Here is a 54,260-nt window from a genome sequence, read left to right as displayed (position 1 = left end):
CGAGTCCCGAAACAGAATCGGAGCTGCCGTTGGAAACGAGTCCCGAAACAGAATCGGAGCTGCCGCCGGAGACGAGTCCCGAAACAGAATCGGAGCTGCCGTTGGAAACGAGTCCCGAAACAGAATCAGAAACCGATTCGCAGCTTTCTCTTTCACCGTCGCCTGGCGAATGGTTTGTATATCAGGATCGCTATAATGGCAGGCGGCCTACCTATGCCCAAATGATGACTCCTACGATCATTTATGTACTTCACTGCACCAGCAAGAGCAATCCGGACGGAGTAGAACTGCCCACCTCAGACCCGATGCCATATCCCTACTACCCGTCTTCAAATATAAATTCGATGGGCTATTATGAAATTCACAGCGGAACAGGACATATTTTCCCATATTATAGTAATGGCTATTTTCTCTGGTGGCAAGAATATGGGGGCGAAGAGCTTTTTGATCAGCCGTACAAGCCTGCCGCCGCATGTGGCAGCGACTGTTTCTTCTGCTATTCATACTGGGACGTGAAGGAGAATTTGGGATTCTATCCCCCTTATCCGGCAATACATGCACATTATTATGAAACGGAGCCAGAAACGGAACCGGAGGAACCCGACTCCCCGCAGACGGATTCTGAAGCTTCTTCCGATACTCCCGAATCCGAACTGCAGACAGAAATCACCCCCTGGCTCCCGCTTCCACTGCAAAGTGAAAATTCACCGGAAAGCGAGACAGAAAAGGCTGACAAAAGCAGGCTGGAGGACGCATTTTCCCGCGTCCAGCAATATCTGCGGAGGAATCAGGCGAATTCCCCGGACGAGCTTACAGAAAACAGCCACAAGGCTCTTGTAGCCGCCGGAACCGTGGGCCTGGAGGCCTTGAATAACCCTGACGCCACGCAAGCCGAGGTCGACGCGGCGACCACCGCTATGGAAACGGTGCTTTCACAGTGTGAATATCTGCGTACGGCCGAAGCGAAAAAGCTGAAAGCGGAACTGGATGGATACCAGGGCAGCATTATTACCGCCTATAATTATTCCATAAGATATGGCGGCGTTTCCACCGGCTATCCTGCCGCTGCCCTGGAGGAATTTGTCCGGACTTACAATAATATTAAACAGTTTTATGACGCCCGGTGCGCCGGCTCCGGAAATTATGCCACAGCCAACGAAATCAAAGGGGAACGCAACAATCTGAAATATGCGTACAGGAAGCTCGAAAACGCCAAAGCCGCCGCCGACAAAAAAGGCTCCGGCAAGAAAACCTCCGAAAAACCCGGCGACATTGTGAAAACAGCGGAAGCGCTTGGCAAAGTACTTGAAGCTACCGGAATGAAGAACACATTTCTCGATCTGCTGCGTACTCTGATGGCCGCTTCAGACAACCCGACTATCCGAGGCGCGGCAAAGGGGGCCGGGTTGGCAAATAATGTAAAGCAGCTCTCCGAATTTATTGCCGACCTTTATATTGCAGTAAAGGCGGAGGATTCCAACCCAAAAAAAGCAAACAAAGAACTGATTCCTCTGGTTGTGAACCGCATACCGGAAGAGTTCGGGAACGATTTTAAAAACGCTGTTGCAAAAAATCTGAACAGCGCCGCAGACGCCTCCTCGCGTTCAAAGGATACTATAGAAATGTTTGACCGCTCCGGGGATATAGACGCATCCATCTACCGGAAGGAAGACGTCGGAGTCGGATACACAGGCGGCTGAAGCGAAAGCGCAGCGCCCCTGTCCCATTACAGGATGGCGGGTGCTGCCAGGCAGCGGAGAATGGGAGCAGTATGGGCAGAGGTCAGTCGGTCGTATATAATTGGCTGTTTTTTCTGACTTTTAACGCAAATTAAAAGGAGAACCGGCCGCATCCGATTCTCCCAAGTACGCTCCTTAGAGACGCACCGCTATTCACACTTATGGTATACAAGAAAGAGATAGAAAATGCAAGGATTTTCACGAAGTAACCATTTTTCCATGTCATACAATGGCAGAACCGCAACAAATGAAAGAAATTTATCCGTATATTTCTGACACATGTCATAAAAACACTCATTTGCAAAGCGTGCAAGCTCTGCTGTATACCTGCCAGATCCTACATTGCGCGCACTCTCCGCTCACTAAAAAACATACAGAAAAACTCCCCAGCTAAACTGGGGAGCCTCCAGAAGCTATACCTTTCGGCCCTACGGCTTCTTTGAAACATTTATATAGTACCCACTGTGCCCTGGTTTCCCAAGTGTGGGACTTAATCATAGTATCTCTTGCTTATTTTTATTATATGCAAACAGATTTCCCTTGTCAACACCATTTTTACAGTCCATACGCCCGCCTAAACTTCCCTTTTACCAGTTCAAAATCGTCTGGCGTTAATGTTCCGATACAACCCCTTACCGCGTCCAGCCTTGACTTACTTACTGCGCGGATTTCCTCACACTGTACCATGCTGTCCTTATCAAGGAATGCATATGTATGCATAGATGCAGGGACCTGCCTTCCCGGACAGATCATCTTATCATCATCTTCCGTATCGGAATAAAGTAAAAACCACGAATCCTGGGCTGGCAAGTTATTGGCGTTCGTCTTTCCCTTTGCATCAGTAATACACACAACAACCACTTTTTCCGAATTATTGATCCGGTTGTTTGACATCACCAGTACCGGGCGCATCTTATTTTTTTCTGTACCAATATTATAACCCAAATCGCAGTACCATATTTGCCCGTACAGAACCTGCCTGCGCTTATTGGAATTGAATTTTGAAATCCGGTTGTAGTTGATTTTATCTTTCACCCATCCGGCAATATTATAGTATTCCTGTGCTTCCTGGTTCATACTTTCCTCCTTGTCCCCCGATAGGAATATTATAAATCTTTCCGGATATACATTCAACCGTTTTCGGCACAAATCGAACATTTTTTCGTCTTACACATTTACTCCCGGACTTTTTGGTGCAGCTTCATAAAATCTTCTTGCCTGTTCCGGGCTGTAGTAACTACTGAACACTTCGGCACCATCAATCCCCAGTTTTAAAATATCTTCAAGCAGATATTCTCTGCCTTTCAGATTTACGCCGGAATGTGCTATAACTGCAACATCGTGATTACGGTGAATAATGTCAATGATTTCTTCCATTGCTGGATAGTCGATTTTTGCATAACAAAGTTTTCCCTAAGAATAATAATCCCAATAGAAATTTACATATGGATTATCACTTCTTTCCCCACCGGGGCGATAAGGCTGCAAGAGAGGGTGGTCTGCATATTCTTGCATTGCAATTAAGACTTTCGCAAACAAAAGTCGCAAAACTGCGTTCGGGTTCTTTTATTTCTCTTTTCTATAGTTTTCGCCGCCGTCATACCGTGCGTTTTAAAACCATGTGACGGCAGCCGTCAATCGGCATAATTTCCGTGCTTACTCCGTATACTTCCCGGATGTTTTCCTCTGTGATCACCTTTTCCGCCGAACCAAGGGAAAATATCTTTCCATCCTTCAGCATCAAAAACTGATCGCAGAACATTGCCGCCAGATTGAGATCATGGATTGAAATTACTACGGTAAGCTGTTCCTCCCCGGAAAGCTGTCTGACGATCTCCATGGTATGAAGCTGGTTTTTCATATCCATGCTGCTGGTCGGTTCATCCAGCAGCAGGATCTGCGGCTGCTGCGCCAGCGCCCTTGCAATAAATACGCGCTGCCGCTCTCCGCCGCTCAGCTCTGTAATTTTTGTAAACGCATACCGCTCCAGCTCCATCTTCTCGATCAGCTCATATACCAGCTCCTTGTCCTTTTTTCCCGGATTAAAGCGGACAAACGGCATCCTCCCCATCATGACCGCATCCACCACACGGACCGGAAAAATATTGCCCATATGCTGCGGTACATACGCCACATACTTTGCGCGCTTCCCGACCGGCATTTCAAAGAGATTCTCTCCATCCACACAGCTTTTTCCCGCAAAAGGCTCCAGAATGCTGCACAGTGACTTTAACAGCGTGGTCTTCCCGGTTCCATTCTGCCCAAGCAGTGCCATCACACTGCCCGTAGCAACGGAAAAAGAGATATCATCTAGGATCAGCCGCTTTCCGTAGCGAAACGAAATATTCTCCACTTTCAGACTCATTGGAAATACCCCTTTCGTTTTGATAAAATCAAATTGATAAAGATCGGGACGCCCAAAAATGAAATGATGATTCCAACCGGGATCGTGACCGGCGCCAGAATCAGCCGCCCGATCGTATCGGCAACCAACATCAGAATCGCGCCCGTCACTGCCGAAAACGGCAGCAGATAGCGATGATCATTTCCGATGATCATGCGTGCGATATGCGGTCCTGCCAGACCGACAAATCCGATCACACCGGTAAAGCTGATCACCGCAGCCGTCATCAGCACAGAAAGGATCCCCACCTGCACGCGCACAGCTTCCACACGGATACCCAGAGATTTCGCCACCTCGTCGTCCCCGGAGGACATTACATTCAGCGCAGGAGCATGAAAATAAAGCAGGATCAGACAAACAAGTACTACCACAGCTACCGTTCCCGCTTCCTGCCACTGCGCGCCGTTCAAAGACCCGAACGCCCACTGCACTACCTGCGCCAGCTTATGTTCGCTGGCAAAAAATTCAATGGTTGAGGTAGCTGCGCTAAACAGGTAATTCAGCGCAATTCCCGTCAGAACGATCGCTTCCGGTCCCATTCCGACCTTGAGAGAGATCATGTATACCAGCACCGTACATCCCATTGCCCATATAAATGCGTTCAGCACGATACCGGCTTCTGTACCGGCAAACAGCCCCATGCCAAACACGATAGAAAGCGATGCGCCAAATGCCGCCGCGTTGGAAATACCAATAGTAAAGGGGCTGACCAGAGAATTTCTCGTCACTCCCTGCATCGCCGCTCCGGATACGGAAAGTCCGAAGCCTGCGAGCACCGCCATCACAACCCTTGGGAGCCGCAGGAAAAGGATCACCTTTTCCTGCTTGCCCGGTTCCTCACCCCGCAGCCAGCCGGCCGCCGCTCTGCACACATCCGCCACGCTGGTATCCGCCGCGCCCATCGCCGTAAATACCAGAGCCAGAATGACTGTCAATATCAGACACAAAATGATCAGCAGCCAGTTTCTGCGCGCAGAAACCTCGTACCGCTTTGCAATTTCTTTTCCGCTCATTGCTTCAGCTCAGATGCGCTGTAGAAGTGTCCCTCCACGTTTTCAAACCCCTGGAAGTCCTCCATCCATGCGCGGAATACCTCGTCCGGATCCAGATCCGGCAGCAGATCCGGATAGAGCATCTTTGCCACATACATCGTTCCTACCAGCTTGCAGGCGCCGCCGTGGCTGAACTGTGTCATAAAATAAATATCATCATTCTTCACCGCGGTGATCTCATCCCATCCCGCACGGGAAATCAGATTCTCGTAGCAGTTAATAAAGTCCTCTTTTGTCGGCGGCTCGTATAAACCGGTGCCTGCATTTGCCTTTTCCGGCGTGATCAGCTTAATGATCACATCCGGGTCGCGCACGATCACTTCCTCCGGATCTACGTCACTCTTGGAGATATTTTCAAAATCTGTCGCAAAAATATTTTCTCCGCCGGCATAGGCAATCATATCGTAGAAGAAATCTCCCGGCAGGGTCGTATTATAATCGGTAGTCGATTCAAAATAAACCGTCTTTTTCTCCTGCCCCTCCAGCTGCGTGTTGATGTACTCCAGCTTGTCATTAAAGTAATTGTAGAACTCCTGCGCCGATTCCTCGACATCAAACATTTTTCCAATGTTCTCTACCTGATTTTTAAAATCCGACGTATCGTATCCCGAAATCACAAAAACCTTGATCCCAAACGGCTCCAGCTGTCCCTCTGCCTCTTCATAGGAACCGTTGTCCGGCAGAATAAGTACATCCGGGTCCAGCTCCGCAATCTTTTCATAGTTCAGCTCGGTCTGGCTCTTTCCGATAACATTGTCCGGGTCAAACATCCCCCAGTATTCTCTGTCCTGCGCCGTATTGCTATCCACTGAAATAATGTGATCGATCGCTCCGCACGCACGGATCAGTTCGCTGTTGTAGCGGTTCGCCACCACGCACGTAGATACCGGATACGGCAGTTCCACCTCTCTGCCCGCATTGTCCGTAAGGGTAATTGTCTCCTTGTTCTCTGCTTCTTCTGCGCTTACTCCCGCAAACACTGCTGCCGAAAGAAATGTGCAGCAAAGCAGTGCTGCCAGTTTTTTCATGTGCTTCATACTTTTTCTCCTTTGCTTTTTTATTTTAGTCAAATACCCTGCAGCAAGCTGCGGGGCACGACCTGCTTGTTCTTTCCGCCCAGGGGGCGGCGTATTTGACCCTCGCGGGAATAAAAAAAGAGACCTTTCCAAGATCGAAAAAGTCTCCTGCCGTTTCAGTTGCAACAGCTTTCTTTCCCCTTGCCCGGAAATACTTCTGCATATTATAAAGGCAGGTCTCCTGACTTCTGCTTCATCCGCAAAACACCTTCCCGCCAAAGGCAGTGGTTCCTTCGTTTCTTGTCCGCAATTACAGTAGTGGCTGCTGTGGGGGATTTTCACCCCGCTTCCCTTTTCATCAGATCCTCATCTGAACCCTTATAAAGATTTTTATTTATTTGTTAAAACTATAACATTTTCTGCCAGATGTGTCAAGCAGATCCCGAAGCATTGGCTGCCCGCTCCTCAAGCCACTTTTGCGCGCCCGCAACAGGCTCTTTTGATGCCGGAAAAATTTCCGCGCGCCCGTCCATCGCCTTCTGGACCCTTTTCTCCAGTAAGTCCAGATATGTCCGGTTCGCCGCCTTTGTGTGGACAGAGCCGGTAAGTACAACCGGGATCTGCGCCTGTGCAAAGCCAAGCTTGCGGCAGACCACGCTGATATTTTCTGCCGTGCAGTCCGTCATTTCCTCTGCCAGAGTCTGCGCGTCCTCATCCTTTTGTTCCAACGCCGCAAAGAACAGCTCCACCGCTGCTCTTGCCGCCTCCGGATGCTCTGTCGGATCCTTCAGAAGCGTCAGCGAATCAAGAATGTCCTCCTCGCTCCGGCATCCGAATTTCTGCTGATACGCCGCCGTCAGATACGTATTCTCCCCATGCAGGAAAAGGCGCTGATACACCGCCCGGAAAAGGTGCACGGCAATCCATCTGCCGCCTCCGGCATCCCCGGACCACTCATCCAGTCCGGCGCTCTTTATCATCCTGCTCTCTTCACTGATCCCGCAGCAGCATACGCCTGTCCCGCAGTTATAGGCGATTCCCCAGCCATTGCACTCCGCCTTTACAGGCAGGAAACCATCGTTGCACACCAGGAACCGCGTAAGCCCGATATCCCGCAGGCAGCGCTCAATATTTATCTGATCTGTGCGGCTGTCAACACCGGACAACCCCGCCACCGTATCCGTAATATCACCGATCTGCAGCCCTCTTCGCCCAAGCAGGTCAGCGATCGCGCTCCTCAGCTCACGCGCCGTATCCTCCCATCCGCCCGGCAGGAAATCATGATTCACGCATCCGCCCAGGCAGCGCTCCGCCGCCCGGAATTGTCCGTCAAGCAGACGATACTCCGTTTTCGTTCCCCCGCCGTCGATCGCAAGATACCACGCATTTTTCATACTGCCTCCGCCTTTCTTTTCTGCGCATAATTATCCGCCCAGAGAATCAGCAAAATAATGATGCCCTTGCACACCTGCTGAATGTAAGCGCTGATGCCGAGCATATTCATGCAGTTCTCCAGAAGCTGTATTGCAAGCAGGCCCACAAAGGACTGCCCGATCCCGCCGACGCCGCCTGCAAAAGAAGTGCCGCCTACCACACAGCCGCAGTTCACAGACAGCGCGGTGCTGTCTCCGTAAATGGACGAGCCGGTGTTCAGCCGTGAGGAGAGCAGTACGCCGCAGAAAGCGGCCATCGCCCCGCAGATCACAAAGGTCATCCACTTTATTTTTTCCGCCTTGATGCCGGATTGCGCGGCTACGTTATAATCGCCGCCGATCGCATAGCAGTTTCTGCCAAAAGAAGTAAACCGCAGAATGCAGAAAAAGAGCACCAGCATCACCAGCATGATAATGATCAGATTCGGTATCCCGGCGATCAGCTTTCCGTTGGCAATTTTCATGAACGACAGATTTTTTGCCGGAACCGGATGCGCGTCGGTAATCTGCTGGGCAATGCCTTTGAGCAGCATTCCCATGCCGAGCGTGATGATAAACGGCTCCGTTTTCTGCCGTACGACCAGAAAGCCATTGACAAAACCAACCAGCGCCCCGCAGGCAACCGCCGCCAGGATCGCCGCCCACAGCGGCATATAATCCATCAGCTTAATCGTGATAATTCCCGAAAGGCTCATCATCGAACCAATTGAAAAATCTACGCCGCCGCAGATGATCACCAGCGTCACTCCAAAGGCAAGCATCTCCAGGATCGCCGCCGAATTCAGCATATCAAGAAGATTATACGTCGTGTAAAATCTGGTGTCAAAGAAAATCATCAAAAACAGCATCAAAAGAATCGCCGTCAGCGCCTTTTGTTTTTCCATTACTTTACAGATTTTTCTCCATACGTGCATTCGTCCCACCTCACTTTGTTCTGCGTCGGTCTATCCAGATAGCAATAATCAGGATGATGCCCTCGCACACCGACTGGATATAGGTTGATACGCCAAGTAAATTCAGACAGTTGGAAAGCAGTGTCACAAGCATAACGCCGAGCATGGTGCGGATCACACTGCCGCGGCCGCCCGAAAGCGAAGTACCGCCCACTACCACTGCAAGGATCGCGTTCGTCTCATAGTTTGCGCCCATCAGCGGCGATGCCGTGGTCGTACGCGAAAACAGCACGATCGCGCCAAATGCCGACAGCACGCCGGACAGCACATAGACAAGCGCTACCCGCCGCTTCACCGGAATGCCAACCATATCCGCCGCTGTAATATTGGCTCCCGTAAGCTGGATCTCCCGCCCGGTCTGTGTCCGGTTCAGAAAAAGATGCAGCGCAAACATCAGCGCAAAAAACAGCAGGAAGGATACCGGAATAAAACCGACCTTGCCGGAACCAATGCCACGCAGCAGCGTCACCGAAGAATTCAGGTGAGACATATGCTGCGTTGCTCCGCCCGTGTACAGAAGTGCCGCAGCGCTGTACACCGCGCTGAGCGCGTAGCTCATAAACAGAGCCTTCGCCTGCGTCAGCGCCCCGCAGCTTATTACCGCAAGCGCATTTATAAGCCCCATCAGCGCACCCGCAAGCAAGCCTGCAAGCAGCGCGCCCGTCTGTCCAAGCACGTCGATCATGGAAATTGTAAACACCGCGGAAAGAGATACGATTCCCGCCACCGAAAGATCAATATAACCGCCGATGATAGCGATCGTCATCCCAAGCGCCACAAAGCTCAGCGGTCCAAACTGGTTCAAAAGATTTCCAAGGTTCGCCACGGTGAGAAATTTCGGTTCCATCAGAGCCGTCACTGCCGCCAGGATCACGATCGTCACCAGGACCAGATTTTCCTGCAAAAACGAATTCGCGCGTGTTTTTGTATTCACAGCCTTTCCTCCTCTCTCAGCCGATCGCCATATTCATGATTTCCTGCGCCGAGGTCTGCTCCGGGTCAAATTCCCCGGTAATGCGCCCATTCGCGATCGTCAGCACGCGGTTGCTCATATTCAGCACCTCCGGCAGCTCCGATGAGATCAGGATGATCGAGCTTCCTGCCTCCACCGTCTTTTTCATCAGCATATAGATCTCGTATTTTGCACCCACGTCAATCCCCCGCGTCGGCTCGTCCAGGATGAGGATGCGCGGACTCGTCTCCAGCCAGCGCCCGATAATGCACTTCTGCTGGTTTCCGCCGGACAGCTCCACAACCGGCGTCTGCGCAGAAGAGGTCTTGATCAGCAGCTCCTCTATCTGCCGCTGCGCCATCTGACGCTCCTTTCCTCTCGACAGAAAAACACCCTTTTTCACCTTCGGCAGATTCGCCATGGAAATATTCGCCTCCACGGAAAACGGCAGCACCAGCCCCTGCTGCTTCCGGTCCTCCGGCACAAACGCCATTCCGTACTTTTTTCCATCCTGCGGGCATGTAATATTCACAGTCTCCCCGTCGATCCGGATTTCCTTCTGCTTTGCCTTATCCGCCCCGTAAATCGCCCGCACGATCTCCGTTCTTCCTGCGCCGACAAGACCGACCAGACCAAGGATCTCCCCTTTATTCAGCGTAAAGGAAATATCTTTAAGCTTTCTCGTATTTAAATGCTCCACCCTCATCAGCGGTCCGCCAACACAGTGGGGCCGTTCCGGGTATTCATTCTCAATGGTCCTGCCCACCATCATACTTACCATGTCCCGGCGGCTGAGCTCCCCGGCAGGACGCGTATCGATCACATGGCCGTCACGCATGACCGTCACATAATCGCAGTATTCAAAGATTTCATCCAGCTTGTGGCTGATGTAAATGATCGAGATCCCCTGCCCGCGCAGCTGCCGGATGATCTCTCCCAGACTCGCAAGCTCCTCCTCCGTCAGACTGCTGGACGGCTCATCCATAATGATCAGCTTTGACTGAAAGGAAAGCGCCTTGGCAATCTCCACCATCTGCTTTTCCGAGGTACTCAGCTCCGACACAAGTGTCCGCGTGCTGATGGACGAACCGATCCGTTCCAGAAGCTCCTTCGCCTTCTGGTGCGTTCCCCTCATGCCGCCCGCCTCTTTAAATCTTCCAAGAAAAATGTTTTCCCCTACCGTCATGGAATTTACCAGACTGAATTCCTGGTAAATAATGCTCAGTCCCATGCGCAGCGATTCCATCGGCGACGTCGTCTCCACTGTTTGCCCGTCAAACTGGATGCTCCCGGAATCCTTTGTATAAACGCCGGAGAGGATTTTCATCAGCGTCGACTTGCCTGCTCCGTTTTCTCCCACGATCCCATGAACAACCCCGCGGCGTATCTGCAGAGATACGTCATCCAGCGCTTTCACGCCCGGGAATGTTTTGCTTACCTCCCGGACGGATAGAATGAATTCCGAAGAAGGATTTTCTGTCATAATGTCGTCCTCCTGCTCTATATGCAAATGGATTGCCTGCTTTTTCGGCAGGCAATCCGCGGTGTACAGTTTCCCTCTTTACCACTCCGGATACGGCAGCTCATCCACATTTTCCGCCGTCACGATATCAAGCGGCACATAATTTTCTGCCTCATATTCCTCGCCGTCTGCCGCTTTGCGGATCGTTTCCAGTGCTTTCAGCGAAATGTTGACTACATTCTGGCTGATGCATACATTCTGTGTACCCGCTTTCACCTGGTCAAATCCGCTTCTGCTCCCGTCGATCGCTACCACATAGGTGCCCTCAATGCCCGCATTTTTCAATGCCTCGATGCAGCCTGTTGCGCCGCCGTCCCAGTGGCAGAAGATACCCTGGATCTCATCGCCGTACTTTACGATCATATCCTCCGTGATCGCCATCGTCTCATTGGAGGACCAGCTGCTCGTCGCCTGATAATCCAGCACTTCAATGTTTGAACCTTCCAGCGCCGCATTGAAGCCGTCGTGCCTGCGCACCTGTGCGTCCGTTCCTGCCGTGCCGCCCACCTCAAGAATCTTCGCGCCGTCCGGGAACTGCTCAATAAATGCCTGAGCTGCTTTTTCACCTGCTTCCGTGTCATCCACGCCCACAAAGATATCGCGGTATTCGCGGTATTCCTCCGGGAGATCCGCAGAGTACATTGCTACGATCACGCCGTTCTCTTTCGCCTGCATAACCGCCGGGATCACCGCATTGATATCGCTCGGACAAAGAATGATCGCATCGAAGCCCTGTCCGATACAGTTCGTGATAGCGGAGGTTTCTGTCTGCGCATCGTATTTGCCGTCAAACGCCGTTACTTCCATGTTGTAATCACCCTGGTTTTCCTCCATGATCTTATAGCCGTAGGCGTTCATCTCGTTCGACATAGAATTCGGTATGTACGCCACCTTCAGCGTCTCCGCCTCCTTCGCATAAGCGGTCAGCCCCATCGTCAGTACGCATCCGGCCGCCAGTGCAGCCAGCATTCCCTTTGTTCTTTTCATTGTAGTTCCTCCTTTAATAATATATTTTTGTGCGGGTATCCCGCATTGTTGCCATAATTTTTGTTATATCACAGGCTTTCCCTTCTGTCAGATTCCGGCGATCGCCGCAAGCATTTCATCAGAGATATGCATAATATCCCAGGACAAAACAATCCGTTCTGTTCCCGCCGCCTGCAGCTTCTTTAAAAAGCGTTTTACGTAGTCTGCATCTGAATTGCACACCCCTTCAACCTGATTGACATCGACCCCGGGCGCCGCACAGATATCTTTTTCCTGCAAAAGCTTCATCTGCTGTACGGCAAGCGTCATGCCTTCCGTATCGCCGCCCCACAGAGCATCCAGCCGCCGTTTGATATCTCTGCCCAGACCGCGCAGCTCGAACGGAACGCCTGCCGGCGCATCTGTCCGCAGATACACCATCGGTTTGATAAAATCCATCCTCTCCCCGATTTCCGCCAGATCCTGCCCGACGAAATCGGCGACTGACGGTGTGAACGTATCCGCTCCAACCTTCAGGCCGCGCTCACGGAATCTCTTTTCAAGCATCCTTACCTGCCTGCTGATCAGCTTCCTTTTCGCCCGCATCAGACAGTCCACGTCCCGATCCGCGAAACGATAGGTAAATCCGCTCCGCTCCTCCGGCAGGAATGCTTCCATACACGCGTCCTTCGCCAGCCTCTGCAGCCGTTCCGTGTCCGCCCCCTCTTCCTGATAGAGCTTCTGGCATCGCGGGCACCAGCATCCGAACAGATTCCCAAAAGACCCTGCCGCCGAAGCATAGCGGATCCGGTCTAAAAACACACCGTCCACCCGGCAGCCCTCCGTCAGTTCATCGAACACCTCCGCTGCCCGGCCAATGCTTTTCGCGGAGGACTGACAGGCAAATTCAAAGTTGTCTCCCGCAAATTTGTTGACATCCTGCCGCTCCCGCCCTGCAATATTTCGGTTCGGCTCCGCATCCTCCTGGTTCTGGATCTCCGCAAATACCGGCAGCCACAGATACTTTTCAATCCCGTGCTTTTCAAGGAGACTGCAGATCGCTCTGTTCAGTCCATCCTCCGGCGCCCATCCGAAGATCACTCTCTCCACATCCAGGATCTGCAGGGTATGCTCCAGCTTCCTGACAACCTCCTGCGGCTCCAGCACCGAACGATCAAACGATCCCGTACATAACTGCACTGTGTATCGCACGCTTCTCCCTCCGATCCGTCGCTTTTTCTTTCTGTAATTACTATATTTTATTTCAGAAAGATTGTCAATCAATCCCTCCTTTCAAAAAAATCTTTATATCTATTTACTACTTTTATTGCTTCTTTTTCGCTCTGTTTTTAGTTATTTTGCCAGTTTCCCATTTCTATTTCAGAAATAGCTTGGAAAATCCTTGCAATTTGCTTGAAATATGCTATATTAAAAACAGATACTTTATTGGAGGTTCTGATATATGCGCAGAAAATACCCTTTCTCCTTTTCTGAAATAGCCGAAATCGCCGGCGTATCCACCGCAACCGTATCCCGTGTGATGAATGATCAGAGTACCGTAAAGCCCCATCTGGTCGAAAAGGTCTGCGAGGCGCTCAGCGCACAGGGCATCAATCCCAACGATTATATCGTGCAGGCGCCTTCCTCCGGAAAACTGCTCCTCTTTGTTTTGCCGTTTGATTTCAATTCCTTTTTTAATGAGATCATAAAAGGAGCAAAGGCGTCCGCTATCCAGCACGGATACACCATGATGATCCTGCAGGAGCACATCAACAGCAACACGTTTCCTGCCTTTGAGCACCTGATCAAAAGCGCCAGGATTTCCGGCGTTATCTGTCTGAATCACGTCAACGCCCAGCTTATGCACGCTCTGAGCAGCCTGGTTCCGGTAGTGCAGCTCTGCGACTACAATCTGCAGAGCAAAACCGTCTCTTCCGTCAGCCTGGATGACTTTGAGATGGCCGCCGCGGCAGTGAACCATCTGGTCTCACAGGGAAGAAAACGCATCGCGTTTATGTCCGGCTCGCTCAAATACCGGGACAATTACGTCCGCCAGGAGGGTTATCTGAAGGCGCTCCAGGCGGCAGGCATCCGTCCGACACAGCGCTGGATCATCAACCTTCCGGAAATTGACTACAACATGGCTTTTTCCTCCGCCACCCAGTTATTTTCCCAGACCGTCCGCCCGGACGCCTTTCTGACGATTTCCGACCTTTACGCCTGCGCCGTCATTAATGCCGCGCGCCGCCTTCATCTGCGCGTGCCGGACGATCTGATGGTCATCGGATACGATAACGTAGACTATGCCACCATATCCTCCCCGCAGATTACCACCATTAACACGCCAAAGCATCAGATGGGATATACTGCCAGCGAGCTGCTTATCGACCGCATTCAGAATCCCGGCTCCACCATCCAGCATATTAATCTTCAGTCGGAGCTGATCATCCGCGAATCCACTACGCCAAAGGTGACGCCGTAAAGCGGCACCTGCAGAGCAACAAAAATACCGGACGAGCCGCTTCTTCACGATTCATCCGGTATTTTATTTAATTTGAGGGCCAGGTAATTCCCTTTATTTCCGTTTTTAACAGATTTCCGCACCCGACGGCATTTCTTTTTCCGGTACCATCAGCGCCAGCTCTCCATTTTCATCCTCCGCGCAGAGCAGCATTCCCTCCGAGAGTACGCCCGCCAGCTTCGCAGGTTTTAAGTTCACCAGAACCATCACCTTTTTGCCGACCATCTCCTCCGGGCTGTAGTGCGCCTTGATGCCAGACACGATCTGCTTTACCTGGCTGCCGATCTTCACCTGGCTGCACAGAAGCTTTTTCGATTTTTTCACGGCCTCACAGGCAATGATCTCACCCACCTGGAACTGCATTTTGCCGAATTCCTCAAAAGTGATCTCTTCCTTCGGCTCGATGTCGATCACCGCTTCTTCCTTCTCTTTCTTCGCAGGCTCCGCCGCTTCCTCCGCAACCGGCGGGTGAAGCGCTTCTACCTTCGCCATCACTTCCTTAATATCCAGCCGCGCGAACAGGATTTCCGGCTTTTCCGTCACCTTCGTGCCGGATTTGTAAAGACCATACTGATCCATCGCCTCCAGACCTCTCTTCTGTGCGTTAAGCTGGGCGAGCACCTTCTCTGCTGTATCCGGCATAAACGACTCCAGCAGCTCCGCGCCGATGGAAATGCACTCTACCAGATTGTAAAGCACGGTCGCCAGACGATCCTGCTTTGTCTCGTCCTTTGCCAGCGCCCACGGCATTGTCTCGTCGATGTATTTGTTGCAGCGCTTAAAGAGAACGAAAATTTCGCTGATCGCGTCCGCCACGCGCAGCTTTTCCATCTTTTCCGTCACTTTCTTCGGCGTCTCCAGGGCAACTGCTTTCAATTCCGCATCCACCGGCTCCTCCGCTCCTTTATCAGCAACCACGCCGCCAAAATACTTGTTTGACATGGAAATCGTGCGGTTCACTAGGTTGCCGAGCGTGTTCGCAAGGTCGGAATTTAAGCGCTCCACCAGCAGCTCCCAGGTGATCACACCGTCGTTGTCAAACGGCATTTCGTGCAGCACAAAGTAACGCACCGCATCCACTCCAAAGAAGTCTACCAGTTCATCCGCATACAGCACATTGCCTTTCGATTTGCTCATCTTGCCATCGCCCTGCAGCAGCCACGGATGCCCGAACACCTGCTTCGGCAGCGGAAGATCCAGCGCCATCAGGAAAATCGGCCAGTAAATCGTATGGAAGCGGATGATGTCCTTTCCGATCAGATGCAGATCTGCCGGCCAGTTCTTTTTAAACTGCTCTGTGCTCTCTCCGTCGCAGTCGTAGCCGATACCTGTGATGTAGTTGGTGAGCGCATCCAGCCATACGTATACCACATGCTTATCATCAAAGTCTACCGGAATGCCCCATTTGAAGGAGGTTCTGGAAACACAAAGGTCCTGCAGGCCCGGAAGCAGGAAGTTGTTCATCATTTCATTTTTTCTGGACACCGGCTGGATAAACTCCGGATGTGTGTTGATATGCTCGATCAACCGGTCCGCATATTTACTCATTCTGAAGAAGTATGCTTCCTCCTTCGCCGGTTTTACCTCGCGTCCGCAGTCAGGACACTTGCCGTCCACAAGCTGCGACTCCGTCCAGAAGGATTCGCACGGCGTACAGTACATTCCTTCATAGGAACCTTTGTAGATATCGCCCTGCTCGTACAGCTTCTTAAAAATCTTCTGCACCTGCTTTTCGTGGTAGTCGTCCGTAGTGCGGATAAATTTATCATAGGACGCATTCACCAGATCCCAGATGCGCTTTACCTCGCCTGCCACCTTATCCACATATTCCTTCGGCGTAACGCCTGCCTCGGCTGCCTTCAGCTCAATCTTCTGCCCGTGCTCGTCCGTTCCTGTCTGGAAAAACACATCATAGCCCTGCGCCCTCTTAAAACGCGCAATGGCGTCCGCCAGGATAATCTCATAGGTATTGCCGATGTGCGGTTTGCCCGATGTGTAGGCAATCGCCGTTGTCATATAAAATTTTTTCTTTTCCATAATATCTCCTTTCTCCTTCCGCAAAGACAAAAAAGCCCATCTTCCCTATTCTGAGAAGACAGGCTGTTCACCCGTGTTACCACTTCACTTTATCCGCACCTCGCGGTGCAGACCTCATCAGGTGCGTACACACCCTGCCGCTATAACAGGCGGTTCCCGTTGCAGCCTTGCTGTGAGCACTTGGCGAGGTATTTTCGAGCCTAGTGCGAACGCACACCCGGACACTTGGTGAGGTCCTTTCGAACCTAGTGTCCGCGGTGTTTCCCTGCTCTGGCACTTGGCGAGGTATTTTCGAGCCTAGTGCGAACGCACACCCGGACACTTGGTGAGGTCCTTTCGAACCTAGTGTCCGCGGTGTTTCCCTGTTCTGGCACTTGGCGAGGTATTTTCGCCCCTCTTATTTCACAGTTCGGTGCACCACTCAGAAGCCATTTTCCACCTACCCCTGTACATTCCTCTCAGCGTCCGGCGCCGCCGGAAGTCTCCCCGGATACGGCGCGCATGGAATTTCTCTGTAATACAAAAGATACATGTACTCTCTTCGTCTTTGCGTTTCACTACTAACAAATCTAGCACAAAAGCAGGTATTCCGTCAAGACAGATTTTCATATACCGGTAAATATCAATCCGGTTTTTCTGCTGCTCATTTTTTATATTTCTCCGGAGTCACACATGCAATCCTCAAAATCGAAGCTTCGGGGTAGCCGGAGGCAACGACCAACAGTGGTGCGATAAAAATCAGCGGTACGATCTTTGATCGTTTTACCTTCATAAACTCGATCCTGAGTAATTCCCAAAAACTCATTTCTTCACTTCCTCCTTACTCATAGCGTTTATGGACCAAAGAAACCATAAATACTGCCTTTGCGAATATGAAGCGAAACATGATTGACAGAAGTGAAGTCCCTGTATTTTTTCGTCAACTGTTCCGTGGTAATCATGCAATCCATAAGAACATCTCCTCATTGCCTCATTGATTCCATAATAAAACACCAGCCTGACTTTTACATTCTCGCGTCCTTACTTTTACCTTACTTTTTGGGTGACGCAATTCCCAGACCGGATATCTTGTGATACAATAATTTCGTAGGAGGTGCACTATGGACAATTCTTTTCTGCATCGAAAAAGTCTCCTTCTTGTGGACGACGAGCCGGATTTGCTGAAAATGGTATCAGCTATTTTGAAAGATGCCGGTTTTGAAACTGTTCTTACTGCTGCATCAGTAAAAGAAGCCGTCATGATGGCCAAACAGGAAAAACCTGATCTGATGATATTGGATGTAATGCTGCCGGATGGGGATGGCTTTTCCCTGATGAAACAGTTCCGTACATTTACAGATGTGCCGATAATTTTTTTAACAGCAAGAGACGAAGCCACAGACAAACTTACGGGGCTTGGTCTTGGCGCGGATGATTACATTTCAAAGCCGTTTATGCCGCAGGAACTATTGCTGCGTGTCTATGCGGTCCTGCGCCGCACTTATAAAGAGGATAGCCCGCTGGTCGTCCTGGATGGATGTACGATTGATTTCAGCCGGGCAGAGGTCAGCAAAGGCGGCAAGGTTATCTCCCTGACCGCAAAAGAGCATACCCTGCTTGAAACGCTGGCCCGCAACGAGGGAAATATCGTCACGGTTGACGCTCTTTGCGATGCGTTATGGGGTGACAATCCTTTCGGCTATGAAAACAGCCTGAATGCCCATGTGCGGCGTATTCGGGAAAAAATTGAAGCCGATCCATCAAAGCCTGTTTCCCTGATTACAATCAAGGGCCTGGGATATAAATTGATTACGAGGAAGTGACGCCATGAAATCTTTTGGAGCATATATTTCAAAGCATTTGGTGTCTTTTTCTGCATTTCTCCTAATACTGGTGCTTATCAATGTCGTTTTATTTGGCATGACCTTTTATCATACGATTTCAGATGATTACAAAGAGGCATCCCCTCGCGCCATGCTTGAGATGGCATCTGACGCGGCAACCACAGAAGGTCTGACGGATGATGCAGTACAGGAATTGCACCGGCACAATATCTGGGCCATGTACCTGACGCCAAAAGGCGAGGCTTTTGGACACTCGATTTGCCGGAAGAAATACCGCAAAATTATAATATTCAGGATGTAGCCTCATTTTCAAAAGGCTATCTGGAAGATTATCCTGTTTTTGTCTGGAATACCGATGAGGGACTGTTAGTTTTGGGATATCCAAAGAATACCTACATGAAACTTACCAGCAACTATTATTCCATTGATGCAATCAAAAAACTTCCCTTCTATGTTATAGGAATGTTAGGCACGGATGCGCTGTGCCTGTTTTTGACCTATTATTTTTCAAAACGCAGGATCATTCAAAATACAGAGCCGATTGTAGATGCCATTGATACACTGGCAGATGGCAGGCCCGCTTCACTTCATATTGACGGGGAGCTATCCGAAATTGCAGGCAGTGTAAATAAAGCCTCTCTGATATTAAGCAAACAGAACGCGGCCAGGGCCAACTGGATCAGCGGCGTCTCCCACGACATCCGTACACCGCTTTCTATGATTATGGGATATGCTGGCCGGATTAATGCAAATGAAACAATCAGTGACACAATTAGAGAACAGGCTGAAATCATTCGAAAACAAAGCGTCAAAATTAAAGAACTTGTGCAGGATTTGAATTTAGTGTCACGACTGGAATATGAAATGCAGCCGCTTCACAAGGAGCAGATACGCCTCTCCAAACTCATCCGTTCCTATGCGGCTGAATTGCTCAACTCCGGGATTTCTGATGCCTATACGATTGATATTGCGCCAGAAGCAGAAAATTCCTTGCTGGAATGCGATACACGCTTAATTTCACGGGCAATCGGCAATCTCGTGCAGAATAGTATCAGGCATAATCCGCAAGGTTGTAAAATCCAGCTTACCCTCGAAAACACCGATGGGGTACTTATTTTGACCGTTGCTGATAATGGGGTCGGCCTTCCCTCTGAAAAGCTAAAAGAATTAGAGGAAAAGCCTCACTACCTGGAAAGCACCGATGAACGACTGGATCTGCGGCATGGGTTGGGTCTATTACTTGTTCGCCAGATTATAGAGGCGCATCAAGGAACTTTATCTATAGAAAGTGAACCACAAAAAGGATATAGAGCAAAAATCATTTTAAAAAAACGACGCAATCTAAAAATTTTTAAGCGGCAGCTCACAAAAGAGTGCCGCTTTGCTAATACAAGTAAATCAAAGACCTGCGAGATCCTGTCCTTAAATTCTTTCTTCCTTTTTGCATCAAACCACAGGATAACATTCGGATTTTTGGCATAAATAACAGAAGCAAGTTCCCTGTTCTGGCCTGCACCAGATTTATACCCCAGCCTCAATCTGCAAAACGAAAACAGCTCCCCTGTACGAATACCAACCTCCGCCGTAGACGAGATAGGAATAAGAAGATATCGCTGAATATGTCGGTACACCCAGTATATATCCTCATACTTCAAAAAACGTCCAGATCCCTTTCCAAAAATATAATGCTCGCTATAACGGATCTTGTCTCCCAGTATTGATGCGGATGATCCAAACTCATGCATCATTCTTTCAAATGTACCGTCTTCCTTAGCAGACGCAATCCGTTTATTCATTTGATGATAGCCATACGCCCACGGTATACCGAAGCATACTGTTATAGCCAGATAGAACACTACGATCGGCGGCGCTACAAACAGTAAGAAAACTGTAATCGCACACATTACAAAAAAATATTGCGGCAGACATATGGAGCCAGATATTTCCTGAGCGCTTTTTCATCAGTGTGCCGGTAGGGCTGCCGTTGCTGCGACCGCGACTGTGGGTGTGGCTGCAGGGGGTGGCTGCTCCGTATGTGGTGGCGTTCCCTGCTGAATATTCCGAAAAGAACCGTTCATTTGTACTGCCCCGCAATGATTACAGAATTTTGCATTTTCAGGAATCTGTTTCCCACAATTTTGACAAAACATATTGTTCTTATCCTCCTATTACATTGCCTTTTCCGGCAATCCCCGCTCCTTATGTACTTTGTTTATTACCTTCCTTTTTCTTTTGATATACATATGAGCAATATTCCCATAACAGCCATACAGCCCTGGATCAGAATAAGTCCGATCACCCCTGTAGCTATCGTTTCTCCTGTGGCTATAAGACTTCCTAAAGTTATTAAAAGGCTATATTGATGATAGCGTAAACCTGCAAATACAGAAAGTACGCTTAGTGCTGCTAAAGCAATCCCTCCAATCTGCAGAGCCGTCTTTGGTTTCGGAATACAGATCATCAATAGCCCGCCAATAACCATACAGCTTTGCGCAAGAAGAAATATAATATCCTCCGCGCTTACATAGTAGATAAAATGTTCATATTGATGCCATATCAACGATATAAGTATCGAAAGTCCGCTTAATGCAACAAGCATAAAACCTCCAACCTTCAAAGCAGTCCTGATATTTGCATCTATAACCATTTGCTGCGGCGGCTCATAATAATCGTATGACTGCTGTTGCGGTGCTTCCTGAAAAGATGCCGTTGACGAAGCGAGGCCTTGCTCTGCGCCGCAATAATTACAGTATTTTATATTTTCGGGAACTTCTTTCCCGCAATTTAGGCAAAACATCCTGTGCTGATTCTCCTCTCGTCAATGTTCATAGTCCAGCAGAAGACCGCTTTCCTGTAAATATTGCTCGCATTCGCTTAATTTGAAATAGCCATTTGACTCCGGTAATCCCAAAAATTCAGCGATCATAGCAACGCTGTCGGAATTATCCGCATCCAGTTCCTTAAATGCAAATTCACTGCGAATATAACCGTTTTCCAGCTTAACTTCATCGTAGCTAAAATGCAGCATGTCTTCCGAAACTCCGGCAGCTTTGACCTTTTCGTCAAACGCAATATTGTCCTTAAGCATCCCCTCATACTCCGTCGAGCCTGTTGGTACATAAACCACACCGCTGACCTGCGCCACATATTCGGAGCCTTCCCGATACCATAATTCAATCGTGATCCGGTCGTTATCGTCACGGTTCAATTCATATATTTTTTCTTTATTCACTTTCCCTTCTGCGGGTGTCTTTGATTCATCGTCTTCGTCATTGGCAGCGATCGTTTCACCGTTTGCCTGGCTTTCTGAATTTGGATTCTGCTTTGCAGCTGAGCCGGATTCCCCGCAGGCAGCTAAAGCAATCACCATCACACCTATAAATAAAAATGCCAAAATTTTCTTATACATTGTCGTTACCTTCCATTTCCTTTTGATTTGGCGATCATCACGATTCCGCCAGCTATAAACCCTATCTGCATCAAAATTACAACCATATCCGACAGATCAAAGCTATATTGCATGTATTGATATGTACCATTGGCGCAGGCACCAATAACAGAAACGACACCAAGGATCAGCAGTATGATGCCGCCGACTTTCGAGCCTTTCCGCGGCTTTTGCTTTGCAGCCGGCTGTTGTGATGCATAGTTCTGTTGCGACGGTTGCTGCGGCGAAGCATACTTATTGTATGCCTGCTGCTGCGTTGACCGGGAAGGCGCAGAAGCAGCGGCACCTCCCTGCTGCGCTGACCGGGAAGACGCAGAAGCAGCGGCACCTCCCTGCTGCGCCCCGCAGTGATTACAGAATTTTGCATTTTCGGGAATCTCTTTCCCACAATTTGTACAAAACATGATATTTCCATTTCCTTTCCGTTTCTTATTCCAGAGTAAATCCTAAACCAAGCAGTTCTTCTTCCACAGAGTTAATCATTATTTTCCCATCTTCCGTTTCTAATCCTATAAATTCTGCTGCCAGCTCTGCCATATCCGGATCACTTTCTAACAATCCAAAGGCATATTGCATACTAAATTCATCAGCAGATTCCTGTATTGTAATAAATGCGCTGTCAGTTCCGGATTCCTCTAAATAGGCTGCTGCATCATTTACACCATTTTTGAAGGTTTCCATCCAATCCGGGTCAATGGCAGATACATCATAGAAATTCTGCATTCCATCATAGTAACTGACAACACCATCCTCCCGATAGCGTAATGCTATCCTTTCTTCCCCATACTCGTTGCCAAACCGGAAGGTTTTCTCCAGGGACTCTGTGGTAACATTCTGATTTTTTTCTGCGGTTTCTCCTTCCATCGCATCTTCTTTAATTGACGGACTTTCAAGCCCCTCAAATGTAAAGCTGTCTGGCGTATCAAATGCAGTTGGCTGCTTTAATTGATCAGCTCCCGTAGCAAAATACCCGATTGCAAATGCCGCAGCAGCGACCGCTATTGGAACGATAAATCTAAGAGGCCCTTTGCTTTTGTTCTTCGGCGGGCGGGGTTCCGCGTACACAGGCTGTGAATTCACTGCTGAATATTGCGACTCATTCGTCTGGTAAATCGATTGCGTATCTTGTGCAGAGCAATTATTTTGTGCTGCACCACAATAATTGCAAAAATTTATACCGTTCGGAATTTCTTTTCCGCAATTTCTGCAAAACATCATTTATTTCCTCCCTTTCCTACTTTTTATGGCATCCGGAGCTGACGCTTCCCCGGCTGCCAGTTCTTTATAAATACCATACTTCCATCAACTTTACTATTGTCTGCGCGTATTTCATTCCTTTTGTGCACAAATCCACGTCTTTTGTGTACACGTTTATCCCTCCGGGTATTCTTCCAGTCCAGCCGAAGTCCCCCATTTTTCTGTGGAAATCCTTTTTCTTCTTCTGTATAATGAAAGAAAAATGCTTTTAGGAGGGTACGCCATGTTACATAAAAAAATTGCAATCCAGACGGAAGGCTCTCTGCCGGACGCCAGTCTGACCCTGTATCTCTGGGATTATTCAGAGGAAATTCCTATCCGGAAAAGACCGCTGATTCTGATTCTTCCGGGCGGCGGTTATCATTTTCTGTCCGACCGTGAGAGCGAACCGATTGCCCTGCGCTTTATGGCGATGGGATTTCACACGGCTATTCTGCGCTATTCCGTAGCTCCCGCCAGATTTCCGGTCTCCCTGAAGGAAACCGCGCTCGCCGTTTCTTATCTGTACGAACATGCAGACGAGTATCAGATTGACAGCGACAGTATCTTTGTGATGGGATTTTCCGCCGGCGGACATCTCGCCGCCAGCTATGGCGCTTACTGGAACAGCGCCTTTCTCAGCCAGGAAAGCGGCTGCCGGACAGAAACGCTCCGCCCCGCCGGGCTCCTTCTCTGCTATCCTGTTATCTCCAGCGACCCGGCAATCCGCCACGAGGGCAGTATCCGGGAGCTGCTGGGAGACGACTGGCAGGACGAAGAGCTGCTCAGAAAAGTTTCTATTGATAAGCAGGTACATCCGCAGATGCCGCCCGCATTTCTCTGGAACACCATGCAGGACGACACCGTTCCGCCGGAAAACTCTCTGGTACTTGTACAGGCCTATATGAAACAGGGTATCCCCATCGAATACCATCTGTACGAAAAAGGCGGACACGGTCTTTCCCTGGCAAGCGCCCTCACCGACAACATGCAGCACCAGTGCATAGAGGAAAGCTGCCAGAACTGGATATATCTGGCGGAGAAATGGCTGAACCGCAGTGAATGCAAAGTCCTGACCTGAACAGCAACGGCAGAGCACCTGCCGTTCTGTTTTTTCGTATTCTTCTCTTGACAAAAGTCCGAAAGCGGATTATTCTGTATTAATCCGCTTTCGGACTTTTTTTAATATCACAGACCAGGCAGCAAATCAAATCCGCATCTGCAGGCACGGCACCTGGCTTCCTGCCTGCGGAAATAACATAAAGTGCGAAACGCGGAAAAATCGACGGGCTCCTTTGCCGGACGCCCCAAATCACGTAGGAGGACGATATCATGGAAGAAAACCACGCATGGCAGATTCTTGCCCAATATAACAGCATTTTCAGGGAAAGCGACCAGATTTACCGCACCGCCGCAAAATCCTTCGGTCTCTCCGACTGCGCTTTCTGGATTCTGTATTCTCTGCGGGAAGCCAGCACGCCGCTGACCCAGAGTGATATCTGCAATCAGATTTATCTGCCAAAGCAGACTGTCAACTCTGCTCTGAAAAAGCTGGAAGCAGACGGAGTAATCGTCATGGAAGAAATGACGGACCGCCGCAGCAAGCGCCTTGCGCTCACACAGAAAGGCCAGACCCTTGCCGCCCGGACAGCAGACCGGGTGCTGGCGGCGGAGCACGACGCGTTTCTTGGGTTATCCGCACAGGAACAGGAGGAATTTATCCACCTCTTCCGCAAATACACAGATATTCTGAAACAAAATATGACTTTCCAAAAGGAGGAGCTATAGCGATGGCAATACAGTTATCCGACCATTTTACCTACAAAAAGCTGCTGCGGTTCTGCACTGCGCCAATCATTATGATGGTTTTCACTTCCATCTACGGCGTGGTTGACGGATTGTTCGTTTCTAATTTTGTCGGAAAGGTTCCTTTCGCGGCAATCAACCTTGTCATGCCGTTTATTATGATTCTCGGCGGCTTCGGCTTTATGATTGGCACCGGCGGCAGCGCGCTCGTGGCAAAAACGCTGGGTGAGGGAAATAAAACGGAAGCAAACCGCTACTTTACCATGATGATTCTGCTGACAATAATCAGCGGCATTGCGCTCTCCGTCATCGGTATTCTTCTCATGCGGCCGATTTCCCGGCTGCTCGGCGCCACTGACGCCATGATGGAAGATTGTGTGACATATGGCAGAGTCGTTCTGCTTTTTAATACCGCCTACATGCTGCAGAATGTGTTCCAGACCTTTTTTACAACTGCAGAGAAACCGAAGCTCGGTCTTTTCGCCACAGTCGCTGCCGGTGTTACAAATATGGTTCTGGACGCGCTTTTTATCGCCGTATTTCGCTGGGGCGTTGCGGGGGCGGCGCTTGCCACCGGTATCAGCCAGTGCATCGGCGGGCTTCTGCCGCTGCTTTATTTCCTGCGCCCGAACGGCAGCCTTCTCCGGCTCACAAAAACAAGGCTGGAGGCGCGCGTCCTGTGCAAAGCCTGTGTAAACGGCTCCTCCGAGCTGATGTCAAATATCTCCGGCTCGCTGGTAAGTATGCTGTACAATTTCCAGCTAATGCGCTTTGCCGGTGAAAACGGCGTCGCCGCTTATGGAGTTCTGATGTACATCCAGTTTATTTTTATTGCCATTTTCATCGGATACACCATCGGTACCGCGCCCATTATCGGATATCATTACGGCGCCGGGAACCGCGGGGAGCTGAAAAATATGCTCCGCAAAAGCTTTCTGCTGATGGCCGCTGCCGGTATCTGCATGATGCTGGCTGCCAAAATCCTCGCCGCCCCACTGGCAGCTATTTTTGTCGGATACGACCAGGAGCTTCTGGAAATGACACGCCATGCTTTTTCCGTTTTTTCATACTCCTTCATCCTGGCAGGGCTGAATATTTTTACTTCCTCATATTTTACCGCGCTGAACAACGGGGTCGTCTCCGCGATTATTTCCTTCTCGCGTACCCTCGTCTTCCAGACGCTCTCCGTCCTGATTCTGCCAATTTTCCTGGGGCTGGACGGTATCTGGTGGGCAATCACGGTCGCAGAGGTGCTCGCCTTCGTGGTTTCCTTTTTCTTCCTGCGCCGGAAAAAACTCAATCCCGCGCTGGCTTAGTAAGGTTCATGCATTTGCCAGAATATACCTTTGCCGAAAACTAAACCTTGACTTTGCACAGCGGGGACACTATGATAATGCTGATATTACATGATGCCAGGATTGTGAGAATGCGCAGCACCCCGCAATCCGTCGGCATCATAGTTGGGAGCTTTTTTCCCAACATCATTACATTGGAGGAGAGAATTATGAAGTTCTTACGGCAATTCGGTATTATTTTGTTTATTTCGTTTCTGGGAGAGGCGCTGCGGATGCTGATTCCTCTTCCTATTCCGGCAAGCGTTTACGGGCTGATACTCATGCTTGCGGCATTATGCAGCGGCGTTCTGAAATTAGAGCAGGTGAAGGATGCGGCAGATTTTCTGATTGAGATTATGCCTGTCATGTTTATCCCGGCGGCTGTGGGTCTGCTGGATTCCTGGTCCGCCCTGCAGCCGATATGGGCGCCGGTGCTGATCATCACCATTGTGACCACTGTCATCGTAATGGCAGTGACCGGTCGTGTCACACAGTTTATCATTCGGAAAGGGGAAAAGAAAAAATGAAGGAATTTCTGGTCGACTCTGTATTTTTCGGCGCTTTCCTCAGCCTTGCCGCCTATGAAATCGGACTGCTTATGAAAAGAAAATGCAAGCTTCCCATTTTGAATCCTCTGCTGATTGCAACCATTTTGGTGATGGCGGTGCTCGTTCTTCTGGACGTCGAATATGAACACTACAACGAGGGCGCCAGGTACATCAGCTATCTTCTGACGCCTGCCACGGTATGTCTGGCAGTTCCGCTCTATCAGCAGCTTACTCTGCTGAAAAAGAACGCAAAAGCCGTAGCTGCAGGCATTCTCTCCGGGGTTTTGACAAGCCTGGTGAGCGTCTTTCTGCTGGCGCAGCTTTTCGATCTGACCCATGAACAGTATGTCACACTGCTGCCGAAATCCATCACGACAGCGATTGGCCTTGGCGTTTCACAGGAACTCGGCGGCATCGAGACGATCACAGTCGCCGTTATTATCATCACAGGAATTCTTGGAAATGTGATCGCGGAAACGCTCTGTAAAATTTTCCGGATCGAGGAGCCGGTCGCAAAAGGACTTGCCATCGGCACCGCTTCTCACGCGATCGGAACCTCAAAGGCAATGGAGCTCGGACAGGTAGAGGGCGCCATGAGCAGCCTCGCCATCGCCGTCGCCGGACTGCTGACGGTTGTCGGAGCTTCCATCTTTGCAGAATTTATGTGAAAGTCCGCTGAACGTTTCACACTTTTTGCTTTATAACTCTGTCAGCGCTTAAAATCCGCGAACCGTCACACAGGAAGTAACATCCTAAACATAAATATAAAATCTGCCGCATAAGGGTACTCCCCTTGCTACGGCAGTTTCCTGTTTTATACAACAGCTTCAATCACCATCTTATCCCCGACAACTATTTCCTGCACGCCTGGCTGTTTTTTCCGGTTAAAATTAAAGCTGACCATGTAGCCTTTGTTTTTCCGGTAGTCGTCCAGATAGGAAACAAGCTGCTGCTCCCCGCGACTGTTGTACTCCTCCCCGCGCCAGATTTTCAGCTCTATGATATACTGCTCCCCACAGTAATCGACAATCACATCCGTGCGCCGCAGTCCTCTGGTACGTGATTCAATATAATAATTTCCAACGCCGTTAATGATCGGCTTCAGGTACAGGAGGAAATATTTTCTCCCTTCCTCTTCCAGAAAAGTCTCATTCTGGTTCTGGTACAACTCATTAAAATGCAGCACAAACTTTTCCAGAACAAGCCGCATGTTCAGATGACCGTTTACCACAAACTGATTTTTATCCAGCAGCGCCGCCGTGTAAATGTCCTGCTTCTGCACCTCGGCAGTGGACAGGTAATAATTATAAAGCCAGGTCTCAAAAATGCGGTTCGCTATCTTCACCGCCCCGCCCTGGTTCCGTATAAACCCGAACAGTTCCGCATCCGCCAGTATCTGCGTATATGCGTTGTACACAACATTTTTCCCCGTAAACAGCAGTGTTTCCAGCATAGCGCTCAGTTCCGGATAATTCAGCAGCTTTCCGCTGAGGGATTCAAACAGAGTATTTTTCTCCGACAGCAGTATTTTCACCGCTTCCCGGACTCCTTCCTCCGTCCATGCCCGGCTTTTCGAACCATATTCCTCCATCCCACTGATTTCCTCATCCATCAGCTTACACAGGCGCGACACCAGGAACGGATACCCGGAGGTGTAATCATACAGCATGGTGGAAATTTCTTCAATATCCATCCCGGTCTGCCAGTCCGCCTCGTATTCCCTCAGCATTCCCGCAATGTCCTCCGCAGAAAAGCTCATGTCGATATTAAAGTCTGCTGCTATATTCCACGGACTGTTTACCCTGTGCGCCTCCTCCGGACGGATTTTCCGCCGGAGATTCTTCACATCATAAACCCCCGCCAGAATCACAGACTGGAACGTCGGCTGCATGTCCCGGTCAATATAATATGCGCGCAGCTGCGCCAGAAAATCCAGAAATACCTGATTATTCGAGGCGCTGTCCACCTCGTCGATCATCAGCACAATCGGTCTGTCCGCCGCCATACAGATGTCACTCAATTCGTCAAAAAGCCATTGCAGACGGAATCCACCAGGCTCTTCCCGTACAATTTTTTCAAGATTGCCAACAGCATTTTTCAACTCCCCAGACATCTGTGCCGAATTTCTCTTTAAAACCCGCAGAAAAAGACGCGCAAACGAGAGCGCAAACGTGCCTTCTGTCTCAAATTCTCCTGCACCGAGCATCTGAAAGTCTATAGAAACAACATAGTATTCACTCTGCAGATAACGTCCAAGCGCCCGCAGCGTCGTCGTTTTTCCGTATTGTCTTGCTCTGTTTATCGTGAAGTAATCCCCGGCATCGACCATCTTTTTAATCTTTTTCAGCCGTTCATCAAGGTTTACCATGTAATGCTTTTCCGGTATGCACACCGCCGCCACATTAAAAATTTTTGCCATTTCCGCTGCCACCCCTTTTCGCAGGTCACGTATTATATTTTCCAAAAACAATCACTACTTTTGTGACTATTATATCAGAAATATAAAAGGGTGGCAACACCAAAAGACTGCCGCTGCCACCCGCACAAAACACGCTGTTACTGTTCACGCCAACCTCAAACACCTGCTGCGACGACAACACATTTTTAATATTCATACAGCAGATGCATAGAGAAATCCATATTTTTCAGTATCGCACTGTCAAAATTCTTTTTAATAAGCTTCGCCTTCAACTCTGCATACGCCGGATCATCCCACAGGTTTTCGAATTCCTCCGGATCGTTCCGGTGGTCATACAGCTCGCCATACTCCTTTCCATGGTAGTTTACCAGCTTGTATCTGCCGTCAAAGTACATCGTCGCGTAAATATCCTCATGCGTTCCCTTGAGGCAGTGATAAAACTCGGAATACACGGATTCCTTGTGCGGCATGCCCTCCCCCTCTCCGGTAAGCAGCGGAACCAGACTTTTGCCCTGCATGTAATACGGCACCTCAAAGCCTGCCAGCTCCATAAGCGTCGGCGCGATATCCACCAGCTCCACGAGCTGATCGCAGCGCACGCCCTGGCGGAAGCGCGACGGGCATGACATGATCAGCGGAACATGCACCAGCGCTTCATAGAAATATGCGCCCTTCCAGTACAGTCCATGGTCGCCGTTCATCTCGCCATGATCGCTCATAAAAATTACAAGGGTGTTTTCACGCTCCCCCGTGCGGTCGAGATAATCAAGCAGCCTGCCAAACTGGTCGTCCACCAGCTCAATCTCTGCGTAATAGTCGCGGAAATGCTCACGCTTCTCCTCATCGGTAAGGTCGGGGAACGGCTCTGCCTGTCCGTCCTGTCCGCCCTGATAAAAATCCTTTTTCTGATGGGGCGGCTTTTTCTCCAGCTCCCCCTCTTTGAAAAGCGGAAGCGGCATATCCTCAATTTTCAGCCGGTCCTTATATTCCTGCGGCGGATCAAGCGGCGGATGCGGATCGTAAGGATTCAGGCTGATCAGCCAGGGATGATCCTTTCCCCGGTTTGCCTCAATAAATTCAATCGCTTTTTCCACGCACCAGGTCGTCTGATGATACTCAGCGGGCACCCCCACCGTCTTTCCGGTAAAATTGGGGTTCGGCGTCGGCGGCCAGGTTGCCATGCTGGTATATTTTCCGCCATAGATGTCCGCCCATTTCAGTCCCTTTTCTCTCAGCCAGTTCTGGTAATCATTTTCCCCATGCAGCCAATCGTCGTTCGGATGCTCGCTCCACTGCATATAGGTATAGCCGTCATCCGTGCGCGTCTCCATGCGTCCCTGCGCGGACGTCAGATGCAGCTTTCCCGACAGCCCGCACACATAGCCCTCGTTCGCCAGCAGCCGTGTGACAAGCTTTTCATCCTTCGAGTATGTGTCGTTGCCGTTGAAAAACGCCTTCGTCGTACGCGGGTAGCGCCCTGTCAGAAAACAGGACCGGCTCGGCGTACATACCGGCGCCTGCGTATAGGCTCTGGTAAATGCCACTCCCTCCGACACAAGACGGTCAATATTCGGCGTGCGGATATACGGATTTCCCAGGCTGCCGATCGTATCCCATCGCTGCTGATCCGTACAGAACCACACAATATTCAGCGGTTTTTCCGCCATAAATGCCACCTCATTTCTCTATGTCCATTCGTTCATACAGCTCCGCCGGAGCCTCGCCGGCTTTCATCAGAGCGCGCATTGCCTCCAGCATCCGCTCCTCGATCCCACCATCCTGTATCGGCCGCTGCTGGTACGGATCCGTCTCCAGATCAAACAGCAGATCGCCGTATTTTATATGGTCCTCATACTGATAGCAGGTATTGTCTGGAGAAGTTGCTCCGCTCGCCGGAATCTTCATCACCGGGATGCCCTTTGTAAACGAAAATTCCCCTGTCAGCGTCGTCTCCGTCTGCTTTAATTCCTCTTCCGTAAACGGATGGAACATGTGCAGCGGCAGCAACGTGTAATTATACAGACAGCCTTCCGTTTTACGCCCGCTCCTCATATAGACATAACGCCCGTCTGTCACGTTGACATGTTTTCCAAAATAGCCAAATAAGATCGCATCGTGAATACAGCGGTCATTCTCCAGCACCGGAAGCAGGGAACGCCCCATCATATCCGCCGTCGGCACAATTCCAAAGCAGTCCAGGATGGTCGGCGCAATGTCGATCGTCTGGCAGAGCGCACTTCGGCGCTCCCCCGCATGTCTGATCTGCGGATGCCACAGGAAAAACGGCGTATGTACAATTTCCTCATAGCACGGCATATAATTTTTCCCGAAGAATCCCTTTTCCCCCAGCATATAGCCGTGATCTGTGTTCACGATCAGCATGGTATCCTTCCACATATCATGCGCATCCATAAAATCCAGGATCTCCCCGAGATAATGATCGATCATCGACAGCACCGCCCGGTAATTAAGCTGCGCTTCCTGCACCTCTTTTGCGTCCGGCTCCACCTCACCGTAAAACGGCCAGTCAAACGGCGCATCCTTATCCGTATATAGCTTCTTGTATCGCTCCGGCACAAAATAGGGCTCATGCGGATCAAAATACTCCACATGGAGGTACCAGTTATCCTGCCGGTAATTGTCTTCCAGAAATTCCAGCGCACTCTTACAGGTCTGATAGTGCGGATGGTTTTCTTCCCCCTGCATTGCCTCCCGGTTCACGGCGTCCTGTCGGTGCAGATCGAGATTTTCTGTGAATCCGTCCACCTTCCCTTTCCAGAAATCGCCCTCCTGCCCGCGGATCATCTCACAGGAAGAAAACTTTGTGTGATAAGTGCTTCCTCCCTCCTGCCAGTAGTGGGCATGATCCGTCACACAATGCGAATAAATCCCGTGCTCTCCCAGAATGGACGGCAGCGAATCGTCAAACGGCTCCAGCGGTCCCCAGCAGCGGTGCAGAAAATTGTATCTGCCGGTCTGCAGCTCTCTCCGCGCCGGAATGCACGGAAGACTCCCCACGTAAAACTTATCAAAGACGGCTGTCCTTTCCGCCAGTCTCCGGAAATTCGGCATAATGGAAATCTCATCGCCATAACACGGGAGATACCTGCGATTCAGTGAATCATACATAATCGTAATTGCCCGCATACGTTCCTCCTATCCCTACCACCACTTGATCAGCTCCGTCACCTCATTGCGCAGACGCACAAATTCCGGGGCGGCAATATCGCGCGGCCGCGGCAGTGTATTTTCAATCGTTGTCTTGACGGTCGTCGGCTTATTCGTCAGGATCATGATCTTATTGCCGAGATAAACCGCCTCTTCAATATTATGTGTGATAAAAAGCACCGTTGTCTTTGTCATCTGCCAGAGCTTTACCAGCTCATCCTCCAGCTTAAAACGCAGCTCAATGTCAAGCTGTCCGTAAGGCTCGTCCATCAGCAGAAGATCCGGTTCCGTCGCAAATGCGCGCGCAATACTCACGCGCTGCAGCATACTTGCCGAAAGCTGTTTGGGATAATACTTGCGGTATTTCGTAAGACCTACGATATCCAGATATTTTTCTACCTGCTCTTTCTTTTTCGCTTCCGGTACCTTCTTCACCTTCAGTCCGAACCCCACATTTTCCTCCACCGTAAGCCACGGCATTGTGGAATCTCCCTGAAAAATGTAGGCGATGTTCTGCTTCCTGGTGTCTACCTTCTGTCCGTCCAGCAGGATCTCTCCGCTGGTAATATCATATATTTTTGTGAGACTGTTCAAAAAGGTCGTCTTTCCGCAGCCGGTCGGTCCGACTACGCACAGCAGATCCCCGTCCATGACATCAAAGGACATGTCGTCCAGCACCAGCAGGTCGCCAAATTTCTTGGTAAGATGATTTACCTTTACTTTTACTTTTTCGCTCATTGCTGCCTCCCGTCTGACGTACTGTCTAAAATTCCCGTGATTTCCTTTCGCAGCGCCAAAAACTCCGGTGACACCAGATCGCGCGGCCGCGGAAGTTCGATCTTATACTCCCGTTTTACTGTCGCCGGGCAGTTCGTCAGCACCAGAATACGGTCCGCCAGATAAATTGCTTCCTCAATATTATTCGTGACAAAAATAACCGTCCTCTTTTCCGCATCCCAGATGCGCTGCAGCTCCTCCTGCATCAGATAGCGCGTCTGCGCATCCAGCGCGCCGAACGGCTCGTCCATCAGCATCACCTTCGGCTCATTGCAGTATGCCCTTGCAATGCCTACGCGCTGGCGCATTCCGCCGGAGAGCTGTACCGGAAATGAATTTTCAAAACCCTGCAGGCCTACCAGATCAATGTATTTCTGCGCACGCCTGCGGCGCTCTTCCTTTTTAACGCCCGCTATTTTCAATCCGTATTCCACATTTCCCATTGTCGTCATCCATGGGAACAACGCCGTCGACTGAAAGACCACGCCCCGCTCCGGTCCCGGCTTTGAGATCTCTTTTCCAAGAAAAGTCATGCTGCCCTCGCTCGCCGGCTCAAAACCGGCGATCAGATTCATGATCGTGGTCTTTCCGCACTGTCCCGGTCCGAAGAGCACCAGAAACTCGTTTTCTTTTGCTGCCATATTCAGGTCTTTGATCACCTGATGTTCTCCCTCCGGCGTCTCAAACGATTTGCACACGCCTCTGCATTCAATCATATTTGCTACTGTCCGCTCTTGTTCCACCGACATAACACATCCTCCGCTTTTCTCATCAAAATTGCAAGGATATAGCCTACCACGCCAATCATTACAATTCCCGATAAAATCTGAACCATATCGTTATTGTTCATTCCAGCCACGATCATCCATCCAAGACCTTCCGAAGACCTCACCATCTCCGCTGCCAGTACGGTCGCCCAGCTGCTGGAGAGCGCCACCTGCAGTCCCGCAAAAATAGACGGCACGGAAGCCGGAAGCACGATCGTTGTAAAAATCTGCCGCTCACTCGCTCCAAGCATACGCGACGCGTTTACGATTTCCGGATCTACGCTCTTGGCGCCTGCCATGGAGTTCAGCGTCGTATTTGAAAAGGATGCAAGAAAAATCAGAAATATTTTTGCATTCTCTCCAAGTCCAAACCAGATAATGGAGATCGGGATCCACGCAATCGGCGGGATCGGGCGGATAATGCGGAAAATCGGATTGATGATCGCCTCCGCCACCGGATACCACCCCATCAGAAGTCCGCAGACGATACCTACCGCAGAACCGATCAAAAATCCGGCAAGTACCCGCATCAGGCTATAGCCGACATGCACCATGATACTATGCTTTCCAACGGTTCCCACGATTCCCTCTCCGATCGCACGCACAACCTCAACCGGTCCGGGCATAAATAAACCAAGCTCCGTAAATGCCGCGCCCCATGCCCACAACAGCAGGAAGGCGCCGATAGAAACACAGGCGCAGACTCCCGTGATCGCTTTTTCACCTATTCTCTTATTTTTTGTCATTTTGCATTCATTCCTTTCGCTACCCGTACTTCTATCATGTGGAGCACGGCGTCAAAGACTGCGCCCACTGCGCCGATCGCAAGCATACCTACAATGATGATATCCGGTCTGGAAATTGCGCGCGCCTGCTGTATCATGTACCCCAATCCCTTTGTGGAGGCCAAAAGCTCTGCTGCCACCAGCGCTGTCCAGGAGGTTCCGAGCGCCACGCGCAGCCCGGTAAAGATCATCGGAAGTGCCGTTGGGATCGCCACCAGAAACAGCTTCTGCATACTGGATGCGCCAAACACATCGCCCACCCACAGATGCACCTCTTTTGTCTGCCGGATACCTGTATAGCTGTTTACGATACAGGCGATCAGGGCGCCCAGGAAAATAACCAGCGCTTTGGAGGTAATGCCGATACCGAACAGCAGGATAAACATCGGGATCCACGCCAGTCCGGGAATCGGACGGATCATATCAAACAGCGGCCGCACAAAACGGTCCACCCATTTATTCCACGCCATTGCGATCCCAAGCGGTACCCCAACCAGCGCTCCGAGCGCATAGCCCAGCAGCGCCACTCTGATACTCGCCCAGAGGTGCTGCGGAAGCGTTGCTCCGTCCGGCGCCTTGGTCGTCATCTTCTGGATAAATGTCTGAAACACCTTCGCCGGTCCCGGAAATACAAGCTCCGATTTCAAATGAAATACATTGATGCATAAAAACCAGACAAAGATCACCGTCAAAATGGAAGCCGTCGAAATCAGCAGATATTTCGTTTTCTTTTTTGTCTTCTTCATAAAAACTCATTTCCTTTCAGAGATAAAATAAGGCTGCTGCAGCCTGTGATCACCAGCATATGCAGCAGCCTCTCCGGTTTCATTATCACTTATTTTCTTGCTTTTACCGCTTCAACAAAGGAAGTGTCAATGCTTGCCTCTACATTTGCCACATCACTCTCAGCGATCATTTCCTGCTCTACATAGAAGTTCGCGATATCTACCATAAATTGTCCAAGCTGATTTTCTTCCGTATTTACCGTTTCACGCGTAAAGTAATCTTTTACTTCCACCTCAGCGTCCATATCAGATTCGCTGTAGGTAATGCCCTCTTCTGCATACCATGTCACAGCCGATTCGCGGCGCATCGCCTCATCATTCATAATATCCTCACACGCTTTGTAATAGCATTCCAGGAAAAGGATCAGATCATCCTTTTTCTCCTCCGCCACATTATTCTGTACAAAAATGGTATCAATAATCGGATTGTCCAGAATCAGATTCATGTCACAGACCTTCACATAGCCGGCCTCCTCAAGCTGATTCGTATACGGCATCTTTGCCGCGATCAGATCACCCTCTCCGGTAACAAATGCCTGATAAGCCTGCGCATAATCCATGGATACCATGCTGAAATCATCGGCAGTCAGTCCGAAATATTCAATATACTTGATCGCCTGGTAGTGTGCCGTTGTAGCAAGCGGTCCTAAAATAGACACGCCCTTCAGGCTTTCCGCATCGCCGATGATTCCTTTCTCATCCGCTCCCGCCTGCACATACGGGCTGTCCGCTCTCGCATAGATGGATTCGCCGCCTGTTGTGATCACGCCATCGCCGATATAGGTATACATACCGGTTGCCAGACCATATACAGATGCCATTCCGCTGACTGCCACATCCAGCTCTCCGGCCGCCATCGCTTCGTTGATCGGGGCGCCTGTAGCAAAAATCTCAATATTCACGTCCAGACCTGCCTCTTCAAAGTAGCCCTTTTCTTCCGCCACATGTACCGGAAGTCCCAGGGAATTCGCCATCGTGCCGACTGTCAGTGTTTCCCCGGACGGTGTCAGTTCTTCTGCATTTACCATCATTCCGCTAAGACATGTAAAAACCAAACCTGCTGTCAATACTGCCGCTATTTTCTTCTTCATCTGTACTTTCCCTCCATATCCTTTTGTTAATCATGCTCTGTTTTTCTTTTTGAATACGTATTCATTCGGTAATTTCAACATAACATTATTTGCAGTGCCTGTCAATCATTTTTTTGCCAAAATCATATCTTTTTACTCATTTTGTTAAATCTTCACAATCCAAATTCCTTGTTTTTGTGAAAAATTCTCAAAGAAAAACTGCCGGCCTCACCTTTTGGCGAAACCGACAGTTTTACCTGAAATCCGATTATGCAAAATCGTTGCACGTTGTCTCCCGCAGTATCAGCCGCGGTTTGATCCATTCCTGGATCACTCCGTCTTTTTTCTCGATCATGTCCAGAAGGAGCGTACATGCACGCGGTACCATTTCTTCCACCTGCACGTGGATCGTGCTGATCTGCGGATGCAGGTAAGTCGTCAGCGGAATATCATCCATCCCGATAATCTGCACCTGCTCCGGTATTCGGATTCCCTGTGATACCAGAGCCTGCACAATGCCAATCGCCAGCATATCGCTGTAGGCAAGAATTGCTACCTTTCTGCCCCGGAATTTTCCCGGATTTTCGTTCACAAGCTGATATGCAGAATCGATCCCCAGAGCGCAGTAAAGGATATCTTCCTGCGCCACCTGCTGCCCGACCTCCTCAAGAGCCTGCCGGAAACCCTGCAGACGGCGCTTCGCGTCATTGGATTCCTCAAAAACAGTGATAAACATTTTCTCATAATCCGTGAAATTCCGCAGATAACATCCCGCCAGATAACCGCCGTAAATACTGTCTGAAAACAGATAATTAAGGTTGCCGCGGATCTTGGCACTGGCATTCATCATAAACACACACGGAACCTTATACTTCTCAATTACTTCCATCTCTTTATCGGAAAGCTCCATGCGCAAAACCAGAAAACCGTCCACCTTGCGGCGGCGGATAATCCGCTCAAAGCTTGAAAAATCATCCGTTTCCTTATCGTAGTAGATGACCATGATATCATAACTATAGTGGCTCAGTTCCTTCTGGATACAATCGTATACGTAGGCAAGCATCAGATTCTTGTTCATGCCAAGGAAATGCTTCGGAAATAAGATCCCAATCGTTCCCGTCCGCTTCGTCTTCAGACTTTGCGCCTGACTGTTGAGTTCAAATCCATACTCCTTTGCCTTCTGTATGATATACTGTTTTTTCTCCTCCGGCACCAGATTGCTGTTATTCAGAGCACGTGAGACCGTGGGCTGCGATACTCCGATCAGACTTGCAAATTCTTTCGACGTCATATGCTTTTTCCAATCTTTCTATTACTTTTCCAGCAGGATGGTGCTGGTAAATTTATCTAAAGTATAGCATAGTTCGCCGCAAATGTCATCCTTCCCTGCAGTTTTGTTTTTCTTTATCGGCTCCTCTATAAAAAAGCATTCTCATTATTTATACAGCGGTCCGTATGTCCGGCAGGCAAGATAATCCGCCGCCTGTCTGTCCACCGTGCCAAATGCTCCCCAGCAGTGCGGACGGTAGATTTCCTCTTCCGGTACATTGTGCATGGCTACCGGAATGCGAAGCATGGACGCCAGCGTGATAAGGTCCGCTCCGATATGCCCATAGGCGCAGGCTGCATGGTTTGCTCCCCAGTTTGCCATCACCGAATACACGTCTGCAAATGCGCCCTCTCCTGTTGTGCGCGGAACGAACCATGTTGTTGGCCAGGTGGGATCTGTGCGCTCGTCAATGACCGCATGAACCTTCTCCGGCAGAGTAATGCTTTGCCCTTCTGCAATCTGCAGCGTCGGACCGATTCCATCCACCAGATTCACCCGGATCATCGTCAAGGGCATCTCAGCTCCGGTAGCAAAATGTGAGGAAAAGCCTCCGCCTCTGAACTGGCACAACTCCGCCGGGCACCAGTCCGTAGCGGAAAGGCAGCCGCAGATGTCCTCCTGCGTCATTTCCCACCAGCGTTTCATTACCGGCTGTCCGGACTCTCCTCTGGAAGCACCGGTAGCATCCAGGCATGCCGCGCCGGAATTAATAAGATGGATAAACCCTCCGGCCGCTGTCCCTGAAAGCCGCTGTCCGGTAGCACGCAGAACTGCATCAGGACTCCAGTAAGCCCGCACATCCGCGAAAAGGGCAGCGCGTCCGGTAAGCAGGTTCGCAAACAGCATGGAAAGTCCGTTTAAATTGTCGTTCTCCGTTGCCAGAATAAGCGGCTGTTTTTTGCCGTTCCAGTCGAAGGTGGAGTTTAGGATAGCCTCAGAGAAATCCCCGTTTGGCTTCCAGTCTGTCCACATACGCTGTCCCTGAAAACCGCCCATGATCGCATTTCTTCCCAGTGCCTCCTCCTTGTATCCCATATCCGCCAGCTTTTCATTTCCCTGTAGGATATCTCTTATAATAAGTGTCATCTTTACAACAAATTTCCAGTCCTCTTCCTTCCGGGCGGCGCTGTGGGCACGCTCAGGCGGATTGGGGTCCTTTCCTTCCGGGCAGTTTTCTCTCACCCATGCCAGCGCCCTCTCATACTCTTCCCCGTCAAAAATGCCAAGCGCTTCCCTTCGGAGAATCTCTGTCATATCCACCCATTCTGCGCGCATTCCCAGATATTTCTGGTAAAAATCCATATTGCAGTAGGATCCCATAATTCCCATAGATACGCTGCCAATATTCACGTAGGCTTTTCCCCGCAGCTGTCCGACTGCTATTGCGCATCTCGCCCAGCGCAGAATTTTTTCCTCCACATCCTCCGGAACAGAATCATCGCACATGTCCTGCACATCCCGTCCATAAATAGAAAATGCCGGAAGGCCTGCCTGGTTGTGCGCAGCCATTGCCGCTGCCAGATAGACTGCCCCGGGGCGGGAGGTTCCGTTAAATCCCCAGATCGCTTTGACAGTGGAAGGCTCCATATCCAGCGTTTCGCTGCCATAGCACCAGCTCGGCGTAACGCTCAGTGTGGCGCATACGTTCTGTGCGGCAAATTCTGCCTGGCAGCGGGCAGCTTCTTCGCCGCCTCCGATACTGCCGGAGAAGATCACGCATTTCACAGGAGTTCCATCGGCATAGTAAAGTTTCGATTCTATCAGTGTCCTGGCTTTTTCCGCCATGCTGCGGGTTTTTCCCTCCAGCGCCTCGCGGATTCCGAGGAGCCTTGCGTCAACAATTGGCCGGATACCAATAATGGGGTATGTTTTCATGTCGTTACCTCTTCCTTTCTGTGATCATGTATGATTTCCGGAGAATACATGCCGCAGGAAAGCGACGGAACCTGCCGCATCCTCATCCAGCCGGGCGCCATCCGCCCCTTTGCTTAAGTCTCTCCAGATTCTGATATCTTTTCCTATAGTCCCTCCGCAGGTCACAAAAGGTTCCATTACCACAGCCTTGTCATAATGGATCTCCCGCAGAGCGCTTCCGATGGATGCCCATGGGAGACTGCCTTTTCCGGGTACGCGCCGGTTATTTTCTCCCACATGAAAATGTCCCAGCCGTTCTCCGGCCAGCCGGATGGCGTCCGCCATGCTGTCCTCCTCAATATTCATATGAAACGTGTCCAGCATGATCTTCACGGCGTCCACATCCACCTCTTCCACAAATTGTTTTGCTTCCTCCGCCGTATTCAGCAGATATCCCTCAAAGCGGTTGAGCACCTCCAGACAATATTCCACGCCGCAGCTTTCCGCGATCTTTCCCACCGTGCGGACATTCTCCACGCTTCTGTTCCAGTCTCCGGCCTTGTCGATCGGTTTCGAATAATCCACCGGCCAGTAAGAATAAATTCCTCCCCCAATTGTGTGGATCCCTAAATATTCCAGCTTTTTCAAAATATCCGTATAAAAAGAAATCGCATGCCGGATCACAGCGGGATCAGAGCTTGCCAGATTCTCCGACGGTCCGGGTCCATAGCCGGCAGTGAGGATCACATCATTGTCATCTGCGGCTTTTTTCAGGAGCTCCAGTTCCTTCTGATCTGCGCAGGCGATGCCCGCACAGGAAATCTCCAGAATATCAAATCCCAGCTTTTTTACCTTTTCCATATATTTGATATAGTCCGCATTCCATTCCTTTTCCCAATAAGCAAAATAAATGCCATATTTCATAAAAAACCTCCTTATGCGAAATATAATTTACAGGTATTGACAGAGAAAGGCTTTGCCATATACTCAAAAGAATTTGCATCAGACAGAGGAAGCTCTGTCAGCTTTTCTTCCATAAGAGTGCAATCCCACACTGCACGAAGCGGAAACATGGAGGTAAACCGCGCATTACACAGACAGTTTCCGGTTTCGTAAAAGCGCAGGATGAGTGCGTCCTCTTCATCCGCTTTTTTCACGCAATCTATGAGAACAGACGGATGATCGCAAGTGAAGAAGGACGCTTCTGCAGGCAGGGAGCCTTTCCGGCTGCCCGTTTCTTTTGCCGGCAGCGGAAGGTTCATGGAATGCGCCTGCATGACAGTGCCGCCATCCGGAACCGGACCGCTATGGGCATAAAGAGCGTAAGTAAATGTATGTTTTCCCCGATCCAGTGTGGGTTCGGGAGCCATACCGGCTTTCAGCAGGGTAATTGCGATCCGCCCGTCCCGGACGGAATACCCGTATTTACAGTCATTCAGCAGGCTGACGCCATAACCGCCTTCTGAGATATCCGCCCATGTGTGCGCGCAAACCTCATATTTTGCCGTATCCCAACTGGTATTGCTGTGCGTCGGGCGGCGCACGCTGCCGTACTGAATCTCAAACGTAGCAAAATCCGTGTTGACATCAACAGGAAATTCCGCTTTCAGCACAGACGAATCCTCCTGCCAGTCAATGTCCGTGACAAAATCTATGCGCGGAATGTGATGGTACAAATAGATCGTCTGATCAATAAGGGAACGATGATATCTTTTCCTTATGCGCAAAGCATAGCGCAGAGGCCCCCTCTCCAGCACCTCCACCTGCTCCACCCTGTCGACAGACCAGCTTTTTTCTTCATAATACATATCAATATTCCAGCTATCCCAGCGATATGGACGATCCTCATAGACCACCAGACAGTTTCCGGGCGTGTTTTCCGGCAATATCCTCCGGCCGGCACGTTTATCATAAAGGCGGATCAATTCGCCCGCATCGCTAATATCAAAAGAGAAAAAACTGTTTTCCATGTGCGCAGTGCTGATCGGATAAGGCGTAATTTCATCACATTTGCGCTTACAGGGCAGTTTTTCTGCATCCGCCGCCCGCAGCGTCGTATAACCCAGCGCAGGCAGGCCCGACAGCGCCAGAAGCACCTTGCCGTCAAAGCTTCGCTGACTGGGCAGCATATTGCCAGAAGCATCCAGATACTGCGTCTTTTCCCCAAAGGGCTGATAAGCTGTCTCAAACAACGCATCCCGCCGGAAGGGAGCCGGCTGAAAGATCAGAAGGCCGGGGCCGTCTAAGGCGATCCGGGATACCAGGCGCTCCAGACCGGCATCCGTCAGCTCCGTCATCTGTGCAAAAAGCTGTGCAAACTGTTTTTCGGAATCCTCATACACCTTTCCGATACAGCTGCCCGGCAGTGTGTCGTGAAACTGGTTTAAAAGCAGCGTCTCCCACAGATCGTAAAGCTTTGCGTCCGGATAATCGTCTCCCATGCAGAAAAGAACGCTCTGCAGCAGCTCCGCAGTATAAAGACCTTTCTCTGCCCTGCGGTTATTCTTTTTTATTTTTGCACAGGAGGTGTATGTTCCCTGATGCAGTTCCAGATATAGTTCCCCTGTCCATTTGGGAAGGTATTTCTGCCCTTTCAGGCGATCCGCAAGCTCTGCGAAGAAAGGACCGATCGCCCCGGAAGTAACCGTCGGAAATCCGGGGATCCCCTTTTTCATGCGCTCAAGCTTCTCCAGCATTTCCATCGTGGGGCCTCCGCCTCCGTCACCGTAGCCGTAGCACATAAGAACCGTATGATTGACTTCCTTCTGCTTATACTGCTTCCAGGTACCGACTACCGTCTCAGGATGCAGAACACCATTGTAGGTGGCTCCGCAGTTTCCCTCCGACGCTCCCAGCTCCGGCGTGGTAAGAAAATAGGTCGGAATCTCAGAACCGTCAATTCCCTTCCACAAAAAGGTATCATATGGCATGGTATTGAGCATATTCCAGCTGATTTTCGAGGTCACGAAAAAATCAATGCCGGATTTTTTCAGGATCTGCGGAAGCGCCGCGCTGTAGCCAAACACATCCGGAAGCCAGAGAACATGGCTGTCCCTGCCAAATTCCTCCCGGATAAATTTTTTACCGCAGATGATCTGGCGCACCAGCGACTCCCCGCACGGGAGATTGCAGTCGGCCTCCAGCCACATGGCGCCCTCCGGCTCCCAGCGTCCATCCGCGATCTGCGCCTTTATTCTTTCATATAGCTGCGGATTGTCCCGTTTCAGGTAAGCATAGAGCTGCGGACTCGTATGCATGAAGCAGTAATCCGGATATCGCTCCATAAAAGAAAGAACCGTGGAAAAACTGCGCTGCGCCTTCAGGCGCGTCTGGTCGAGATCCCAGAGCCACGCCATATCAATGTGCGTATGACCGACGCAGTGTACGGTAACGGAATCGTCCGACGAACCATATCCATATTTTTCAAGATAATCATGCGCTCTTTTCATCCCGGCATAGAAATCCCGGCTCCCCGGGGTTCGCAGGTCCAAAAGATTTATCGCTTCATTGACAGCGTCAAGCAGAGAATATCTCTGTACGCTCTCCTCAGACATCGTCTGAGCAGCCTCAAAAAGCGTGAGCATATCATAATAAAGCTCCTTTACCGCCGTATCCAGAACACAGATTTCAGGGAAAAAGCTGTATCCGGCGTCCGTAAGCCCGGTGTACGCCTGGAACGCCAGCCTGATCGTTCCCTTCCGGTAATCCTCCGCCTCCAGCGGGACAACCGTATGGTTGGTATCCATTCCCTGACGAAGCCTGTCGTTTACAAATACCATAAACTGAGGGTTCATCAGATCCCAGTTATGGCTTCCTGCGGATACAAAGGTAGACAAGAGGGCGGTATCCCGCTTCTGGCCTGCGGCAGTGGAAACCCTGAGAAGGAGCTGTTCCTTCTCAAAGCCATCGGGGAGATGCACTGTCGCAAAAAACCAGAAGTAGGCATTGCGCCCGCCCCATTGCCCATGTATAGGATAAGGCTGCGCCTGTGATAAAAAAGGCTCAGCCGCATCCGGCGAATCAAAGCGGCCGCTCAACATCCGGATATTCTCTACCGGAATTGCCGCTTTTATCTGAAGGGCTTTAAGATCCATCAAAATCCTGCGGATCCGATCATTCCGAAATAACGTATTCATAGATTTTCCTCCAGATATTTTACAAAGTCCGGGAAATCCCCGGCAGTACGGATCAGTCCTCCGTAAACATTGGTTGCGCTGACTACCATACTGGGCAGCTTTTCATAATTTTCGTTTACACACTCAAAAGAACCTTCTTTTTTAAAACAGTCTGTCACCTTCAAAAGAGTGTCCGCTGCCAGAGAAAAGTCCTTCTGCGCAAGGCACCAGAGAATCCAGCCGGTGGCTGTCGCCCAGTATGCGCCGTTCTGATAGGTTTCCGGCTCAATCTCGATCAGAAGCTTCTCCCAGTATTCCCCGCGCAGCAGATGGCGTACCTGCCCCTTGTACATGTAGCGATCATAATTTTTATATAAAAAGGTAAGGATCGTTTCTTTTTCAGCCTTTCCGACCGGAAATCCGATGTAAAGCATGTACGCCATGCCCCAGATATCTGTCTGACGACAATCGCCGGAGGCAGCATAATATAACCCCGTGCCGTCATCGCGCAGTGTCCCGATGGAACGCTCCACCGCACCGGACAGAGCCGCATATTTCGCACTGTTTCCCAGGCTGTACTGGCTGCAAAGCGTCTCCATCATGCGGCACGCTCTCCAGAACAGCAGAGATTCCATGAACAGCTCGCCCGTCTTGCAGACCGTATCCGTAAACCCATACGGAGAATGGGGCTTTGCCGGATTATTGAAGACCAGTCCCTTCTGATTTAAAGGGATCAGAGAAAGCCCCCTGGATAAGTAAGGCTCCCATTCCCGAAACAGAATGCCAAAATGTTCCATGTCCATTCGCTGATATAAGCTATATACTGTAAACACCAGAAATGGTGTATTATCCAGATTCGCCTCGCCGATAGGGTGGCCCATCGCACCGGCAGCATACACCCCGACGCCATCCCTGGTCACGCGGTCCGGCATCCATCCGTCCTCTCTGCGGTGCTGAATAGAATAACGGATACATGCGATAATATCCTCCTCCGGGACAGCAAAGCCGGCATACTCTGCCATATAGGAAAAATCCCGCAGCCACAGGGCGTCGTAGTTGGCAATGCCGTCAGGCGTATACAGCCAGGTGCCGTCATACGCCTGCGCACGGCATCCATGAATAAGTTCCAAAGAAAGTTCAGCCAGATAAGATTTCAGTGTGTTGTACATATAAGCGCCCTCCTGTCCGCCAAATAGTGATGATCTCTTTTTCCATCCACAGTATAGCACATCTTTTTTGTTATGAAAAGTAGTTTTATAAATAATTTTGTCTAAAGTTGTTTACAAAAACAGAAAAGGGTGTTATAATAACCTCACAATCAAAAATGGACAGGGGAGATGCCATTTATGAAAAAGAACACAACCAAAGTTTTAAAGGCGGCCAACAAGTATCTGGTCATGCAGTGCATACAGACGTATGAACCGGTGACCACTGAAGAAATTACTTCCAGAACATCTTTAAGCAGGCCGACCGTATTGGAGATCATCCGGGAGTTTCTGGAAGAAGGCTACATCATGAAAAATGGATTTTCGGAATCCACCGGCGGACGTCCGGCAGAGCTGATCCACATTAATAAGGATTCGGCTTATGCAGTAGGAATCGATCTGGAGTTTCCGAAGGTCCGGATGGCAGTATCTAATATGAAGAAGGAAATCATTGCAAGTCGGGAAGTAAAGTTCCGGATAGACTGCGAAGCGCAGGAGGTTCTGAACAGACTGCTGGCAGAGATTGAGCTTCTGATCGCGGATGCCGGTAAGCCAAAAGAGAAAATGGCTGGGATCGGCCTGGGAATATCCGGGACTATCCGAAAAAATGAAGGAAAATCCCTTCACATCAAAAGAATCCGCGGATGGGATCACATTGACATGAAACAGATCCTGGAGGAACGTTTCCAGATGCCAGTGTATATGAAAAATGACGTTCATCTTCTGGCTCTCATCGAGAAGGAAAAATACCTTTCTTCGGAAACGGCAGATTTCATTTATATCGGAATCCGTTCCGGTATCGGAAGCGCTATTTTCTGTAAAAATCGCCCTCTTGACGGGAATCACGGAAATGCCGGCTACATTGGCCACACTACGCTGGACGTAAACGGACCGGAATGTGTCTGCGGAAACCACGGATGCCTTGATGCCTACGCCGGAGAGCTGGCGCTCAACAAATTCTACCGCAGAAAAACCGGTACGGAAAGCACCGAAGAATACTATACTCTTCACGATTTTATTGAAAAGACGAAGCAGGGAGATACTGACAGTACGGAGATTCTAAAAAGAGCCGCTTCTTATCTGGGAATCGCTATTTCCAATATGCTGAAGACACTGGAAATAGAAACGATCATAATCGGCGGATGCCCTAATCTCGACGGATCTGTTTACTGGGATACCCTGCAGGAGACGGTAAAGAAATATCTGGTACATGATATGGAAATGCACCCGGATATCCGTGTGGGAAAGCTGAAAAAGGAAGATTATCCTCTTGGCGCCTGCTGCTATGTGTTTGAGCATATGTTCGCAAAACCAAAGCTGTCCCTCGCCGTCATTTAATCTGATTTAGTCCGACGAAACCGCGCACTGTCGGATTGAATAAAAATCTAAATTCCAAAGGAGGAACATTCATGAAAAACAAAGTTATTGCTATGTTACTTAGTATGAGCATGGTCGCCGGTCTGTGGACAGGCTGTGTGTCTGCGGAAGACGGATCTGACAGCGCAGAAGCGGTGACACTGGAGATTCTTTCCCTCAAGACGGAGGAAGGCCCTACCGCTGCATTCCAGGAAATGATGGATAACTACACGGCGGCAAATCCCAATGTTACCTTCGAGATCCAGAGCATGAGTTCTGACGATCTTAAAACTACGCTTCGCGCCAGAAGCGCTTCCGGAGATATGCCGGATATCATTACCTGGATGAAGGAAGTGGAGCCCGAATTTCTGGTTGATTTATCGGGCGAGGAATTTCTCTCCAATCTGAATGCGGACACCGTAGCCGGCGCGAACGCCATTTATGAGGATGCCGTATACGCCATGCCGATCGACAACGGCTATATCGGTCTGTACTACAACAAAGACGTGCTGGAGGCCAACGGCCTGGAAGCTCCCACTACGCTTGACGAGCTGATCTCCTGCTGCGAAACACTGCAGGCAAACGGCGTAACACCTTTTGCATCCAGCCTCAGCAACCTGTCCGTACCCTATATGTCGTTGATCGCGCTGTTCGCAGAAACCGTATACGGACCGAATCCCAACTGGAGCGCAGAACGGGATGCCGGCGAACATACTATCGTAGCTGACGAAGGCTGGAAGCAGGCCTTTGATATTCTGAAAGACGTCGTTTATAAATACTGCGATCCGGACACTGCCTACAATCAGTCCTATGATGACTGTGCAGCGCTGATCGCCAACGGTGAAGTAGCTTTTTACGGCAATGGTTCCTGGGCTCTTTCCGGCATCAGAGACGTAAATCCGGATGCCAATATCGGTCTGATGGCCTTCCCCATCTCCGACAATCCGGACGATGCAAAGCTGCTCTGTTTCCCGGACACTTCCATGTCTATCTGCGCAGATTCTGAAAATATTGATGCAGCAAAGGATTTTCTTGCGTACATGGCAAGCGAGGAAGCCGGAACTATCTGGTCTGAAAACGTAAAAGTTTCTTCCGCAGTAAACGGAGTAACGGTGGATTATGACCCAATTGCGGCAGACATCGACTCTTATCTCACGAGCGGGCAGTTTACGCCGTATGGAGACCGGGTGCTCCGCAGCGTATTCACAGACAAGCTCTGGGAAACCTTCTCTTACTACATGCTGGACGAAAGCGATTGGGAGAGCCTTGCAACAGAGCTGGATACCTACTGGGACAAAGCTCTTGAAGAGGAATCCGCAGCAGAATAAACGCAGATTTATCCGAAAAAATGATATGTGATAAGAAATAATGGGAAATGCCTCAGTGATGCATGAATCATTGGGGCATTTTCTGAAATCAAAACGACAGGGAGATCGCAGAATCGGGAAAAGGAGCGAAACATGAGAAAGAAACAAAATACCTTTTATATGGCATTGCTGATGCCTGCTATCATCCTTTTTGTGGTATTCTTTATTGTGCCGGTGGTCCAGAGCATGTGGCTGTCCTTCACAGACTCCTATGGAATGAAGACTACCTACAATTTTGTTGGATGGAAAAATTATCTTGAGGCGTTTACCGACAAAACCTTCACAAAAACCATCGGCGTAACGCTGAAATATGCATTGATTACCGTAGTAATCGGAAACCTTCTGTCATTGCTGCTTGCGCTTCTTCTGGATTCCAGGATCAGGTGCAAAGCCGTACTTAGGACATTTTTCTTTGTGCCTAATATGATGAGCCTTCTGGTGGTAGGCTACATCTGGTGCTTCATCTATCAGCAGGTTCTTCCTGACGTATTTGCCGCCCTGGGGATGAAGAGCATTGCTTTGCTCGGAAATAAAAATACCGTGATCCCTGCTCTTGCGGCAGCCGGCATCTGGAACTGCGCAGGTTACTATATGGTAATTTATATTGCAGCGCTGCAGGGAATATCAGACGATCTGATAGAAGCGGCAAGAATCGACGGGGCAAATACGCGGCAGATCCTGCGCCACATCAAGCTGCCGCTGATCTCTCCTACCATCATCACCTGTCTGATCTTATCCGTGGCAGCCCATATGAAGGTGTTTGAGCTGCCCTATACCATGACCAGCGGCGGACCGGTAGGCTCCTCTGCCACCATGGTTTACAAGATCTATATGACGGCATTTAACGCTAACCGCAACGGCTACGCTTCGGCACAGGCCATGATACTGTTTATCATCATCGGCGGTATCAGTCTGGGGCTGAATCTGCTCATGAGAAAAAGAGAGGAGAGGTTGGGATGAAAAAAAGACATATTGTTTTGCTGACAGTCGCCGTATGGATCCTTGCTCTGATATTTGCGGCGCCGCTGGTTCTGGTTCTCATAAATTCCTTTAAGACAAAGGGCGAGATCATGACTTCAGCTATCGCACTGCCCTCCTCCCTGTATCTGGGAAACTTCGTGCAGATCATAACGGAGAGTAATTTTGTGTCCTCCTTTTTCTGCAGCTTGTTTGTGGTGATCGTAACTACCTCTCTGACAGTGCTGGTAGCGGCGATAACCGGATACGCCCTCGCCAGATGGGACAGCAGATTATGCCGGATCCTGGTGCTGGTCATCATGTCTACCCTGTTTGTGCCTTTCCAGGTGTATATGGTCGCTCTCATTGTGGTAATCCGGGATCTTCATCTGGTCAACAACCTTCTTGGTCTGATTCTGGTGTATCTGGCTTTAGGGATGCCCGTCCCCATTTTCCTTTGCCGCAGCTACTGTGTCGGCATGTCCAGGGAAATCGAGGAATCCGCTATCATCGACGGCGCTTCCAGAGGAAGAATGCTGTTTACCATCGTGCTTCCGCTCATGAAACCTATTCTGGCAACGGTGGCTGTATTAAACGCCCTGTGGGTATGGGGCGAGTTTCTGGTGGCCTTTCTTGTATACGGAAACGGAAAGCCCATGACGCTGCCCCTGTCCCAGCGATATTTCTTCGGAACCTATACCAATCAGTGGAATCTGATCCTTGCAAACTTTCTTATTTCCAGCATTCCTATCATTATCTTCTACATCGTCATGCAGAAGCATATCATAAAAGGAATTGCTGCCGGAGCCGTTAAAGGATAATGATCAGAATAAGCCCCTTCGTCAGGCTTTCGCCTGACAAAGGGGCTTAAATTTATCTTTCTCCCGTTAGAATAAATCCCTCAGCTTCTCCGAAATGCTTTCTTCCGCTTCCTCTGTCTCCGTTTCTTCCACCTCCGGTATGGTAATCGATTCCGTCTTCATGACAAACTGTACCAGACCAATGTTTTCATTTTTCTCCGAGGTGAAGGATACCGGTTCGAAGTCGCCGCCGGCAATCTTATCGACCGCCTTATCGATTTCTTCATCGATGGTTTCGTCGATGTCCTCCGTCTTTTCCACGAACTCGTTTGTGCCGTCCTTCAGCTCTGCGGTGCCGTCTTTCAGCTCCACTACGCCGTCATACAGATCCGAAACGCCGTCCGACAGCTCCACGGTACCGTCATAGAGCTGTGTCGCACCGTCCTGCAGCGTGATGGTTCCGCTGTAGAGGGAGCCTGCGCCCTGACGCAGCGCATCTGCGCCCCCTGCCAGGCTGCCGGCGCCGGACTGAAGCTGCGACGCGCCCTTTGCGGCGCTTCCCGCTCCGGATGCCAGTTCTTTTGAGCCGGAGGCAAGCTGTTTCGCCCCGGAGGTAAGTGATTTCGTTCCGCTGTAGAGCTCCTTTGAGCCATCGGCAAGCGCGCTGTTGCCTTCCGCAAGCGCCTCCGCACCCTCTGCCAGCGATGCAGCGCCTTCCGTCACCTGTCCGAATGCCGTATACAGCGCATCATAGCCTTCCTTAACCGCCTGAACGCCTTCCGTGTATTCCTTAATGCCTGCGTTCAGCGTGGCGTCCGCCGTTACAAGCTGGTCAATTCCCTCTTTCAGCGGCTCCATGTTTGCTGTAATCATGTTCTCCAGCACCACCGGCAGCTTCTGTACCTCCGCATTGAAAAGCTCGTACTGCTCTTCCAGTACTGCCATGCCCTCCGATACGCTGGCGGCTCCTGTGCCTGCGGTATCAATGCCGCCCCGAAGCTGCGTGAATGCCGTATTATTCTGCTCCAGCAGATATGCGGTATTATTCAGCGCCGCAATCGCCGCCTCGATTTCCGCCGCACCCATCCCGGTGGTCGAAGTAATCATGCTCATGATCAGTTTGTTTCCGGACACTGCACCGTAAGCCGTCTGCGCCGTGCCGGCAACTCCGCTCAAAAAGGCTGCCGCCTCTGTATTTTTTGCTTCCAGCTCATCAATGGAACCATAGCTTTCCTGTATCTGCGCCAGTCCGTCGGATACCGCCTGCGCGCCGTCCGCCGCCTGCCCGATTGCCGTCAGAATTGCTGTGGAACTGTCAAGCAGCGTCTGCATCTGCTCTGTTCCGACAGTGATGCCGTCCAGGCTCTTCCGAATCTGCAGAAGCGCCGCCTGAATCTGCGACGAGCCGCCGGTAAGCTCCGGCGATTTTTCTGTCAGCATATTCAGCGCTGCCTGCAGGCTGCCCGCGCCCGTCTGCAGCTGCTTAAGGCTGTCCGCCAGAGTTGCGGAGCCGTCCTTTAACTCCATGCTGCCCTCAGCAGCCTCCTTTGCCCCTTCCGCAAGCTCCTTCGCGCCCTTCTGCGCAGCCTGTGCGCCCGACGCAGCGCTCTGGATACCCTTATTCAAAGACTTTGCACCACTGTTTAATGATTTCAGTCCGCTGTTTAAGGAAGCCGCTCCGGAATACAGCTCATTTGCCCCGGAAACCAGCTCACCGGTACCGGAGGACAGCTCGCCCGCTCCGGATACCAGTTCGCCCGTGCCGCTGTTTAAATCAGAAGCGCCGTCCTTCAGTTCATCTGCACCGTCTTTCAGTTCCTCTACGCCGTCCAGAAGCTCCTGCGCTCCATCGTCCAGTTCGCCCGCTCCATCGTCAAATTCCTCCGCCGCATCCTTGATCTCATCCGTTTTTTCCGTAATCGAGCTTGTGTCCAGAGAATCTACATCAATATCAAAAGACATCGGCACCGCCTGGAAGGAAAGCGCATCCATCTCAAACTCTGTCACGTCGGCGCTTATCGTAAATTCCTTTTCCTGCCCCGCCATGATGTTATATAAAATCTGACGGTCCTTGCCGACGTTTGCCTCTGTGGCGCCGTCCGCCCGGATATTGCTGCATTTCTCCGTATCCAGCGTCACCGTCGCCTGCATCAGATAATTGTCAAAAAACTCGTCGTCCGAAGCCGGATTGTCCTTCACCGACACCGAAATTTTAAGCGCTCCGCTTTTGCCAGGAAGCTCTTCCGCGGTAATTTCTTTGCCGTCCAGCGTATAGGAAATGTCAATCAGCCAGGGCAGCGTTGTATCCGCCATGTCGCCTTGATAAAGAAATTTTCCCTTTGCCGCGTTTACGGTCACTTTGCCGTCCTCCAGAAGAATTTCATCCTCCGTAGAAAGATTCTTTACAGCGGAATAATCTCCATAGTCCACAATCTCCGTGTCCGCTCCGAGTGTGTATTCATTTACCACATAAATTCCGGAGACACTGCCATCCTGGTTTAAGTTGACATACACATTTTCATCTTTATCTTCTATGGCTCCGGCTGCGAACGCCGGAACGACCGCTTCCGCGGACAACGCCACGCAAAGCGCCGCCGCTATCGTTTTCTTATAGTTTCTGTTTCGGTTCATAATGCTTTTCTCCCTTCTGAAATATTTTGTTTAACCAGCCTGCACATCATGTTTTTTCGCATGGGCGCGGGATTTGTGCTCCTTTGCGCCCTTCTTCATAAATAACCCGTCCAGCAGGTATAAGAATCCCGGCAGGACAAAAAGAACAATCACCAGCGAGCAGATCGCCCCGACGCCGAGGAACATACCAAGCTGCGCAAGCAGTCCGTTGGAGGACATTTTGCCGAGCAGAAAGCCCACCACCGTCAGTACGCTGCCCGATGTCAGCACCGATACCATAACCGCAGAAATAGTCTCCACAATCGCATCCTTTTTGGAATGCGTCACCCGGGCTTCCCGGTAGCGGTCGGAAAACAGGATCGCATAATCCACGGTCGCGCCAAGCTGGATGGAACTGATGATCAGGTACGCAATGTAGAATACGATATCACCTGCAAAATACGGTATAGAAAGATTGATCCAGATAGCCGTCTCAATGCACAGCACCAGGATTACCGGCAGTACAATGGATTTCTGCAATATCAGCAGTACCACAAGCACCGCGCCAATGGCAATGGCGTTTACCTTCACCATATCCGCCGTCACCGTATTCATCAGGTCATAAGAGCTGACGCCCTCGCCCGCCAGATAATAGGTGCCCGGATAATATTTTTCCGCAATCTCCCGTATCTGCTCCACCAGCCGGAAGGTTTCCTCGCCCTCGTAGTCGGCGTCCACGGAAAGCACCATCCGGCTGTAATTATCAGACTGCAGCTGCGCCAGTGTGTCCGCATCCAGAAACTCCGTGGGAATTTCCGAGCCCGCCATATCCACATAAGAAATAATTCCTGTTATCTCCGGCAGCGTGTGCAGCTCATCCGACAGCTCCTTCTCCACCGCGGTCTGACCCGTCGGCACCAGCAGTACATAGCTGTCGCTCTGTCCGAAAACCGCCTCAACCTGCGCGATGTCCTTTCCCATCCGGGTCTCTTCATTAAACATATGGCTGGAACCATAGTAATAGCTGTTCGAATTTGATGCCAGGTAGGAAGGCACAACCAGAACCAGGAACACACACACCAGCGGCAGCATCATCTTCTGTACCAGACGTCCAAAGCCGCGGAAGGACGGCATAAAATCCTTATGACGCGTTTTATCCATCAACTTGTGCAGCGATAAAATCAGCGCCGGCATAAAGATAAACACCGTAACCAGACTGAGCGCCACGCCCTTTGCCAGCGCAAGACCAAGGTCCGGCCCCAGCAGGAAACGCATCAGGCAGAGTGCAACAAAGCCGATTACCGTCGTCAGACCGCTGGAAAGAATCGAGCCCGTGGATTTGCACAGAGCATCAACCATCGCTTCTTCGACATCCGGATTTGTTTGCCGGCATTCCTCAAACCGGTGAATCAGAAATACGGAATAATCCAGCGATACCGCAAGCTGCAAAATACTTCCGGCGGCGTTCGTCACAAAGGAAATCTCCCCGAAGATGAGATTCGACCCGTTGTTGATTAAAATAGCGACGCCAAGACCGCCCAGCACAATCAGCGGTTCTACCCAGGAATTTGTTGTCAGAATCAGCACCAGCAGTACAAACAATACCGCGACTACTACGATTCTGGAAATTTCCACCACCGTATCCGTCGTTGCCGTTGCCGTGGAAACCGCGTTTCCGGTCAGCGCACCGTTCTCCCCTACAAGCTCACGCATGGCTTCTACCGCTTCCAGTCGCTTTTCCTCCTCGACGGTAACGGTAAACAACGCCGTATCGTCTTTATAGTATGCTTCCACCGTATCCGTCTCCTGCATCTCCAGCGGCTCGCGCACGTCCACGACATCGTCCAGCCAGGTAACCTCCTGCACGCCGTCAATCTGCTTCAGCTTTTCCTTGTATTCCAGCGCCTGCACGACTGACACATCGCGAATCATCACGCGGGCGTTCGGAATCCCGCCGTCAAATTCCTCCCCCATCACATCCAGCGCCACCGTGGACGGTGAATCCGGAGGAAGATAATCGGTAATATCGTAGTTTACTGACACCAGTCTGCTGAGAAACAGACCGGCGATTGCCGCCGCAATAAACAATACCAAAATCGCTTTGC

46 protein-coding genes, 2 pseudogenes and 1 riboswitch (1 of these 49 cut by a window edge) are annotated in these 54,260 nt (G+C 50.3%); of the genes and pseudogenes, 14 read left to right on the top strand and 34 right to left on the bottom strand.

Annotated elements, in window-relative coordinates:
• Nucleotides 1-1,700, top strand: a 1,700-nt coding sequence (locus tag ACLU9Q_RS06660) for a hypothetical protein (RefSeq protein ID WP_302225346.1), incomplete at its 5' end; no start/stop codon positions are given.
• 594 nt (nucleotides 1,701-2,294) lie between these two features.
• On the opposite strand, the gene ACLU9Q_RS06655 is transcribed toward ACLU9Q_RS06660, so the two are convergent.
• The 11 genes from ACLU9Q_RS06655 to ACLU9Q_RS06605 all read right to left on the bottom strand — a co-directional run bounded on the left by ACLU9Q_RS06655 (nucleotide 2,295) and on the right by ACLU9Q_RS06605 (nucleotide 13,249).
• Nucleotides 2,295-2,816, bottom strand: a complete 522-nt coding sequence (locus tag ACLU9Q_RS06655; RefSeq protein WP_296908086.1) for a type II toxin-antitoxin system PemK/MazF family toxin — start codon at nucleotides 2,814-2,816, stop codon at nucleotides 2,295-2,297.
• A 90-nt stretch (nucleotides 2,817-2,906) separates the two neighbouring features.
• Nucleotides 2,907-3,116 carry a hypothetical protein gene (locus ACLU9Q_RS06650; protein ID WP_296908091.1) on the bottom strand — a complete coding sequence of 70 codons (210 nt, stop codon included), beginning with the start codon at nucleotides 3,114-3,116 and terminating at the stop codon, nucleotides 2,907-2,909.
• A gap of 220 nt (nucleotides 3,117-3,336) precedes the next feature.
• Complete coding sequence (locus ACLU9Q_RS06645) at nucleotides 3,337-4,104, bottom strand: ABC transporter ATP-binding protein (RefSeq protein WP_296908117.1); 768 nt, start codon at nucleotides 4,102-4,104, stop codon at nucleotides 3,337-3,339.
• The gene (locus tag ACLU9Q_RS06640) at nucleotides 4,101-5,156 is read right to left on the bottom strand and encodes a FecCD family ABC transporter permease (RefSeq protein WP_296908119.1); all 1,056 of its coding nucleotides are present in this window, start codon (nucleotides 5,154-5,156) and stop codon (nucleotides 4,101-4,103) included. The genes ACLU9Q_RS06645 and ACLU9Q_RS06640 overlap by 4 nt, the downstream gene beginning before the upstream one ends.
• Nucleotides 5,153-6,232 (bottom strand): ABC transporter substrate-binding protein, encoded by a 1,080-nt coding sequence (locus tag ACLU9Q_RS06635; RefSeq protein WP_296908121.1) that lies wholly within the window; start codon nucleotides 6,230-6,232, stop codon nucleotides 5,153-5,155. Before ACLU9Q_RS06635 ends, ACLU9Q_RS06640 begins: the two co-directional genes overlap by 4 nt.
• Nucleotides 6,233-6,424: 192 nt before the next feature.
• Nucleotides 6,425-6,606, bottom strand: a riboswitch (cobalamin riboswitch).
• A 36-nt stretch (nucleotides 6,607-6,642) separates the two neighbouring features.
• Complete coding sequence (locus tag ACLU9Q_RS06630) at nucleotides 6,643-7,605, bottom strand: N-acetylglucosamine kinase (RefSeq protein WP_412624806.1); 963 nt, start codon at nucleotides 7,603-7,605, stop codon at nucleotides 6,643-6,645.
• Nucleotides 7,602-8,558, bottom strand: coding sequence for an ABC transporter permease (locus ACLU9Q_RS06625; RefSeq protein WP_296908126.1), 957 nt, complete (start codon nucleotides 8,556-8,558; stop codon nucleotides 7,602-7,604). Before ACLU9Q_RS06625 ends, ACLU9Q_RS06630 begins: the two co-directional genes overlap by 4 nt.
• Nucleotides 8,559-8,568: 10 nt before the next feature.
• Nucleotides 8,569-9,531, bottom strand: a complete 963-nt coding sequence (locus ACLU9Q_RS06620; protein WP_296908128.1) for an ABC transporter permease — start codon at nucleotides 9,529-9,531, stop codon at nucleotides 8,569-8,571.
• A 16-nt stretch (nucleotides 9,532-9,547) separates the two neighbouring features.
• A complete protein-coding gene (locus tag ACLU9Q_RS06615; RefSeq protein ID WP_296908130.1) occupies nucleotides 9,548-11,032 on the bottom strand; it encodes a sugar ABC transporter ATP-binding protein in 1,485 nt (494 codons plus the stop codon).
• A gap of 78 nt (nucleotides 11,033-11,110) precedes the next feature.
• Complete coding sequence (locus ACLU9Q_RS06610) at nucleotides 11,111-12,058, bottom strand: sugar ABC transporter substrate-binding protein (RefSeq protein ID WP_296908133.1); 948 nt, start codon at nucleotides 12,056-12,058, stop codon at nucleotides 11,111-11,113.
• Between the two features lie 87 nt (nucleotides 12,059-12,145).
• On the bottom strand, nucleotides 12,146-13,249 hold the full coding sequence (locus ACLU9Q_RS06605) for a hypothetical protein (RefSeq protein ID WP_296908135.1): 1,104 nt from the start codon (nucleotides 13,247-13,249) through the stop codon (nucleotides 12,146-12,148).
• Nucleotides 13,250-13,499: 250 nt separating this feature from the next.
• Here ACLU9Q_RS06605 and ACLU9Q_RS06600 point away from each other — a divergent pair, with 250 nt between their 5' ends.
• The gene (locus ACLU9Q_RS06600) at nucleotides 13,500-14,519 is read left to right on the top strand and encodes a LacI family DNA-binding transcriptional regulator (protein WP_296908137.1); all 1,020 of its coding nucleotides are present in this window, start codon (nucleotides 13,500-13,502) and stop codon (nucleotides 14,517-14,519) included.
• Nucleotides 14,520-14,624: 105 nt separating this feature from the next.
• On the opposite strand, the gene metG is transcribed toward ACLU9Q_RS06600, so the two are convergent.
• The 3 genes and pseudogenes from metG to ACLU9Q_RS06585 all read right to left on the bottom strand — a co-directional run.
• Nucleotides 14,625-16,595 carry a methionine--tRNA ligase gene (metG, locus tag ACLU9Q_RS06595; protein ID WP_296908140.1) on the bottom strand — a complete coding sequence of 657 codons (1,971 nt, stop codon included), beginning with the start codon at nucleotides 16,593-16,595 and terminating at the stop codon, nucleotides 14,625-14,627.
• A 688-nt stretch (nucleotides 16,596-17,283) separates the two neighbouring features.
• Nucleotides 17,284-17,400: pseudogene (locus ACLU9Q_RS06590) on the bottom strand (ABC transporter permease); the annotation flags it as partial.
• A 31-nt stretch (nucleotides 17,401-17,431) separates the two neighbouring features.
• Nucleotides 17,432-17,545, bottom strand: a pseudogene (locus tag ACLU9Q_RS06585) (ABC transporter ATP-binding protein); the annotation flags it as partial.
• A gap of 150 nt (nucleotides 17,546-17,695) precedes the next feature.
• Between ACLU9Q_RS06585 and ACLU9Q_RS06580 the strand changes: the two are divergent.
• Genes ACLU9Q_RS06580 through ACLU9Q_RS06570 form a run of 3 tightly spaced genes read left to right on the top strand, consistent with a single transcriptional unit; the run spans nucleotide 17,696 to nucleotide 19,900 of the window.
• Nucleotides 17,696-18,397 (top strand): response regulator transcription factor, encoded by a 702-nt coding sequence (locus ACLU9Q_RS06580; protein WP_296908144.1) that lies wholly within the window; start codon nucleotides 17,696-17,698, stop codon nucleotides 18,395-18,397.
• A gap of 4 nt (nucleotides 18,398-18,401) precedes the next feature.
• Complete coding sequence (locus ACLU9Q_RS06575) at nucleotides 18,402-18,719, top strand: hypothetical protein (RefSeq protein ID WP_330592675.1); 318 nt, start codon at nucleotides 18,402-18,404, stop codon at nucleotides 18,717-18,719.
• Complete coding sequence (locus ACLU9Q_RS06570) at nucleotides 18,677-19,900, top strand: HAMP domain-containing sensor histidine kinase (protein ID WP_330592676.1); 1,224 nt, start codon at nucleotides 18,677-18,679, stop codon at nucleotides 19,898-19,900. Before ACLU9Q_RS06575 ends, ACLU9Q_RS06570 begins: the two co-directional genes overlap by 43 nt.
• 479 nt (nucleotides 19,901-20,379) lie before the next feature.
• On the opposite strand, the gene ACLU9Q_RS06565 is transcribed toward ACLU9Q_RS06570, so the two are convergent.
• The 5 genes from ACLU9Q_RS06565 to ACLU9Q_RS06545 all read right to left on the bottom strand — a co-directional run bounded on the left by ACLU9Q_RS06565 (nucleotide 20,380) and on the right by ACLU9Q_RS06545 (nucleotide 23,084).
• Nucleotides 20,380-20,568 (bottom strand): zinc-ribbon domain-containing protein, encoded by a 189-nt coding sequence (locus ACLU9Q_RS06565; protein WP_412624800.1) that lies wholly within the window; start codon nucleotides 20,566-20,568, stop codon nucleotides 20,380-20,382.
• Nucleotides 20,569-20,633: 65 nt separating this feature from the next.
• A complete protein-coding gene (locus ACLU9Q_RS06560) occupies nucleotides 20,634-21,215 on the bottom strand; it encodes a zinc ribbon domain-containing protein (protein WP_296908146.1) in 582 nt (193 codons plus the stop codon).
• 21 nt (nucleotides 21,216-21,236) lie between these two features.
• The gene (locus ACLU9Q_RS06555; protein WP_296908149.1) at nucleotides 21,237-21,827 is read right to left on the bottom strand and encodes a hypothetical protein; all 591 of its coding nucleotides are present in this window, start codon (nucleotides 21,825-21,827) and stop codon (nucleotides 21,237-21,239) included.
• 5 nt (nucleotides 21,828-21,832) lie between these two features.
• Complete coding sequence (locus tag ACLU9Q_RS06550; protein ID WP_296908150.1) at nucleotides 21,833-22,270, bottom strand: zinc ribbon domain-containing protein; 438 nt, start codon at nucleotides 22,268-22,270, stop codon at nucleotides 21,833-21,835.
• 25 nt (nucleotides 22,271-22,295) lie between these two features.
• Nucleotides 22,296-23,084 carry a zinc ribbon domain-containing protein gene (locus ACLU9Q_RS06545; protein ID WP_296908152.1) on the bottom strand — a complete coding sequence of 263 codons (789 nt, stop codon included), beginning with the start codon at nucleotides 23,082-23,084 and terminating at the stop codon, nucleotides 22,296-22,298.
• 262 nt (nucleotides 23,085-23,346) lie between these two features.
• On the opposite strand from ACLU9Q_RS06545, the gene ACLU9Q_RS06540 reads away from it, so the two are divergent.
• The 5 genes from ACLU9Q_RS06540 (at nucleotide 23,347) to ACLU9Q_RS06520 (ending at nucleotide 27,458) form a co-directional block, all read left to right on the top strand.
• The gene (locus ACLU9Q_RS06540; RefSeq protein WP_296908154.1) at nucleotides 23,347-24,183 is read left to right on the top strand and encodes an alpha/beta hydrolase; all 837 of its coding nucleotides are present in this window, start codon (nucleotides 23,347-23,349) and stop codon (nucleotides 24,181-24,183) included.
• Nucleotides 24,184-24,434: 251 nt separating this feature from the next.
• The gene (locus ACLU9Q_RS06535) at nucleotides 24,435-24,890 is read left to right on the top strand and encodes a MarR family winged helix-turn-helix transcriptional regulator (RefSeq protein WP_296908157.1); all 456 of its coding nucleotides are present in this window, start codon (nucleotides 24,435-24,437) and stop codon (nucleotides 24,888-24,890) included.
• A 2-nt stretch (nucleotides 24,891-24,892) separates the two neighbouring features.
• Nucleotides 24,893-26,224, top strand: coding sequence for an MATE family efflux transporter (locus ACLU9Q_RS06530; protein ID WP_296908158.1), 1,332 nt, complete (start codon nucleotides 24,893-24,895; stop codon nucleotides 26,222-26,224).
• Between the two features lie 188 nt (nucleotides 26,225-26,412).
• Nucleotides 26,413-26,769, top strand: a complete 357-nt coding sequence (locus ACLU9Q_RS06525) for a CidA/LrgA family protein (RefSeq protein ID WP_296908160.1) — start codon at nucleotides 26,413-26,415, stop codon at nucleotides 26,767-26,769.
• On the top strand, nucleotides 26,766-27,458 hold the full coding sequence (locus tag ACLU9Q_RS06520) for an LrgB family protein (protein ID WP_296908162.1): 693 nt from the start codon (nucleotides 26,766-26,768) through the stop codon (nucleotides 27,456-27,458). Before ACLU9Q_RS06525 ends, ACLU9Q_RS06520 begins: the two co-directional genes overlap by 4 nt.
• Before the next feature lie 146 nt (nucleotides 27,459-27,604).
• On the opposite strand, the gene ACLU9Q_RS06515 is transcribed toward ACLU9Q_RS06520, so the two are convergent.
• The 13 genes from ACLU9Q_RS06515 to ACLU9Q_RS06455 form a co-directional block, all read right to left on the bottom strand.
• A complete protein-coding gene (locus ACLU9Q_RS06515; RefSeq protein WP_296908164.1) occupies nucleotides 27,605-29,209 on the bottom strand; it encodes an ATP-binding protein in 1,605 nt (534 codons plus the stop codon).
• Nucleotides 29,210-29,394: 185 nt separating this feature from the next.
• The gene (locus ACLU9Q_RS06510) at nucleotides 29,395-30,876 is read right to left on the bottom strand and encodes a sulfatase (protein ID WP_298512726.1); all 1,482 of its coding nucleotides are present in this window, start codon (nucleotides 30,874-30,876) and stop codon (nucleotides 29,395-29,397) included.
• A 10-nt stretch (nucleotides 30,877-30,886) separates the two neighbouring features.
• Nucleotides 30,887-32,356 (bottom strand): sulfatase-like hydrolase/transferase, encoded by a 1,470-nt coding sequence (locus ACLU9Q_RS06505; protein ID WP_298512729.1) that lies wholly within the window; start codon nucleotides 32,354-32,356, stop codon nucleotides 30,887-30,889.
• Nucleotides 32,357-32,371: 15 nt separating this feature from the next.
• Complete coding sequence (locus tag ACLU9Q_RS06500) at nucleotides 32,372-33,115, bottom strand: ABC transporter ATP-binding protein (protein WP_296908170.1); 744 nt, start codon at nucleotides 33,113-33,115, stop codon at nucleotides 32,372-32,374.
• A complete protein-coding gene (locus ACLU9Q_RS06495) occupies nucleotides 33,112-33,897 on the bottom strand; it encodes an ABC transporter ATP-binding protein (protein ID WP_412624819.1) in 786 nt (261 codons plus the stop codon). Before ACLU9Q_RS06495 ends, ACLU9Q_RS06500 begins: the two co-directional genes overlap by 4 nt.
• The gene (locus tag ACLU9Q_RS06490; protein WP_296908173.1) at nucleotides 33,876-34,667 is read right to left on the bottom strand and encodes an ABC transporter permease; all 792 of its coding nucleotides are present in this window, start codon (nucleotides 34,665-34,667) and stop codon (nucleotides 33,876-33,878) included. The genes ACLU9Q_RS06495 and ACLU9Q_RS06490 overlap by 22 nt, the downstream gene beginning before the upstream one ends.
• Nucleotides 34,664-35,452 carry an ABC transporter permease gene (locus ACLU9Q_RS06485; protein ID WP_296908175.1) on the bottom strand — a complete coding sequence of 263 codons (789 nt, stop codon included), beginning with the start codon at nucleotides 35,450-35,452 and terminating at the stop codon, nucleotides 34,664-34,666. Before ACLU9Q_RS06485 ends, ACLU9Q_RS06490 begins: the two co-directional genes overlap by 4 nt.
• A gap of 89 nt (nucleotides 35,453-35,541) precedes the next feature.
• A complete protein-coding gene (locus ACLU9Q_RS06480) occupies nucleotides 35,542-36,582 on the bottom strand; it encodes an ABC transporter substrate-binding protein (RefSeq protein ID WP_296908177.1) in 1,041 nt (346 codons plus the stop codon).
• A gap of 247 nt (nucleotides 36,583-36,829) precedes the next feature.
• On the bottom strand, nucleotides 36,830-37,852 hold the full coding sequence (locus ACLU9Q_RS06475; protein WP_296908179.1) for a LacI family DNA-binding transcriptional regulator: 1,023 nt from the start codon (nucleotides 37,850-37,852) through the stop codon (nucleotides 36,830-36,832).
• A gap of 144 nt (nucleotides 37,853-37,996) precedes the next feature.
• Nucleotides 37,997-39,766, bottom strand: coding sequence for an L-fucose isomerase (locus ACLU9Q_RS06470; protein WP_296908181.1), 1,770 nt, complete (start codon nucleotides 39,764-39,766; stop codon nucleotides 37,997-37,999).
• Between the two features lie 24 nt (nucleotides 39,767-39,790).
• Nucleotides 39,791-40,669: a sugar phosphate isomerase/epimerase family protein gene (locus ACLU9Q_RS06465; RefSeq protein WP_296908183.1), complete on the bottom strand. Its 879-nt coding sequence runs from the start codon at nucleotides 40,667-40,669 to the stop codon at nucleotides 39,791-39,793.
• Nucleotides 40,670-40,680: 11 nt separating this feature from the next.
• Nucleotides 40,681-43,881 (bottom strand): alpha-mannosidase, encoded by a 3,201-nt coding sequence (locus ACLU9Q_RS06460; RefSeq protein WP_296908185.1) that lies wholly within the window; start codon nucleotides 43,879-43,881, stop codon nucleotides 40,681-40,683.
• Nucleotides 43,878-45,029 (bottom strand): hypothetical protein, encoded by a 1,152-nt coding sequence (locus ACLU9Q_RS06455; protein ID WP_296908187.1) that lies wholly within the window; start codon nucleotides 45,027-45,029, stop codon nucleotides 43,878-43,880. Before ACLU9Q_RS06455 ends, ACLU9Q_RS06460 begins: the two co-directional genes overlap by 4 nt.
• A 177-nt stretch (nucleotides 45,030-45,206) precedes the next feature.
• Between ACLU9Q_RS06455 and ACLU9Q_RS06450 the strand changes: the two genes are divergently transcribed.
• From ACLU9Q_RS06450 to ACLU9Q_RS06435, 4 genes are all read left to right on the top strand, one after another.
• A complete protein-coding gene (locus ACLU9Q_RS06450; protein ID WP_296908189.1) occupies nucleotides 45,207-46,403 on the top strand; it encodes an ROK family transcriptional regulator in 1,197 nt (398 codons plus the stop codon).
• 71 nt (nucleotides 46,404-46,474) lie between these two features.
• Entirely contained in the window at nucleotides 46,475-47,749 is a 1,275-nt protein-coding gene (locus tag ACLU9Q_RS06445; RefSeq protein WP_296908195.1) for an ABC transporter substrate-binding protein, read from the top strand.
• Between the two features lie 132 nt (nucleotides 47,750-47,881).
• Nucleotides 47,882-48,748 (top strand): carbohydrate ABC transporter permease, encoded by an 867-nt coding sequence (locus ACLU9Q_RS06440; protein ID WP_296908197.1) that lies wholly within the window; start codon nucleotides 47,882-47,884, stop codon nucleotides 48,746-48,748.
• The gene (locus tag ACLU9Q_RS06435; protein WP_296908199.1) at nucleotides 48,745-49,566 is read left to right on the top strand and encodes a carbohydrate ABC transporter permease; all 822 of its coding nucleotides are present in this window, start codon (nucleotides 48,745-48,747) and stop codon (nucleotides 49,564-49,566) included. Before ACLU9Q_RS06440 ends, ACLU9Q_RS06435 begins: the two co-directional genes overlap by 4 nt.
• Before the next feature lie 66 nt (nucleotides 49,567-49,632).
• On the opposite strand, the gene ACLU9Q_RS06430 is transcribed toward ACLU9Q_RS06435, so the two are convergent.
• Nucleotides 49,633-52,176: a hypothetical protein gene (locus ACLU9Q_RS06430; protein WP_412624791.1), complete on the bottom strand. Its 2,544-nt coding sequence runs from the start codon at nucleotides 52,174-52,176 to the stop codon at nucleotides 49,633-49,635.
• 30 nt (nucleotides 52,177-52,206) lie between these two features.
• Nucleotides 52,207-54,260 carry the 3' portion of an efflux RND transporter permease subunit gene (locus ACLU9Q_RS06425; RefSeq protein ID WP_296908204.1) on the bottom strand. 34 nt of this gene lie beyond the right edge of the window, so 2,054 of the gene's 2,088 nt are visible here — the last part of the coding sequence; its start codon lies off the right edge, out of view — the gene reads right to left on this strand; it ends in the stop codon at nucleotides 52,207-52,209.

The organism is Marvinbryantia sp. (assembly GCF_047017445.1).
GTDB lineage: Bacteria > Bacillota > Clostridia > Lachnospirales > Lachnospiraceae > Marvinbryantia.
Note: the sequence above shows the minus strand (reverse complement) of the source record. Positions and strands in the feature narration are given on the sequence as shown.

What these genes read in the sequence shown, in the direction of transcription:
- ACLU9Q_RS06545 (WP_296908152.1), bottom strand. Translation starts at nt 23,084, where the DNA reads ATGATGTTTTGCAGAAATTGCGGAAAAGAAATTCCGAACGGTATAAAT.
- ACLU9Q_RS06445 (WP_296908195.1), top strand. Translation starts at nt 46,475, where the DNA reads ATGAAAAACAAAGTTATTGCTATGTTACTTAGTATGAGCATGGTCGCC.
- ACLU9Q_RS06540 (WP_296908154.1), top strand. Translation starts at nt 23,347, where the DNA reads ATGTTACATAAAAAAATTGCAATCCAGACGGAAGGCTCTCTGCCGGAC.
- ACLU9Q_RS06470 (WP_296908181.1), bottom strand. Translation starts at nt 39,766, where the DNA reads ATGAAAACATACCCCATTATTGGTATCCGGCCAATTGTTGACGCAAGG.
- ACLU9Q_RS06640 (WP_296908119.1), bottom strand. Translation starts at nt 5,156, where the DNA reads ATGAGCGGAAAAGAAATTGCAAAGCGGTACGAGGTTTCTGCGCGCAGA.
- ACLU9Q_RS06610 (WP_296908133.1), bottom strand. Translation starts at nt 12,058, where the DNA reads ATGAAAAGAACAAAGGGAATGCTGGCTGCACTGGCGGCCGGATGCGTA.
- ACLU9Q_RS06475 (WP_296908179.1), bottom strand. Translation starts at nt 37,852, where the DNA reads ATGACGTCGAAAGAATTTGCAAGTCTGATCGGAGTATCGCAGCCCACG.
- ACLU9Q_RS06505 (WP_298512729.1), bottom strand. Translation starts at nt 32,356, where the DNA reads ATGCGGGCAATTACGATTATGTATGATTCACTGAATCGCAGGTATCTC.
- ACLU9Q_RS06440 (WP_296908197.1), top strand. Translation starts at nt 47,882, where the DNA reads ATGAGAAAGAAACAAAATACCTTTTATATGGCATTGCTGATGCCTGCT.
- ACLU9Q_RS06520 (WP_296908162.1), top strand. Translation starts at nt 26,766, where the DNA reads ATGAAGGAATTTCTGGTCGACTCTGTATTTTTCGGCGCTTTCCTCAGC.
- ACLU9Q_RS06485 (WP_296908175.1), bottom strand. Translation starts at nt 35,452, where the DNA reads ATGAAGAAGACAAAAAAGAAAACGAAATATCTGCTGATTTCGACGGCT.
- ACLU9Q_RS06655 (WP_296908086.1), bottom strand. Translation starts at nt 2,816, where the DNA reads ATGAACCAGGAAGCACAGGAATACTATAATATTGCCGGATGGGTGAAA.
- ACLU9Q_RS06635 (WP_296908121.1), bottom strand. Translation starts at nt 6,232, where the DNA reads ATGAAGCACATGAAAAAACTGGCAGCACTGCTTTGCTGCACATTTCTT.
- ACLU9Q_RS06530 (WP_296908158.1), top strand. Translation starts at nt 24,893, where the DNA reads ATGGCAATACAGTTATCCGACCATTTTACCTACAAAAAGCTGCTGCGG.
- ACLU9Q_RS06450 (WP_296908189.1), top strand. Translation starts at nt 45,207, where the DNA reads ATGAAAAAGAACACAACCAAAGTTTTAAAGGCGGCCAACAAGTATCTG.
- ACLU9Q_RS06615 (WP_296908130.1), bottom strand. Translation starts at nt 11,032, where the DNA reads ATGACAGAAAATCCTTCTTCGGAATTCATTCTATCCGTCCGGGAGGTA.
- ACLU9Q_RS06645 (WP_296908117.1), bottom strand. Translation starts at nt 4,104, where the DNA reads ATGAGTCTGAAAGTGGAGAATATTTCGTTTCGCTACGGAAAGCGGCTG.
- ACLU9Q_RS06630 (WP_412624806.1), bottom strand. Translation starts at nt 7,605, where the DNA reads ATGAAAAATGCGTGGTATCTTGCGATCGACGGCGGGGGAACGAAAACG.
- ACLU9Q_RS06565 (WP_412624800.1), bottom strand. Translation starts at nt 20,568, where the DNA reads ATGTTTTGTCAAAATTGTGGGAAACAGATTCCTGAAAATGCAAAATTC.
- ACLU9Q_RS06515 (WP_296908164.1), bottom strand. Translation starts at nt 29,209, where the DNA reads ATGGCAAAAATTTTTAATGTGGCGGCGGTGTGCATACCGGAAAAGCAT.
- ACLU9Q_RS06455 (WP_296908187.1), bottom strand. Translation starts at nt 45,029, where the DNA reads ATGTACAACACACTGAAATCTTATCTGGCTGAACTTTCTTTGGAACTT.
- metG (WP_296908140.1), bottom strand. Translation starts at nt 16,595, where the DNA reads ATGGAAAAGAAAAAATTTTATATGACAACGGCGATTGCCTACACATCG.
- ACLU9Q_RS06650 (WP_296908091.1), bottom strand. Translation starts at nt 3,116, where the DNA reads ATGGAAGAAATCATTGACATTATTCACCGTAATCACGATGTTGCAGTT.
- ACLU9Q_RS06560 (WP_296908146.1), bottom strand. Translation starts at nt 21,215, where the DNA reads ATGTTTTGCCTAAATTGCGGGAAAGAAGTTCCCGAAAATATAAAATAC.
- ACLU9Q_RS06525 (WP_296908160.1), top strand. Translation starts at nt 26,413, where the DNA reads ATGAAGTTCTTACGGCAATTCGGTATTATTTTGTTTATTTCGTTTCTG.
- ACLU9Q_RS06600 (WP_296908137.1), top strand. Translation starts at nt 13,500, where the DNA reads ATGCGCAGAAAATACCCTTTCTCCTTTTCTGAAATAGCCGAAATCGCC.
- ACLU9Q_RS06500 (WP_296908170.1), bottom strand. Translation starts at nt 33,115, where the DNA reads ATGAGCGAAAAAGTAAAAGTAAAGGTAAATCATCTTACCAAGAAATTT.
- ACLU9Q_RS06490 (WP_296908173.1), bottom strand. Translation starts at nt 34,667, where the DNA reads ATGACAAAAAATAAGAGAATAGGTGAAAAAGCGATCACGGGAGTCTGC.
- ACLU9Q_RS06480 (WP_296908177.1), bottom strand. Translation starts at nt 36,582, where the DNA reads ATGAAGAAGAAAATAGCGGCAGTATTGACAGCAGGTTTGGTTTTTACA.
- ACLU9Q_RS06435 (WP_296908199.1), top strand. Translation starts at nt 48,745, where the DNA reads ATGAAAAAAAGACATATTGTTTTGCTGACAGTCGCCGTATGGATCCTT.
- ACLU9Q_RS06535 (WP_296908157.1), top strand. Translation starts at nt 24,435, where the DNA reads ATGGAAGAAAACCACGCATGGCAGATTCTTGCCCAATATAACAGCATT.
- ACLU9Q_RS06510 (WP_298512726.1), bottom strand. Translation starts at nt 30,876, where the DNA reads ATGGCGGAAAAACCGCTGAATATTGTGTGGTTCTGTACGGATCAGCAG.
- ACLU9Q_RS06580 (WP_296908144.1), top strand. Translation starts at nt 17,696, where the DNA reads ATGGACAATTCTTTTCTGCATCGAAAAAGTCTCCTTCTTGTGGACGAC.
- ACLU9Q_RS06625 (WP_296908126.1), bottom strand. Translation starts at nt 8,558, where the DNA reads ATGCACGTATGGAGAAAAATCTGTAAAGTAATGGAAAAACAAAAGGCG.
- ACLU9Q_RS06465 (WP_296908183.1), bottom strand. Translation starts at nt 40,669, where the DNA reads ATGAAATATGGCATTTATTTTGCTTATTGGGAAAAGGAATGGAATGCG.
- ACLU9Q_RS06550 (WP_296908150.1), bottom strand. Translation starts at nt 22,270, where the DNA reads ATGTTTTGTACAAATTGTGGGAAAGAGATTCCCGAAAATGCAAAATTC.
- ACLU9Q_RS06460 (WP_296908185.1), bottom strand. Translation starts at nt 43,881, where the DNA reads ATGAATACGTTATTTCGGAATGATCGGATCCGCAGGATTTTGATGGAT.
- ACLU9Q_RS06555 (WP_296908149.1), bottom strand. Translation starts at nt 21,827, where the DNA reads ATGTATAAGAAAATTTTGGCATTTTTATTTATAGGTGTGATGGTGATT.
- ACLU9Q_RS06430 (WP_412624791.1), bottom strand. Translation starts at nt 52,176, where the DNA reads ATGAACCGAAACAGAAACTATAAGAAAACGATAGCGGCGGCGCTTTGC.
- ACLU9Q_RS06575 (WP_330592675.1), top strand. Translation starts at nt 18,402, where the DNA reads ATGAAATCTTTTGGAGCATATATTTCAAAGCATTTGGTGTCTTTTTCT.